The following is a 55,624-nucleotide window of genomic DNA, read 5'->3' on the forward strand; positions in this document are numbered from 1 at the left end:
GCGCCGGGAGACGTCCTGGCCGAGCGCGAGGTGCACCGATCCGATGACGGCCTCGGTGGTGTCCGCGAGGATCGAGGGCTTCGCACGGCCGCCGGTGAGGTCCTCACCACGGCCGAGCTTCACGTAGGCGCCCAGGTCGAGCTGTGAGGCGATCACGGCGAGCGCACGCGTGCTCACGGTCGCCGCCCGTCGACGTGCCAGGTCCCCCTCGGGAAGCGTGGGATGCGTGGTGTAGAGCTGCTCGGTCACGGCCAGCTGCAGCACCGCGTCGCCGAGGAACTCGAGCCGCTCGTTGTGCGGGATCTCGTCGTGCTCGTACGAGTAGGAGCGGTGGGTCAGGGCGAGATCGAGCAGGCCGGAACCGCGCAGGTCCGCCGCCTGGGCGCCGTCCAGCGGGAGGGCGTCGAGCAGAGCCTGGGGGTCCGCCGCCTCGACGGCGCGCCGCTTGCGAGCCATCAGCGGCCCTCCCCCTCGGCCTCCGTCGCGTCCTCGGAGCCCTCGGCGTCGGTCTCCGTGTCGGCAGAGTCCTCGAACAGGCCCTGCAGCGCGGCGAAGCGATCATCGATCACATCGTGGTGGTGGTCGGGGTCGTCCTCCATGCGGAAGCCGCACTGGCTGCACAGGCCCGGGCAGTCCTCGCGGCACAGCGGCCGGTCCTCGGCCTCCATCGCGAGGGAGTCGCGCACGAGCCCTCCGAGGTGCACGGAGTCGCCCTCGAGCATCGTGGTGTCCTCGCGCTCGTCGGCCTTGACCTTCTCGGGGTACATGAACAGCTCGTCGACGCGCGTGGCGACGTCCTGCTCCACGGGATCCAGGCAGCGCGAGCACTCGCCCTCGAGGTGGGCGCTGATGGTGCCGTGCACGTAGATGCCCTCGACGACGGACTCGAACTCGAGGTCCAGGGCGATGTCCTCGCCCTCGGGGGCCTGCATCGCCGCGCCGCCGACCTCACGGGCCGGAGCGGCGAAGGTGTGCTCGACGCGCCGGTGCGAGCCGGTGTGGCCGACGAGGTCGACGGCGTCGAAGATCAGGCCCTTGTCGAGGGGCGAGGCGGGAACGGTGTCGGAAGACATGGTGAAAGGGTCCTGTTCGGATCGAGGGGGCTGTTCAGGATACGTGCGAGGCGGCGCGCAGGGCATCCAGCGAGGCGTCCGGGAGCATGTCGGAGACGTCACCCCCGAGGGCGTGGACCTCCCGCACCAGGGAGGAGGAGATGTGGGCGAACGCGGTGTCGGTGAGCAGGAAGACGGTGTCTGTGCTCGCGAGATGGTGGTTCATGCGGGCCATCGGCTCCTCGTAGGCGAGGTCGAGCTGGGAGCGCAGTCCGCGGATGACGGCGCTCGCGCCGATCTCGCGGCAGAAGTCGACCAGCAGTCCCTTCGGGAGGGTGCGCACCTCGGTGTCGCCGCTCAGGCCCTCGGCCTCCAGGCTCGCGGTGATCGCGGCCTTGCGGGTCTCCAGATCCAGCAGACCCTGCTTGGACGGGTTGTGGGAGACGGCGATCACCACGTGATGCCCGAGGGCGACGGCCCGACGGGTGAGGTCGAGGTGCCCCAGGGTGAACGGGTCGAACGAGCCGGGCAGGACGACGGTGCTCATGGCGCCACTGTAGTGCCGATCAGGCCAGGTCGAGAGTCACGTGATGGGTGCCGTCGTCGTCGATCCCGGCGATGGTGAGCGTGCCGGTCACGCCTGCCAGCTCCTCGGTGCCCGAGCCCGGGGCGATCACGTACTCCAGGGTGGGGTCACCGCCGGCCATCGTGCCGAGCTGCTGCAGGGTGAGCGTGCCGCGTCGGCCGTCGAGCACACCGTGGAACTGCTCCATGGCGATGTAGCCGGCGTCCCCGCTCGCCGGGTCACCCGCGGTGAGCATGACGCCGGTGCTCGTGCCCTCGAGCTGCCCGGTCCAGGTCTTGGACAGGTCGAAGCGGCCGCCGGCGGCGGGCAGCTGCTGACCCGGCCGCAGGTCGACGGTGAACGTGGCCTCGAGAATCGTCATGGCCCGAGTATCCCAGCATCGAACGGGGGCTGGCCAGGCAGTGCCCGGATCGCTCGGCAGCCGGCGGCTCGGCGAGCCTCAGCTCCGTCGGGCGCGGCACGCGCGGTACTCAGCCCCGTCGGGCGCGGCACGCGCGGTACTCAGCCCCGTCGGGCGCGGTACTCGCGGGCGAGGAGCGCGAACGTCATCCCGTCCAGCCAGCGTCCGCTGCGGTGCAGGGACTCCTCGATGAAGACGCCCTCGCAGCGCATGCCGATCTTCTCCATCACGCGGCGTGAGGCGAGGTTCTCGGCGAAGCATTCGGCCTCGACCCGGCGCACCCCGAGACCCTCGATCGCGAGGCGCAGCAGAGCGGCGGCGAACTCGGTGCCCAGACCCTGGCCCTGGGCCTCCGGGTCGAGCACCCAGCCCAGCTCGGCCTGCTGTCCGCGGGCCTGCGCGGCCATGTCGGCCTGGGACCAGGCATCCTGCACCGTGACGGCCCCGGTCGCGACGATCCGTCCCTCGCGCAGGCCGACGACCGTGGTCGCCAGCCGAGAGCTCCACCAGGCCTGATGGGCCTCGAGGGTGGGACTGAGCGTGGTGGTCCACTCCTGCACCTCGGGCCTGCGGTACCAGGGCCAGATCGCCGCAGCGTCCTCGGGCCGTCCGAGGCGCAGCTCGAGACGGTCGGTGCGGACGGGCCAGTCGAGCTCGTGCAGGCCGGGGGTCATCAGCGCTCCTCCCCGGTGTCGTCGACGGCGTCTTCCGCAGCGTCGTCCGTGGCGTCGTCCGTGGCGGGCCCGCCGAACTGGAGCACCGTCTCGCCGTAGGTCTTGGTGCCGTCGTCGGCCCAGCCCTCGGGCCAATCGAGCGCGCGCGAGCGGCTCGAGCGCTCGATCACCACGAGGGCCTCGTCGTCCAGGGCCGGGCGCAGGGTGAGCAGGAGCGCCTCGAGGGCGTCGGTGGTGACGTCATAGGGCGGGTCGAGGAACACCAGGGTGAACGGCTCCCCGCTGAGCTGGCCGGCCACGGTCTCGGCTTTGCCGGCGCGGATCTCGCAGTGCTCGGCGAGGCCCAGCTCGCTCGCGGTGCGTCGCAGCTGCTTGGCGGTGGGGCCATGCAGCTCGACCAGCTGCGCGCTGCGCGCTCCGCGCGAGAGGGACTCGAAGGCGAGGCCGCCGGTGCCGGCGTAGAGGTCCAGCACCCGAGCTCCGGCGAGGGCGTCCCAGCCCTCGAGGCGGGAGAACAGCGCCTCCCGCACCCTGTCGGACGTGGGCCGGGTGCCCTTGCCGGGAGGGCCGGGGATGGTGCGGCCGCCGAGGGCGCCCGCGATGATCCGGGGCATGTCAGCTCCTCTCCACGTCGGGATCGGCGTCCCGCAGGCGGTTCGCGATAGCGCCGGCGAGATCGGGGTGGTCGGTGAGATCGGGGTCCGCGGCGAGGACCGCGAAGGCGTCCTGTCGGGCCTGGTCGATGATCGGGGCGTCACGGATCACGTCGAGGTGCTTCAGCGTGCGCTGGAGGCCGGACTGCTCCTCCCCCACGAGGTCGCCCGCACCGCGCACCTGCAGGTCCAGGTCCGCGAGCGCGAAGCCGTCGGCCGCACCGGCGATCCCCTCGAGCCGTGCGAAGGCCGGATGCTCCGGCGTGGTGCGGGTGTCGAGGAAGGCGATGCCGGGGTGCTCGCCACGCCCCACCCGGCCGCGCAGCTGGTGGAGCTGGGAGACGCCGAAGCGCTCCGCGTCCAGCACGATCATCACCGAGGCGTTGGGGACGTCGACTCCGACCTCGATCACCGTGGTGGCGACCAGCAGGTCGATCTCGCCGGCGACCACACGATCCATGGTCTGCTGCTTCTGCTCCGACGTCAGGCGGCCGTGGAGCACGCCGATCCGGGCCCCGGCCAGCTCGGGTCGGGTCGCGAGGCGCTCCGCCGTCGCGGTGACACCGCGCGCTTCCTCGAGCCGGGTCTCGGAGATCTCACCGTTCTCGTCGAGGATGGTGGCGGGCGGCGGGGAGTCGTCGGTCTCGTCGATGCGGGCGCAGACCACGAACACCTGACGCTGCGCGGCGATCTCCTCGGCCGCGCGGGCCCACATGCGGTTCTCCCACTTGGGCAGCTGTTCGGGGACCACGAAGCTCTCCACGCCCGCGCGCATGCCCGGGCTCTCGCGGAGCGTGAGCACATCGAGGTCGCCCACGGTCGCGAGCGCCGCCGTGCGCGGGATGGGGGTCGCCGTCATCACCACGACGTGCGGTGTCATGCCGCCGGGCCCCTTGCTGCGCAGGCGTCTTCGATGGTCGACACCGAAGCGGTGCTGCTCGTCGATCACGACGAGCCCGAGGGAGGCGAACTCGACGGACTCCGTCAGCAGGGCGTGGGTGCCCACGACGATGCCCGCCTGGCCGGAGGTGACGTCGAGCAGGGTCTCGCGGCGCGCGGAGGTCTTCTGCGATCCGGTGAGCAGCCGCACTCTGGTGGCGTCGAGATGGCCGTCGAGCTGCCCGGCCCGGGCCAGGTCCCCCAGCAGCCCGAGGATCGTGCGGTGATGCTGCTCGGCGAGCACTTCGGTCGGTGCGAGCAGCGCCGCCTGGTGGCCGGAGTCCACGGCGCGCAGCATCGCGCGCAGAGCGATCACCGTCTTGCCGGAGCCGACGTCGCCCTGCAGCAGCATGCTGGTGGGATGGTCGCGGCCGACGCGCTCGATGATCTCCTCGCCGATCTCCTTCTGCCCCGCGGTGAGCTCGAAGGGCAGGCGCTCGTCGAAGGCTGTCTGGAGCGGACCCTCCGCCCGCAGCGCGGGCGCGGGCGAACGTTCGTCCAGGGTGCGACGCTGGGCGAAGATCGCCTGCAGCACGAACGCCTCCTCGTAAACCAGGTGCGCCACGCCGGAGAGGGTGTCCTGCTCGGTGCGCGGAGTGTGCACGGCGGCCACCGCCTCGGGCAGTGGGAGCAGGCCGCGCGCCTCCACGATCCGCGCGGGCACCGGGCGGGCGAGGTACTCGGCGAACTCCAGGCCCTTCTCGGTGGCCGCTCGCATGGTGCGCTGGGCGATGTTCTTGCGCAGCGGGTACACGGGCCGCGGGCGCTGGGCATGGGCCAGCCCCTCCTCGGAGTCCTCGAACTCCTCGTAGTCGGGGTGGGTGATCTGCGGGTTCCCGGTCATCTTGTTGCGGCCCACAGTGCCCCGCACCAGCACGCGGCGGCCGACGGCCAGACGCTTGGTGTGCCAGTCCACGAGATGCTGCTTGGCCAGGAAGAAGGTCAGGGTGATGTTCTCGATCCCGTCAGTGACCACCACCTCGAGGATGGAGCCGTGCCTGCTGCGCATGCTCCGCGAGGACACCCGTTCCACGGTGACGATCGCGCTGACCTCCTCGCCCTCATGGGTGTCGTGGAGGGAGCGCAGCGGGGCGGGGACGGTGTAGCGGCGCGGGGCGAAGCGCATCATCGTGTCGAGATCGCGCACGCCGAACGACGCCATCGCGAGCTTCTCCTTGCGCTCGAGGAGCTCCGACAGCGGCATCGAGCCGCGTGCGGACTCCAGCCTCCTGGCCATGCGGTGCCTCCTCGTCGTGCTCGTCGTGCTCGTCGTCCCGGTCGTGCTCGTGGTCCTGATCCGTCCCGGCTCGTGCGGGCTGGATCGCCGTTCCTCGCGAGCCGCCCCTGAGGAGACGCCCGCGCCGATCACGGCGCCACGTGCGATGATGCACGGGCACGCCACGGAGACAATGGTGCCACTCGGGACCGACGCTGTGTCGGAGTCCACAGCCCCTCCACACCGGGCTCCCTTCATGCGGAGCGCCGCGTGGGATATGCTTCCGTGGTTGCCCTGACCTCCGGGGGCCGGCGCCCCCGCGCTCACCCATGGTCACCGACTCCGACTTGACGTCGTGGGACCGGGCGGGCACCCGAACAGAATTCGACTTTTCAGGAGACGACAGTGGCTTCTTCCACGTGTGACATCTGCGCCAAGCACCCGAGCTTCGGCAAGAGCGTTTCCCACTCGCACCGCCGTACCTCGCGTCGTTGGAACCCGAACATCCAGTCCGTGCGCACTGTGATCAACGGGACCAGCAAGCGCGTGAACGTGTGCACCTCCTGCCTCAAGGCGGGCAAGGTCAGCACGCTCGGCGCCTGAGCGGGAACGACCGACAGACCAGGACCGTCAGGTCCTTCCGTATGAGCCCTCACCCTTCGGGGTGGGGCTCATACGCTTCTCCGGATGCGCATCGCCGGACGACGATGATCGGGTGCGCATGACCGGATCCGCGTGATCGGTTGCGCATGACCGGGCCGGGATATCCTCGCTTCCACGCTGCCCCCGAGGAGATCCCATGCCTGCATCCGCCCCCACCATCCTCGCCACCAGCGCGGGGTACCTCCCCCACCCGCGTCTGCGGTTCCGCTTCGGGCCGATGATGGCCTTCGCCGGGCAGCTCAGCCGTGAAGCGCCCGAGAGCGACCGCGACGGTGCGATCAGGATCTGCCACCTCGGCACGGCCTCCGGGGACGATCGCAGCTTCCAGCGGGACATGGAGGAAGCGGCTCGGGAGGCCGGGTACGCGCTGCATCACCTCAGCCTGTTCTCGATGCCGAACGTGGAGGATGTCGAGGCCTATCTGCGCAGCTTCGACATCATCTGGGTCAACGGCGGCTCGGTGGTGAACCTGCTGGCCGTGTGGCGCGCCCACGGGCTCCCCGAGATCCTGCACCGGCTCTGGCAGGAGGGCGTGGTGCTCGCCGGCGTCTCCGCCGGCTCGATCTGCTGGTTCGAGGGCGGGGTCACCGATTCCTTCGGCCCGCAGCTGGCCCCGGTCACGAACGGCCTCGGCTTCCTGCCTGGCGCCAACGGGGTGCACATGGACTCCGAGGCACGCCGACGGCCGTTGATCCGGGAGCTGGTGGCGGACGGCACGCTCGGCGCGACCGTGTGCACGGACGACGGCGCCGGGCTGCTCTACCGCGGCACCGAGCTGATCGAGGCGGTCTCCGAGCGGGACGGCGCCGGAGCGTCATGGATCGAACCCGACGGATCCGGCGGCGTCCTCGAGCGCGACCTGACGGTGCGGCGTCTGGGATGACGATGCCCGCGACGCCTCGAAGGGCGACGCGGGCATCTCACGTCACGTCACGTCACGTCAGATCAGCGTGAGCACGAGGCTCAGGCGACCTCGGCGTCCTCGAACGTGGCGGTGTCGACGACGGCGCGGAAGAACACCTCGCCGGCGACCACCCGGTCGTAGGTGGCGTCGGCCTCGTCGATCCCGATCGTCTCGATCTGGGCGGCGATGCTGTGCTCGGCGCAGAAGTCGAGCATCTCCTGGGTCTCGGCGATGCCGCCGATGTTGGAACCGGCGAGCACCTTGCCGCCGCCGATCAGGGAGCCGAAGCCGAGGGACTGGGCCTCGGGCGGAAGGCCGACCACAGCCATCACGCCGCGCGGCTTCAGCAGGCCCAGGTACTTGTCGACCGGGATGTCGGCGCTGATCGTGTTGAGGATCAGGTCGAACTCCCCGCGGTGATCGGCGTAGAAGCCGTCCTCCGTGGTGGCGAGCATCTGCCTCGCCCCCAGATCGATGGCGAGCTGCTCCTTCTTGCGTGAACGCGAGAGCACGGTGACGTCGGCGCCCATGGCGGCGGCGATCTGCACACCCATGTGGCCGAGGCCGCCCAGGCCCAGCACGGCGACCTTCTTGGGGGCGCCGTCCTTGGTCTCCGCGGCGCCCCAACGGGCGAGCGGCGAGTAGGTGGTGATGCCCGCGCACAGCAGCGGTGCGGCGAGGTCGAAGTCGAGGCCGTCCGGGATGCGGCACACGAAGCGCTCGTTGACGACGACCTTCTCGGAATAGCCGCCCTGGGTGATCGAGCCGTCGACGTCCGTGGCGTTGTAGGTGCCCACGTTGCCCTCGAGGCAGTTCTGCTCGTCGCCCTGGCGGCACTGCTCGCAGCGGCCGCACGAGTCGACCATGCAACCCACGCCCACGCGGTCGCCGATCTTCCAATCCGTCACGCTGTCGCCGACGGCGGAGACCACGCCGGCGATCTCGTGGCCCACGGTGAGCGGGAAGTGCGCCTCGCCCCACTCGTTGCGGATGGTGTGGATGTCGCTGTGGCAGATGCCGGCGGCCTTGATGTCGATGACGACGTCATCGGCGCGCGGGTCCCGGCGCTCGATGGTGGCGACCTGGAAGGGCTGATCGGGGCCGGTCTTCTGCAGTGCCTTGACGGTGAACGGCATGGATTCTCCTTCGGTTCGGGGGCTGCCCGTGAGGGGCTGACCTCAGATTAGGCCTTGCCCTCGAAGTGGTCGAAGCCCGTCCCAGGGATCTGGGCACCATCGAGCAGGACGCCGTGATCGGTCTCTCCTGCGGCGTCCCGCACCTGTCCGATGGCACGGAAGCCCTCGGGCACCGCCTCGGGCGGGAAGGTCGCGAGCATCGCATGTTCCTCTCCCCCGTGCAGCACCCATTGCCAGGGGTCCTCGCCGAGCAGCTCGGCGAGGGGCATGAGGGAGGAGGCGTCGGAGGAGAGGACTGCGCGGTCCAGGTCCAGGACCACTCCCGAGGCGCGAGCGATCCGGGTGCCGTCCCGCACCAGCCCGTCGGAGAGATCCATCATCGACGTCGCCCCGCGGCCGGCGCCCCAGCCGAGCGCGAGGTCCGGTTCCGGGGCATCGTGCCAGGCGACGAGGTCCGCATGGTCGCCCGCACCCTCGATGCGTCCCTCGTGCACGTGGATGCGGCCGGACAGCACGAGCGCGAGCCCGGCGGCCGAGCGGCCCAGCTGCGGCGAGCCGATCGTGAGCACGTCCCCGGCCCGGGCGCCGGAGCGCAGCACGGGCTCCTGGTCCTCCGGCAGCGCTCCCAGAGCGGTGACCGTGAGCGTGAGCTGCTCGGCACTGCCCAGGTCTCCCCCGACCACCCGGGCCCCGTCGGCCTCGGCGCGACGGGCGATGCCGATCGTGATCTCCTCGAAGACGGAGGCCTCGGTGCGGTGGGGCGCGGACAGCGCGACCACCAGAGCGACCGGTCGGGCACCCATCGCCGCGACGTCGGCGAGGTTCTGCACGGCGGCCTTGTGACCGATCCAGCGCGGCATCGTGGTGCGGAACAGGAAGTCGTGGCCCTGGACGAGGGTGTCGGTGGTGACCACCATCCTCGGCGAGGGCAGGCGCACCACCGCGGCGTCGTCCCCGGGACCCACCTCCACGCGGGGATCGGTGGACAGGTGCGGGAGCATGCGGGCCAGGAGCCCGGCCTCCCCGAGATGCGTGTCGCCGGTCATGCTCCCAGTGTGCCCGACCGCTGGTCCCGGCCCGGACGCAGGCACGGCAGGTAGCCTTCCCCCGTGCTCCGCTCCCGCCTTCCCGCTCTCGCCGCCACCGGGCTGATGACCGTGACCCTCGCCTCGTGCGGCACCGTCGAGGTCCCCGCCGGCCCCTCCGCGACGGATCCCGTCTGCGCGGACATCCTGCTCGCCGCCCCGGAGCAGGTGCTGGGCATGGACCGGGTGGAGACGTCGAGCCAGGGCACCGCGGCCTGGGGCCACGGCGAGGACGCGGTCGTGATGCGCTGCGGGGTGACCCCTCCGGGTCCGACCACCGATCTGTGCACCACGCTCGAGGACGCCAACGGGGTGCAGGTGGACTGGGTGGTCCGCGAGCTCGAGGACGATGTCTTCCTGTACACGACCTTCGGACGCGACCCCGCGATCGACGTCTCGGTGCCGCGGTCCGCCGCACCGGATCAGCCCTCGGGCGCAGCGCTGGACCTCGCCCAGGTGGTCAGCCGGAACATCGAGGCGACCGACTACTGCGTGGGCCCCGGCGACGAGGAGGAGTAGCCCGCGAGGTCAGCGGGCGCCGAGACGCCTGCCACGGGCCTGCTCGATGAGCCCGGCGAGCAGGTCGGCGTAGGAGAGCCCCATGTTCTCCCAGAGCACCGGGAACATCGAGTAGGGCGTGAAGCCGGGCATCGTGTTGACCTCGTTGACGAGCACGCGCTGATCCTCGGTGACGAACACGTCCACCCGCGCCAGCCCCTCCAGGCCGAGCACCGTGAACGCGCGCGAGGCCACCTCGCGCACCTCCTCGAGGACGGCGTCCGGCAGGCCGGCGGGGACGTCGATGCACACGGTCCCCTTGCCGAAGTACTTCGCCTCGTAGTCGTAGAAGTCGAGATCCTCACCGATGCGCACCTCGCCGGGCACGGTGGTGCGCACCTCGTACGTGTCCACGCCCTGCAGCACGCCGCACTCGACCTCGCGGCCGGCGACCATCTCCTCGATGAGCACCTTGGGATCCTCGGCGAAGGCCCCCTTCATCGCGTGCTCGAGCTGGGCCGGATCGTCGACGCGGCTCACCCCGAGGCTCGAGCCGGCGCGGGCAGGCTTCACGAACCAGGGCAGCGGGTGGTGTCGCTCCAGGTGGGCCATGACCTCGTCGGCGCCCTCGGCCCACCGGTCCTCGTGGACCACGATCCCGGGGGCGGAGGCGATGTCGGCCGCGCCCAGGAGCTGCTTGGCGGCGGCCTTGTCCATGCAGCCCGCCGAGGCGAGCACGCCGGAGCCCACGTAGGGGATGTCGAGCATCTCGAGCATGCCCTGCACGGTGCCGTCCTCGCCGTAGGCGCCGTGCAGCAGCGGGAAGACCACGTCGATCTCGGCGAGCGGGGAGACGACCCCGTCGACCACCTGGCGCAGCATGCTGCGGGTCCCGGGCCGGTGCCTCGTGGCCGGCAGGAGCACCTCGGGCCCTTCCGGGGCGACCTCAGGGGCACGCCCGTCCACGAGGGTCCAGTCCGACGGATCGTCGGAGACATGCACCCAGCCGCCCTCGCGGGTGATGCCGATAGCGACCACGTCGAAACGGTCTCGGTCGATCGCGGACAGGATGCCGCCCGCGGTGACGCACGAGATGCCGTGCTCGCCGCTGCGGCCGCCGAACAGGAGGGCGACGGTGGTTCTCATACCTGCAGGATATTCATTCCGGGCGCACGCCGCGCGCCAGCAGGGCCGTGGTGACCTCGTCGATGCGGGCATCGTGATCGACGACATCGACGACGGCCGACGCGATGGGCATGTCCACACCGAGCCGTGCCGCGAGATCGGAGACGGCGCGGGCGGTCGCGACCCCCTCGGCGGTCTGCCCCACCTCGGCGGCGGCGGCCCGCACGTCCAGGCCGCGGCCGAGGGCCAGGCCCAGGCGGTGGTTCCGGCTGAGCGGCGAGGAGCAGGTCGCGACCAGGTCGCCCAGACCGGCCAGGCCCGCGAAGGTCTCGCGGCGCCCGCCGAGGGCGACGCCCAGACGAGTGATCTCCGCGAGGCCGCGGGTGATCAGGCTCGCCGTGGTGTTGTGCCCGTGGCCGAGCCCGGTCGCGGCGCCCACGGCGATCGCGATCACGTTCTTCACGGCGCCGGCGATCTCGACCCCGACCACGTCGGTCGAGGTGTAGGCGCGCAGGTACGGGGCCTCGCACCAGGTCGCGAGCACCGAGGCCAGCTCCTCGGAGTCCGCGGCGACCACGCTCGCGCAGGGGCGGCGCTGGGCGATCTCGCCGGAGAGGTTCGGGCCGGAGAGGACGCCGATCCGCTCGAGCTCCGCCTGCCCGGCGTCGGCGATGACCTCGGTGATGCGACGGTCGGTGCCGTGCTCGATCCCCTTCGTGAGCGAGAGGACGGGCACCGGCGGGAGCACCGGCCACCCGGCGAGGGTGGAGCGCATCGACTGGGCGGGGATCGCGAGCACGATCCCGTCGGCGCCCTCGAGTGCGTCCTTCACGGACGAGGTGGCGTCGATGCCGGCGGGCAGCTCGTGGTCGCCGAGATAGGCGCTGTTGCGGTGCTCCTCACGGACCTCCCGGGCGACCTCCTCACGGCGGGCCCACAGGGTCACGTCGGCGCCGCCGTCGGCGAGCACCTGGGCGAAGGTGGTCCCCCAGCTTCCGGCGCCGAGCACTGTCAGTCGTGTCATCTCTGCCTCACGGGTCGATAGCCGGGCTGCGGCCTGCCCACTTCGGGGCGATGGGTGTCGGTGCGGCCGTCGTGCGGGACGGCCGGGGGCTGCTCGTCGCGGATCTCGCCGAGCAGGGTGGTGATGCGTGCCATGAGCTCCTCGGTGCTGCGGATCGCGGCCTGCTGGGTGCTCTCGCCCTCGAGGTGGGAGACCGTGAACGGCTCCCCCACGCGCACCTGGAGGCGGCGGCCCGGGCGGGGACGCGGGAGCGGTGAGCCGACGGGCCACAGCGCCCGCCCGCCCCAGCTCGCGATGGGCAGCAGGGGTGCACCGGTCTCCAGCGCGAGGCGTGCCGCGCCGTAGCGGGCGCGCATCGGCCACAGGTCCGGATCCCGCGTGTAGGTGCCCTCGGGGAACACCATGAGCAGCTCGCCGCGGCCGAGGGCGGCCCGTGCGGCGTCCAGGGCACCGCCTCCCCGGGAGGTGCCGCGCAGAACGGGAATCTGGCGGGCGTGGCGCAGCAGCAGGCCGAGCCCCGGCACGCGGAACATCGCCTCCTTGGCCAGGAAGCGCGGAGCGATGCCCGAGGCCTGGAGCAGATGGCCGTACGAGAGGGCGTCGAGCGGGCCCAGATGGTTCCCGCACGCGATGATCCCGCCGTTCTCGGGAAGATTCTCCCGGCCCTCCCAGGAGGGCCGGGTCAGCAGGCGCAGGAGCGGGCGCAGCGGGATCTGGGCGAGACCGATGACGAGCCCGGCCCGGCGTGCGGGCGGACGAGCGGTGCCCACATCCCAGCTGCGCCGCAGGGAGATGCTCACCGTGGTGAGGAGGAGGAACGGCCCAGCGCCTTGCGAGTGGCCTGCCCCGTCACGGCCCGCATCGCGGATCCGCCCTCCATCGTGCGTCGCCGCAGAGTGGTGGGGGCCCGACGGGCGAGCGTGTTCACAGCGGCCGCATGCATCAGTCTGCGCGGGGCGAAGGCGAGCCGGCCCCGCACCGAGCGGAACTTCACCGCGGTGGTGATCTGGAGCAGCTCGCCGCCCGGCAGCAGCGCCACTCCGATGCGGACGCTCATCTTGTCGTCGTCATCCACGATCAGCGCCTCGGCGCCCACCACCTCGTCGGCCACGAACTCCTTCTGCGGCGGCGGCACCATGTCGAACAGGCGGATCGCCTCATCGCGCAGGGCGCGCGCCCCGCGCGTGGACAGCGGAGTGTTCTCGTGGGAGAAGATCGCGTCGGCCCAGGCCCGAGGATCGGGCTCGTCGACTCCGGCGGTGGGGACGATGACGACGTCGCAGTAGTCCGGGATCGGGATGTCGCGCAGCGCGAGCGACCTCCCGGCCGTGGCGGCCGAGCCCGTGTGCGGTGCGGATCCCGTCGGGCGATCGATCTCTGCGCTCATGATCTGCTCCCTCAGCTCGCGATGGATGGTCGGCCTGCCGGCACCGTCAGTTCTCCCAGAACTCGGCGCCGAGCGCCGTGAGCTTCTCCCGGAAGGATTCGTAGCCGCGGTCGATCAGATCGATCCCGCGGATGGTGGATTCTCCCTCGGCCCCCAGGGCGGCGACCAGGTAGGAGAAGCCGCCTCGCAGGTCCGGGACGGTGATGTCCGCGGCGTGGAGCGGCTTCGGGCCGGAGACCACGGCGGAGTGGTTGTAGTTGCTGCGGCCGAAACGGCAGCTCGAACCGCCCAGGCATTCGCGATAGACCTGGATGTGGGCACCCATCTCGTTCAGTGCCGAGGTGAAGCCGAGCCGGTTCTCGTAGACCGTCTCGTGGACGATCGAGATGCCGTCGGCCTGGGTCAGCGCGACTACGAGGGGCTGCTGCCAGTCGGTCATGAGGCCGGGATGCACGTCCGTCTCCACCGCGATCGCCCGCAGCGGGCTGCCGGGGTGGAAGAAGCGGATGCCCTCCTCGGTGATGTCCAGCCCGCCGCCCACCTTGCGGAAGATGTTCAAGAACGTGGCCATCGGCTTCTGCTCGGCGCCGCGCACGAACACGGAGCCCTTGGTGACCAGGGCGGCGCATGCCCAGGAGGCGGCCTCGATGCGGTCGGGCAGGGCCACGTGCTGGTAGCCGCCCAGGCTCTCCACGCCCTCGATCGTGATGGTGCGGTCGGTCTGCAGGGAGATCAGCGCGCCCATCTTCTGGAGCACGGCGATGAGATCCTCGATCTCGGGCTCCACCGCGGCGTTGGTCAGCTCGGTGATCCCCTGGGCGCGCACCGCCGTCAGCAGCACCTGCTCGGTGGCGCCGACGCTGGGGTACTCGAGGTGGATCTTGGTTCCGTGCAGGCCATGGGGCGCCGTGATGTAGATGCCCAGCTCGCGCTTGTCCACGACGGCGCCGAAGTTCCGCAGCACGTCGAGGTGGTAGTTGATCGGACGGTCGCCGATCCGGCAGCCGCCGAGGTCAGGGATGATCGCTTCGCCCAGACGATGCAGCAGCGGGCCGCAGAAGAGGATCGGGATCCGGGAGCTGCCGGCATGGGCGTCGATGTCGACCACATGGGCCCGCTCGACGTTCGAGGGATCCATATGGATCGTGCCGGCGGCGACGTCGCGCTCGACCTTCACCCCGTGGATCGAGAGCAGCTCGGAGACGATCTGCACGTCACGGATGTCCGGGACGGACTGCAGGACGCTCGGCCCCTCCCCCAGCAGCGCTGCCACCATGGCCTTCGAGACCAGGTTCTTCGCCCCGCGGACGGTGATCTCGCCGTCGAGGGGACGACCTCCGCGCACATGGAATGTCGAGCTCATAGTGTCCTAGCTTTGCTGAACAGGCGTCAGGGACGCCCGGTGTTCTGACCGGGTCACCATACCGGAGCGTGCTGAAGGGGCATCGCATCCCGGATCACAGGTCGCGATGCCCCTTCAGCGCGGGCGGATGCCGGAGGATCTCAGGCGGTTCCGGCGTGGGCTCAGGCGGTCTCGGCGTTGCGCGCCGGGAGGGTCTTGGGCATCCAGGCGGGACGCTTGGCCTCGAAGTCCGTGATGTCCTGCTCGTAGCGCAGGGTGAGGCCGATGTCGTCCAGCCCCTCCATGAGGCGCCAGCGGGTGTAGTCGTCGACCTCGAAGCGGAAGGTGGCCTCGCCGGCGTGGGCCTGACGGTTCTCGAGGTCGACGGTCACCTCGGTGCCCGGCTCCTGCTCGAGGATCTTCCACAGCTGCTCGAGATCGTCCTCGGACAGGATGCCGGCGACGAGGCCCTGCTTGCCGGCGTTGCCCCGGAAGATGTCTGCGAAGCGGCTGGAGAGCACGGCCTTGAAGCCGTAGTCGCGCAGCGCCCACACGGCGTGCTCACGGGAGGAGCCGGTGCCGAAGTCGGGACCGGCGACCAGCACGGAGCCGTTCTTGTAGGCGGGGCGGTTGAGCACGAAGTCCGGGTCGTTCGTGCGCCAGGCGTTGAACAGACCGTCGTCGAATCCGGTCTTCGTCACTCGCTTGAGGTAGACGGCCGGGATGATCTGGTCGGTGTCGACGTTGCTGCGGCGCAGCGGGACGCCGATGCCGGTATGGGTGGTGAAGGCTTCCATGACGGTGCTCCTGATCAGGCGACGGGCTGGAGGTCGGACGGCGCGGTCGGGACGCCCAGATCCGACGGGGAGGACAGCGTGCCGCGCACCGCGGTGGCGGCGGCGACGACCGGGGACACCAGGTGGGTGCGCCCGCCCTTGCCCTGGCGGCCCTCGAAGTTGCGGTTCGAGGTGGACGCCGCACGCTCCCCCGGCGCGAGCTGGTCGGGGTTCATGCCCAGGCACATCGAGCAGCCGGCCTGGCGCCACTCGGCACCGAAGTCGAGGAAGATCTGGTCCAGGCCCTCCTGCTCGGCCTGCACGCGCACGCGAGCGGAGCCGGGCACGACCAGCACCCGCACATCAGGATTCTTCTCGCGCCCCTCGAGCACGGAGGCGAAGGCGCGCAGGTCCTCGATGCGACCGTTCGTGCACGAGCCCATGAAGACGGTGTCGACCTTGATCTCCTTCAGCGGAGTGCCGGGCACGAGATCCATGTACTCCAGGGCGTTCTCGGCGGCGGTGCGCGCATTGTCGTCGGTGAAGTCCTCGGGCGCGGGGACGGAGGCCGACAGCGGCAGGCCCTGACCGGGATTGGTGCCCCAGGTGACGAAGGGCTCGAGGTCGTCGGCGTCGATGTGCACCTCGGCGTCGAAGGTCGCGTCATCCTCGGAGCGCAGGGTCCGCCAGTACTCCACGGCCTCGTCCCAGTCCGCGCCGCGGGGTGCGTGCGGGCGCCCCTGGACGTACTCGAAGGTGGTCTCGTCCGGCGCGATCATGCCGGCGCGGGCGCCCGCCTCGATCGACATGTTGCAGATCGTCATGCGGCCCTCCATGGAGAGCTTCCGGATCGCCTCGCCGCGATACTCGAGCACGTAGCCCGCGCCGCCACCGGTGCCGATCTTCGCGATCACCGCGAGGATGATGTCCTTCGCGGTGACTCCGGGCTTCAGCGTGCCGTCGACGGTGATGGCCATCGTCTTGAACGGGGTCAGCGGCAGCGTCTGGGTCGCGAGCACGTGCTCGACCTCGCTGGTGCCGATGCCGAAGGCGAGCGCTCCGAAAGCGCCGTGGGTCGAGGTGTGCGAGTCGCCGCACACGACGGTGATGCCCGGCATGGTCAGTCCCAGCTGCGGGCCCACGACGTGCACGATGCCCTGGTCGAGATCCCCGAGGCTGTGGATGCGGACGCCGAACTCCTCGGCGTTGCGACGCAGGGTGTCGATCTGGGTGCGCGAGGTGATGTCCGCGATCGGCTTGTCGATGTCGATCGTCGGGGTGTTGTGGTCCTCGGTCGCGAGCTGCTGATCGAGGCGGCGAGGCGCGCGCCCCTCCTGCCGGAGACCGTCGAAGGCCTGCGGGCTGGTCACCTCGTGCAGGAGCTGGAGGTCGATGTACAGCAGGTCAGGTTCGCCGTTCTCTCCGCGACGGACCACGTGATCCGCCCAGACCTTCTCCGCGAGGGTCCCCGCCATGTCGATCCTTCCCTGCGCCCACCATCGGGACGCGTACCGTCGGCGCCCCGGTTCGGGGCGACTGCAAGCTGTGAGGCGCTCGGGGTGCGAGCACAGCAGCCATCGTGCGCGGGTCCACGACCCGACGCACTTGCGTCTCACCAAATAAGACGGCAGTATCGGAGCATGGACAACACTTCGGAGGAGAACGGCAGCGGTGTCGGCGTGCTCGACAAGGCCGCGGTCGTCCTCGGCGCCCTGGAAGCAGGCCCTGCGACGCTCGCCCAGCTCGTGCAGTCGACCGGACTGGCCCGACCGACGGCCCATCGCCTCGCGGTGGCCCTCGAGTTCCATCATCTGGTCTCCCGCGACATGCAGGGACGGTTCATCCTGGGCCCGCGCCTGGGGGAGCTCGCGGCCGCGGCGGGCGAGGACCGCCTGCTCGCCGCCGCCGGCCCGGTGCTCGCCGCCCTCCGAGACCACACCAGCGAGTCCGCACAGCTCTACCGCCGCCAGGGCGATCACCGCATCTGCGTGGCCGCGGCCGAGCGCCCGATCGGCCTGCGGGACTCGGTGCCGCTGGGCTCCGCCCTGACCATGAAGGCCGGTTCCGCGGCGCAGATCCTCCTCGCCTGGGAGGAGCCGGACCGCCTGCATCGCGGACTGCTCGGCGCCCGCTTCACCGCCACCCAGCTCTCGGCCGTGCGTCGTCGCGGATGGGCGCAGTCCATCGGGGAGCGCGAACCCGGCGTGGGCTCGGTCTCGGCGCCCGTGCGCGGCCCGAACGGACGGGTCGTCGCGGCCCTCAGCATCTCCGGCCCCATCGAGCGCATCACGCGCCAGCCCGGGCGCCTGCATGCAGCGTCGGTGATGAGCTCCGCGAATCACCTCACCGAACTGCTGCGCCGCGCAGGATCCTGACGGACCTCCGCCCGTTCGGCCGCGCCCGCCCGGTCGCGGTCAGTCGCGTTCGATCCACACCGGTGTGTTCGCGAAGCGCAGCACCGTGACCAGCTGTCGCGGGGCAGAGACCGGCCTGTCCGGCCCGTGCATGCGCTCCCCTGCGACCACCATCATGCTCGCGCCCTCGCTGGCGCGCACGAGTTCTCTGGCGCTCGCCCCACCGGCCACCGTGACGTCCTGCACGTAGACGCCCGGATGGGACAACGAGATGCGTTCGCTCGTCGCCGCGAGGATCTCCTGCGCCTGTTCGGTCGCGGTCTCGGCCCGCACCACGAGGTGGATATCGCGCTCGTAGGCCTCGGCGAGGTCTGCGGCCCGGGCGAGGACGTCGTCATTGCTGCTGTGGTGCACGAGCCCGATCGGGCCGTCGCTGTCGATCTGCCCGCGCACGACCACGACGGGGCAGCGTGAGCGCGCGGCCAGCGCAAGGCTCTTGGAGCCGACGATCAGTGTCAGCAGCCGGCCCAGGCCGCGGCCCCCGACGACGATCACCTCGGACTCCTCGCTCGCCGCGACGAGCACGGGGACCGCGTTGCCGTCCACGATCTCCGAGGTGATCGGCAGGGAGGGCTGTTCCTTCCGGGCGATGGCCAGGGCATCGTCGATGAGCCCGTGGGCGGCGTTGCGGATCCCCGAGCCGGTCATCCCCGGGATCGGGTCGGTGTTCACGTCGAGCTCGGTCCACACGAACGCGTGGAGGAGATGGAGGACGCCACCGATGCGGGCTGCGTGCCGGGCCGCCCAGCGCACAGCGAGATCGGATTCATCGGCGTCGAAGACGCCCACGGTCACCCTCGGCGGAGAGTTCGACGGCGAACTCGACGAGGGTCCAATTGGCGTGACGTGCGTCATGCACCGACAGTACTCCGCAGTGCAGCAGGATTCCAGGGAACCGAGGAACCGGAGAGGCGGAGAACCGAGGAACCGGAAAGCCGGAGCACCTGAGCTCGACGATGGGACAGACGGAAACAGAAAAGGAGCCAATGTCCGAAGACATCGACTCCTGGTCCGTACCCCGTACCGGATTTGAACCGGTGTTACCGCCGTGAGAGGGCGGCGTCCTAGGCCGCTAGACGAACGGGGCCTGCGCATGATCCGTGGATCCTGCGTCGTACCCCGTACCGGATTTGAACCGGTGTTACCGCCGTGAGAGGGCGACGTCCTAGGCCGCTAGACGAACGGGGCGCGGACTGCACGACTCCGAAGAGCCGCGTAGCGCTGGGGTACCAGGACTCGAACCTAGAACGACGGTACCAGAAACCGCTGTGTTGCCAATTACACCATACCCCATGGTCAAAGCACGTTTTTGAAGTCTACCGGAGATTCTCCGCGGTGGTTTCCGCGGCCTTTCCGGGCTGTACTCGCTTGCCGTACCGAGGTAAGACTCTACCGGGTCTTCTGCGACAAGACAAAGCGAGAGGGCCCCTGGGCGCTGTGAGCCTGAGCACGCGGACTCACAGCGCCCAGAACCGCTCAGGCCGCGGCGGCGAGCCGGTCGCGCAGAGCGCGCAGGCGCGCCAGGGAGGACGCCTTGCCCAGCAGCTCCATCGACTCGAACAGGGGCGGCGAGATGCGCCGCCCGGAGATGGCGCTGCGCAGCGGGCCGAAGGCCAGGCGCGGCTTGATGCCCATCTCCTCCACGATGGCCTCACGCAGGGCCGGCTCGAGCGCTGCCGCGGTGAACGAGCCCTCGGGGACGGCGTCCGCCTCCTGGATCGCCCGGTCGAGCACGCCGACGGGATCATCGCCGAGCTTCTTCAGCGCGTCGTCCTGGACCACCAGGTCCTCGTCGGCGGTGAAGAGGAAGCCCAGCAGATCGGACGCCTCCCCCAGCAGGTTCATGCGGGTCTGGACGAGCGGGGTGGCCGCGGCGACCAGGGCGCGCTGTTCCTCGGTGACCGACTCGCCCAGCACGCCGCCGGACTGCAGGTACGGGATCAGACGCTCGGCGAGATCCTCCTCGGGCAGCAGCCGGATGTGATCGGCGTTGATGGCGGTGGCCTTCTTGATGTCCACGCGCGCCGGGTTCGGATTCACGTCGGAGGCGTCGAAGCGCTCCACCAGCTGCTCACGGCTGAAGATGTCCTCGTCCGCGCTGTAGCCCCAGCCCAGCAGGGCGAGGTAGTTGACCATGCCCTCGGGGGTGAAGCCCTGCTCGCGGTACAGGAACAGATTGGAAGCGGGGTCCCGCTTCGAGAGCTTCTTGTTGCCGTCGCCCATGACATAGGGAAGATGCCCGAACTCGGGCACGCGCTCGGCGACGCCGATCTCGATCAGCGCCCGGTACAGGGCGATCTGACGCGGGGTGGAGGACAGGATGTCCTCGCCGCGCAGCACGTGGGTGATCCGCATGAGCGCATCGTCGATGGGGTTCACCAGCGTGTACAGGGGCTGCCCGTTTGCGCGCACCACCACGAAGTCGGGCGTGGAGCCCGCACGGAAGGTGATCTCCCCGCGCACCATGTCCTGGAAGGTGAGGTCCGTATCGGGCATGCGCAGGCGCCAGGTGGGCTCGCGGCCCTCCGCACGGAAGGCCGCCTTCTGCTCGTCGGTGAGGTCGCGGTCGTAGCCGTCGTACCCGAGCTGCGGGTCGCGTCCCGCCGCGCGATGACGCTCCACGATCTCCTCAGCCGTGGAATAGGACTCGTAGATGTGCCCGGAGTCCTTCAGCTTCGCGATGACGTCCTGATAGATGTCCGCTCGCTCGGACTGACGATAGGGGCCGTGGGGCCCGCCGACCTCCACGCCCTCGTCCCAGTCGATGCCGAGCCAGCGCATGGCGTCGAGCAGCTGGTGGTAGGACTCCTCGCTGTCGCGCGCGGCGTCGGTGTCCTCGATGCGGAAGATCAGCTTGCCGCCGTGATGGCGGGCGTGCGCCCAGTTGAACAGGGCGGTGCGCACCATGCCCACGTGCGGGGTGCCGGTGGGGCTGGGGCAGAACCGCACCCGTACCTCGTCGGTGGTGGCGGTCGATGCAGAGGCCTGGGCCGGAGTGGTGGTCACGCGGAATGCTCCTGGGGGTGGGGAGGGCTGAGTGGTGCGGGTGGCCGGGTCAGCGGCGCACGACGGGATTGGTCAGGGTGCCGATCCCTTCGATGGTGATGTCGATGCTCGAGCCGGAGTCGACGGTGCGCACTCCCGCCGGGGTGCCGGTGAGGACGATGTCTCCGGGCAGCAGGGTCACCACGGTGGAGATCTCGGCGATGAGGTCCGCGACCGAACGGATCATGTCGGCGGTGGTCCCGTCCTGGGCGACCTCCCCGTCCACGCTCGAGGAGATCGCGAGGCTCGCGGGGTCGAGGTCGGTCTCGATCCAGGGTCCGATCGGGCAGGACGTGTCGAACGCCTTGGCGCGGAACCACTGGTCCTCGGCGCGCTGGGAGTCCCGAGCGGTGAGGTCGTTCGCGCAGGTGTAACCCAGGATCACGTCTGCGGCGTCGTCAGCGGCGACGTCCTTGGCCATGGTCTTGATGACCACGGCGAGCTCGGCCTCGAGGCTGAGCTCCTGGCTGTAGGACGGGATCGTCACGGGATCGCCGGGGCCGACGACCGTGGTGTTGGGCTTGAGGAAGAACAGGGCCTGGTCAGGCACTTCGTTGCCGAGCTCGGCGGCGTGGGCGGCGTAGTTGCGACCCACGCACACGACCTTCGAGCGGGGGATGACAGGGGCGAGCAGGCGCACGTCGTCGAGCGGGACGATCGTGCCGTTGGGGCGGATCTCGGTGTACAGGGGGTCCCCGGTGATCCCGTAGACCATGTCCTGGCCGTCCTTCTCCTGGACGATGCCGTACATGGGGTCGTCACCGGTGGTGAATCGTGCAATGCGCATGTCGTCAAGTCTAGGCGCAGTCGATCCTGACGCCTTCGGCCCGGTGACCTTCGGGCTGGAGACGCCTTCGGCGACGTGACCGTCGACGCCGAGGGCGCTCCCGTCCCGCTTCCGAGGGATCTCCCGCTCCCGCCACCCAGGTGTTCCGGAATGTGGTCGCCCAGGGAGAACTCGCCGATCAGGTGCTGGCCGCGGGCAGGAGCATCGAGCGGATCCGCAGCTCGGCCTCGGTGCGCGTGATCCCGTCGTAGAAGTCCCGCACCAGTGGATGACCGAAGGTCGAATCCGGGACCAGCAGCGGACGCATCTCACCGCGTGTGATCACCTGCACCGGCACGGACAGCGGGTTCGCGTAGCCGGGGAGGGCGGTGGCCAGCTGCCCCGCGTAGTCCTGGGCGTGATGCGGGTCGTCGTAGTGCTCGACGTAGTCCAAGTAGCTTCCCACTCCGATCTGCACCCACGGTCCGTACTCCAGAGAGATCGTCTCGCCGATGATCGGCAGGGGCAGGATGGCGCGTACGAAGCAGTCGGACCGGGTGCCGCGCTCGATCACGCACAGATCATCGGTGGCCTGAGCGCTCATGCGACGAGAGCGGGTGTCCAGGTCGAGGTAGGGGTCGGGCCGGCGGAACCCGAGCGCAGGCCAGGGATCCGCCTGGCTCCCGTCGGTGCCCTGATGGTGCTCCCCGCAGTACGCGCAGTCGTAGTCGATTCCGGTCATCTCTGGCTCCTCGCCGTGGTCCTGCTGGTCCGGTGCCCACCGTAGGAAGCGCTCGGCGGCGTATCCCGGCCCCGGAGCGCAGTGTGGATGACCACCCTCTGGGGAGGAGAGGCACGACCGTCCGCGTCGCCCGCTCGTACGACTCGTACGATGGGCTCATCCGCCGTCACCTCGGGAAGGAGCAGGCCATGAGCTCGTCCACGCAGGCCATGAGTTCGTCCACGCTCGAATCCCCCGCGCGCGTGCTCTCCGCCGAGGAGGCCTCCCGAGCCCGCCTCGAGCACGAGGAGCGCGCCGATGCCCTGACCGCCGCACATCGGGAGCGGCGTCTGCGCGGGCAGAAGCACCCGGTCGAGGACTTCCTGTTCACCTACTACCCCTTCTCCCCCGCGAAGCTGCGCCGATGGCATCCGGGGTGGGACGTCGCCTATCCCGTCACGGCGGACATCGACTCGCGCGGCGCAGCGCTTATCACGGATGTCGACGACGCCGCGCATCGCTCCTGGTACCTCGACTACCTCGATGCCCCGCCCGCGGACCGTCCCGGCGCCGGCAGCAGGGACACCGCCGAGGGCACTGGCAGCACCGCCGGCCATGACGGCCGCCTGCCGCGCCAGGACGCCGATGTGCTGCCGCGTCAGAAGGCCGATGTGCTGCTGCGCCGGGCCGACGTCGAGAGATATCGCCGTGACCGCGCCTCGGCGCTGAGCTTCATGAGGCGCCTGCTCTCCGCGTCTTCGCTGAGCAGCCGTCGGCCGCAGTTCGGCTGTTTCGGGCTGCACGAGTGGGCGATGGTGCACCGCGTGCAGGAGGGCGAGCAGCGCCACGAAGATCTGCCTCTGCGGCTGAGCCAGGCCGAGACAGACCAGGTCGTCGAACGGGAGAATCTGGTGTGCTCCCATATCGACGCCTTCCGCTTCTTCACCCCGTCGGCCGCTCCGCGCAACGCGATGCAGCCCACGCGTGAGACCCAGGTGGAGCTCGACAACCCCGCCTGCCTGCATGTGGGGATGGACCTCTACAAGTGGGCCATGAAGCTGACGCCGCTGATCCCCTCGGGCCTGGTGCTGGACTGCTTCGAGCACGCCCGGGAGACCCGCGTGCTGGACATGGAGGCGAGTCCTTACGACGTGCGGCCGCTCGGCTACGGGGTGGTGCCGATCGAGACCGCCTCCGGAAAGGCCGAGTACGTGCGCCGCCAGCGCGGGCTCGCGGAACGGGCCGATGCGCTGCGCAGCAGGATCCTGGACCATCTGCCTCCGGCCATCGACTGACCCCTCGACCCCACCGGCGGCCATGCCAGCGACCGTGCCCTCGACCCCGCCCTCCACCGGACCAGCGACCGTTCCGTGACCCTGTCGTCCACCGAGCCATCTGCCGAGCGAGCGGCGATGCGGCCGATCGGCGGGAGCGCGCCGTCGGAGGACCCTGGCAGACTGGACCCATGCCTCTCCTGACGCCGTTCCTGCCCGAGCACACCTCACACACCGCTCAGGACACGATCGTCGACGGATTCATCGAGTCCCAGGAGGCCGTGGGGCGCGAGCTGTATCCGCACCAGGAGGAAGCGCTGCTGGCGATCGCGGCGGGCGACCATGTGATCGCCGCGACGCCCACCGGATCGGGCAAGACCACGATCGCGTTCTCCGCGATCTTCGCCGCGATGGCCCGCGGGGAGCGCTCCTACTACACCGCCCCCATCAAGGCGCTGGTCAGTGAGAAGTTCTTCGATCTGGTGAGCCAGTTCGGCGCGGAGAACGTGGGCATGATGACGGGCGATTCGTCGGTGAACCACGACGCCCCGATCATCGTGTGCACGGCGGAGATCTTCGCGAACCATGCCCTGCGCGAAGGCGCCGGGAGCGACGTGCGCCTCGCGGTGATGGACGAGTTCCACTACTACGGGGACTCCCAGCGCGGCTGGGCCTGGCAGGTGCCGCTGGTGGAGCTTCCGGACTGCCAGTTCGTGCTCATGAGTGCGACGCTCGGCGATGTCACCACCTTCGCTGACGATCTCGAGGAGCGCACCGATCGTGACGTGACGGTCATCGACGACGCCCCCCGGCCGGTGCCCCTGGACTTCCGCTGGTCGCTCGAACCGCTGCCGGACACCATCTCGACGATCCTGCAGGACCGCGACGCCCCGGTCTACATCGTCCACTTCACCCAGAAGGATGCGCTGGAGCAGGCACAGGCCCTACTCGGCCAGAAGATCCTCTCGGGCGAGGAGAAGGAGCGGATCCGCGAGATCATCGGCGACTTCCGCTTCTCCAAGGGCTTCGGGCAGATCCTCTCCAAGCTCGTGCGCGAGGGCATCGGCGTGCACCACGCCGGCATGCTGCCGAAGTACCGCCGACTGGTCGAGAAACTCGCGCAGTCCGGCCTGCTGAAGATCATCTGCGGCACCGACACGCTCGGCGTGGGCATCAACGTGCCGATCCGCACCGTGCTGCTGACGGGGCTGGCGAAGTTCGACGGGAAGCGCACACGCCTGCTCAACGCCCGGGAGTTCCACCAGATCGCCGGCCGGGCGGGCCGTGCGGGGTACGACACCGTGGGCCACGTGGTCGTCCAGGCGCCGTCGTGGACCATCGACTTCGAGCGGGAGCTGGCCAAGCAGCGCGCCCGGGAGGAGTCCGGGAAGACCTCCAACAATGCGAAGAAGCGCAAGAAGGAGCCCAAGCCGCGCATCCCCGATGGCGCAGTGTCGTGGTCCGAGGCGAACATGACCAAGCTGGTCGAGAACGCCCCGGAGCCGCTGCGTCCGCATCTGAAGATCACGGCAGGCATGGTCCTCGCGCTGATCTCGCGTCCCGGCGACGCCATCGCCTCAGGACGGCACCTGATCATGACCAGCCACCAGACCCGCACCCAGAAGCTCAAGCTGGTCAAGGACGCGGTGGAGATCTTCCGCGGCCTGCAGGACGCCGAGATCATCGAGGTGCTCGAACAGCCGGATCATCTGGGCCGACGGATCGCGCTGGTCGAGGACCTGCAGCTGGACTTCACGATGAACCAGCCGCTGGCCCCCTTCGCCATCGCGATGATCGACACCCTCGACGAGGAGTCCGAGAGCCTCACGATGGACACCGTCTCGATCATCGAGGCGATCCTCGAGGACCCCCGGCAGATCCTGCTGGCCCAGCAGAACGCCGCCAAGGGCGAGCTGCTCGCCGAGCTCAAGGCCGACGGCGTCGAGTACACCGAGCGCATGGCGCAGTTGGACGAGGTCACGTGGCCCAAGCCCCTCGAGGAGGATCTCGAGGCGGCGCTGGAGATCTATGCGAAGAACCGTCCGTGGGTGCGCGTCGAGGACCTCTCCCCCAAGTCCGTGGTGCGCGAGATCCACCAGACCGGCCAGACGTTCAGCGAGTTCGTGCAGCGCTACGGGCTGCAGCGCTCCGAGGGCATCGTGCTGCGCTACCTCTCCGACGCGTACCAGGCGATGCGTCGCACCATCCCGCAGGAGCTGCGCACCGAGGACCTCGACGACCTCATCGAATGGCTCGGTGTGCTGGTGCGCGGCATCGACTCCTCGCTGCTGGACGAATGGGAGGCGCTCTCGCACCCGGAGGAGGCCGAGGGTGATGCCGCCAGCGACCTGCGGCCCACCTCTCCGCGCGGGCTCTCCGCCCAGACCAAGGTGCTGCGCACGATGATCCGGGCCGCCATGTGGCAGCGCGTCGAGCATTTCGCCTTCGAGCGTGAGGCACGGCTGGCCGAGCTCGACGGCGCCTCCGGCTGGGATCGTGCCCGGTGGGCCGAGGCGATGGACGAGTACTACGACACCTATGACGACGTCGGCATCGACGGCCCGGCGCGCTCGCCGCAGCTGCTGCAGATCACCGAGGAATCCAAGCTCTGGCGCATCCGCCAGGTGCTCTCGGATCCTGACGGCAACCACGACTGGGCGATCGAGGCCGAGCTGGATCTCGAGGCCACCGATGAGGCCGGCGAGCCCGTCCTGGCGATCACCCACGTGGGGGACATCGCGGACCGGTGAGCGGTGACCGGTGAGCGGTGAGCGGTGAGCCTGAGCGGTAGGAAGTGCCCTAGGAAGTGCGCAGCGAGCAGTACGGGGTTCGTTGACCACGACGCGGGTCGTTGGACAGCACGCGGGGCGTTGGACAGCACGCGGGGCGTTGGACAGCACGAGGCCGGCGCCCCCGAGAGGGGACGCCGGCCTCGGTCATCGTGGGGAAGCGGTCAGTGCCCGATCACCAGGGATTGACCTCGATGCTCTTCCAGGGGTTCACCTCGATGTGCTTCCAAGGATTCACCTCGACCTGCGGGTTGACCTCCACGGCAGAGGCGAGACCGGCGCCGCCCATCGTCAGCGCAGCGGCGAGCGCCGCACCGCCGGCCAGACGGGCTCCTAGGCGCAGCCTGGCCCTGCGGGGAGTACGGGGGAACTGCGCTTCTCTCGTCAGACTCATGATCCGCACCTTTCGCGTACCGGGACCGGATCCCAGCACTATGTGCTCCGAAGAGTACTGACAGTTGTCCACATCACACAAGGGCGATCCGCGGATGCGCTCATCAGCGCGGCGTGCTGCGGACGCCTGCGGTGAGCGGCAGCGGCAGCGGACGAGCGGACGGCCGGCGCCTTCACAGACACCGGCCGCCCGACGAAGAGGTCCGCGCGGATCAGGCCGCAGCGGCCTCGTCGTAGACCTGCTGGGCGACGTCACCGAGGTACGGGCCGTACATGACGTTCGGCTGCGAGTTGTAGCCGAAGCTGTTCACGGAGATCTGGTAGCCGGAGGGGCCGTCGCCCACGAACCAGGGGCCACCGGAGGAGCCACCGGTCATGTCGCAGTCGATGCCCTGGTCATCGGATCCGCCGAGGGTGTCATCGGAGCCGGTGTCCTGGCACTGCTCGAGGCTCTCGCCGTCGAACGGGCTGGCGGCCGGGTAGCCGAAGGACGTGTAGAGCGCACCGCGCTCGGTGTTGAACTCGATCCCGGAGGCGCCGACGGTGTCCGCGAGCGAGGCGCTGCCGCTCTCGGGCTCGACGACCGCGAAGGCGACGTCGTAGTCGAGATCCTCGGAGCTGATCCACTGCTCGGTCGAGAACAGGTCCGAGGCGCTCCACAGGCCGTACGGGGTCTCGCCCTGGTCGTAGCCGGGAGCGAACACCCAGTTGCTGGCCCAGGCGCCTGCCTCGTTCGTGCAGTGCCCCGCGGTCGAGACGGTCGAGCCGTTGTCGGAGGCGACGGAGTTGCCCGAGCACACGTAGTCGGTGCCGTTCACGGTGAAGAAGACCTTGCCGATGTGGTCGGTGTCTGCCGCGGCGGCGGGCTGGGCCTCGGCGCTGCGGGCGGTCTCGGCCTGCGGGGAGGCCTCGGCGGCCGGGATCCGTGCGGTCTCGGAGCTCTCGACCTGACCGTCCGGGGCATCGGCCTCGTCGACGAGGTCGTCGGCAGGGGTGGCGGCCTGCATGCGCTCCTCGGTCCAGTACCCCACGGCCGCATCCTGCTCAGCAGTCGAGAGGGTCGTGGTCTCCAGAGCGCTGTCGCCGGTCGGATCGGCGGTGGCGAGCCCGGCCCCTCCCAGGCTCAGGGCGGCGGCGAAGGCGAGTCCCCCTGCCGTCCTGATGCCACGGCGAAAGCGTGCCGGGCGGTGTCTGCTGTCGTCCTGATCATCCGGGGAGAAACTCATCGCGGGGTCCTTTCGGAGGGGAACGGGAACGGTCTGAGGAGGACCGCGCGACCACGCTAGACGGTGTGATCCCCTTCACGCCACTGCTGTGAGAGCGCTTAGTGACCGTCCGGTCACTCCTGCTGCGGCGAGTCCTCACCAGTCGCTGCATATCCGTTCTCGCAGGTGGGCTCGGGCTTCTCCGAATCGAGCGCCCGCTCCTCGCTCGCGGCGACACGTCTCTCAGGATCTTCCTGACCGCTCGGTAGGGTTGTGGGGTGCGGGGCCTTGCGAAGGGCGGGAATCGCGTTCCGACGGCGCTGCGGGGTCCAGTGCTCGGCGGCCGAGGAGATGCCCTCGTCGTGCTCGCGCGCGGTCGGATCCTGGGATCGTCGGGCGGTCATACGGCTGCTCCGGAGGCCTCGTTCGAGAGGCTCACAGAGGTGCGCGGGCCTGGGCAGAGCTGGAGTGTGTGTTCCATGCCCGTGAACCTACCAATCGCCCGTGTGGTCACCCTCACGGCCGCTCCCGATCACTCGAGGGAGTCGAGCTCCAGGTCGACCATGAGCTCCGCGGCGATCTGCTCGAGGGCATCGCGGATGCCGTCCTCGTCGGCGCCCCCGGCGAGGCGCACCTCGGCCTCCGCCTCGAAGAGCATGCCGCCGCCCTCGGGCGCTTCGCGGGTCCAGCTGCGCAGCCCGTCGATGGTCGCGCCCTGGGAGGTGAGCGCGGTGGTCACCTCGCGCACCATCCCGGTGCGGTCCTGGCCCAGCAGGTGCAGCTGCAGCGAGCGGCCCGTGGCCTCGTCGTCACCGCCGGCCCCGGCGCTGGCCACGACGTCGAGGCCGACCTGCTCGGAGAGGGTGGGGAGGGCGTCGAGGAAGGAGGGGGCGTGCTCGTCCGGCAGCTCCACCTGGACGATGCCGGCGAACTTCCCGGCGAGCAGGGCGAGCTGGCTGTCGACCCAGCTGCCTCCGTGCTCGTCCACGGCGGCGGCGAGGGCTGCGACGAGGCCGGGGCGGTCGTCTCCGATGGCGGTCAGCACGTAGGTCGTCATGGGCTCAGGCTAGCCCCTCCCCTGCGCGCCGGCAGGGCCTCTGCGGGATCATTGCGGGATCAGATACCGGACTTGTAGAGCCCGTAGGTGTACGCGTCGAAGACGGCCTCCCACGAGGCTTCGATGACGTTGGGGCCGACGCCGACTGTCTGGAACTCGAGCCCGCGCCCGGAGGTGCGCACGAGCACCCGGGTGGTGGCGTCGGTGCCGTGCTGCGCATCGAGGATGCGCACCTTGAAGTCCTGCAGCTCGAACTCGTCGATCATCGGGAAGCGGTCGCGCAGAGCGGCCCGCAGGGCCAGGTCCAGGGCGTTGACCGGGCCGTTGCCCTCGGCGATCGCGACCTTGCGCTCCGGCTCCCCTGCGCCCGTGGCCACGAGCTTCACGGTGGCCTCGCTCTCGAGGGTGCCGTCGCGGCCCAGCTGGGACGTGGCCCGCCAGGACTCGACGTCGACGTACTGCGGCACCTCGCCGAGCTGATCCAGCAGGAGCAGCTCGAAGGAGGCGTCGGCCGCCTCGTAGGAGTAGCCGGCCGCCTCGCGCTGCTTGATCGTGGCCGCCAGGCGCGAGAGCAGGTCCTGGTTGCCGGCGAGGTCGAAGCCCAGCTCGCGGCCCTTGAGCTCGATCGAGGCCCGGCCGGCCATGTCGGAGATGATCATGCGCATGTCGTTGCCGACGTCACGGGGATCGATGTGCTGGTAGAGATCCGGGTCCACGCGGATCGCACTGGCATGCAGACCGGCCTTGTGGGCGAAGGCGCTCGCCCCGACGTACGGGGCGCGGTGGCCGACGGGCATGTTCACGATCTCGCCGATGGCCTGCGCGATGCGGGTCATCTCGGAGAGCACGTCGGGGTCGACGAGCTCCATCCCCATCTTCAGCTGGAGGTCCGCGACCAGGGTGAGCAGGTCGGCGTTGCCGGTGCGCTCCCCGTAGCCGTTCACGCACCCCTGGACGTGGGTGATGCCCGCGCGGACCGCCGTCAGTGCGTTGGCGACGGCGCAACCGGAGTCGTTGTGGGTGTGCACGCCCAGCCGCGCGTTGCCGTGGCCCACGGCCGCGAGGCGACCGCGCAGGTCCTCGATGATCTCGGTGACCCGGTGCGGGAGCATCCCGCCGTTGGTGTCGCACAGCACGACCACCTCAGCGCCGGCGTCGAAGGCGGCGGCCACGACGGAGGTCGTGTAGTCGCCGTCGTGCTCGAACCCGTCGAAGAAGTGCTCGGCGTCGACGAAGACCTCGCGTCCCAGGCCCGTGAGGTGCTCGGCGGTGTCGCGCACCATCGCGAGGTTCTCCTCACCGGTGGTGCGCAGTGCCCCGCGCACGTGACGGATATCGGACTTCGCGACCAGGGTGATGGTCGGCGCCTGGGAGTCGACGAGCGCCGCCACCTGCGTGTCCTCCGCGACCGCGACACCGGCCTTGCGCGTTGCTCCGAAGGCGGCCAGACGTGCGGTGCGCAGCTCGAGCTCGGTCGCCGCCCGGGCGAAGAACTCGGTGTCGCGCGGCACCGCCCCGGGCCATCCGCCCTCGAGGTAGGTCACCCCGAGTTCGTCGAGGAGCCGAGCGACGGCGAGCTTGTCCGCCACCGAGAGGGTCAGGCCCTCCTGCTGGGAGCCGTCCCGCAGGGTGGTGTCGTAGATGTGGAAGGCGGCCAGCGGAGCAGTGCGCGGTGCGTTCATCGTCGCCTCAGACCAATCGGGTGAGCCAGCCATGACGGTCGGGGATCCGGCCGTACTGGATATCGGTGAGCTCCTGGCGCAGCGAGAGGGTGATCTCCCCGGAGCCGCCGTCGCCGACGCTCCAGGTGCCGCCGTGGGCGCGGAACTCGCCGATCGGATTGATCACGGCGGCGGTGCCGCACGCGAACATCTCGGTGATCTCCCCGGAGCCGAGCTGCTCGAGCAGCTCGCTCATGACCAGCTTCTGCTCGACGACCTCGAGCCCGCGGTCCTCGGCCAGGCGCAGGATCGACTCGCGGGTCACGCCCTCCAGGATCGATCCGGTCAGGGACGGGGTGAGGAGACGGCCGTCGCGGGTGATCGCGAAGACGTTCATCCCGGAGAGCTCGTCGATGCTGGTGTGCGTCTCGGAGTCCAGGAAGAGGACCTCGTCGGCCCCGTGCTCGGCGGCCTCGTCCTTGCCCAGCAGCGAGGAGGCGTAGTTGCCGCCGCACTTGGCGGCGCCGGTGCCCCCGGCGCCGGCACGCGCGTACTCATCGGTGATCCACACGACGAGCGGCTGCACCCCGCGGGGGAAGTACGGGCCCGCCGGGGAAGCGATCACGTAATAGTCCACTGCGTGGGAGGTCCGCACCCCGAGGAACTCCTCGGAGGCGAACATGAACGGGCGCAGGTACAGCGACTCCTCGCTGGTGGCCTCGGGCACCCAGGGCTCGTCGGCCGCGACGACGGCCTTCAACGACTCCAGGAAGTCCTCGACGGACAGCTCGGGCAGGGCGAGACGACGGGCGGAGCGCTGCAGACGCTCGGCGTTGCGCTCCGGCCGGAAGGTCCACACGGAGCCGTCGGCGTGCCGGAACGCCTTGAGCCCCTCGAAGATCTCCTGCCCGTAGTGCAGCACCGCGGTCGCGGGCGAGAGCGAGAGCGGCCCGAAGGGGATGACCTCGGATCCTCCCCAGCCGTTCTCCCGGGTCCACGAGGCGTGGGCCATGAAGTCGGTGTAGTACCTGCCGAAACCGGGGTCGGCGAGGATCTGGGCGCGCTCGACATCGCCGATGCGGCGGGTCCGGTCGGTCTGGGTGAACTGCAGCGCGCTCATGGGGGCTCTCCTCGAAGTCGAGTCGGTCAGGTGGATGGTGTCAGCGGCCGGAGATCGCGGCGACCAGGGCGTCGCCGATCTGCGTGGTGCCGCGGCGGGCGAGCTCCTCGGAGTCCGTCCGGGCGGCGAGGTCCGACTCGACGGCGGCGCGCACGGCGGCGGCCGGCTCGACGTGACCGAGGTGGTCCAGCAGCAGGGCGACCGACAGCACCGTCGCGGTGGGGTCGGCCAGGTTCTGCCCGGCGATGTCCGGGGCGGAGCCGTGGACCGGTTCGAACATCGAGGGGTAGGCGCCGGAGGGGTTGAGGTTGCCGCTCGCGGCCAGCCCGATTCCGCCGCCGACGGCTGCGGCCAGATCGGTGACGATGTCGCCGAAGAGGTTGTCGGTGACGATCACGTCGAAGCGTCCCGGGTCGGTCGCGAGGTAGATCATGGCGGCGTCGACGTGGGCGTAGTCCACGGCGACGTCCGGGTGCTCGGCGCCGACCTCCTCGACGATGCGGCGCCACAGGTGGCCGGCGTGGACCAGCACGTTGTGCTTGTGCACCAGGGTGAGCTTCTTGCGGCGCGCCTCGGCCTGCTCGAAGGCGTAGCGCACCACGCGCTCGACGCCCACGGCGGTGTTCAGCGAGACCTCGGTGGCGACCTCGAGATCGGTGCCGGTGCGCATGGACCCGCCGTTGCCGACGTAGGGGCCCTCGGTGCCCTCGCGCACCACCAGGAAGTCCATGTCGCCCGGATCCTTCAGCGGGGAGGCCACGCCCGGCATCAGCTTGGTGGGGCGCAGGTTCACGTAGTGATCGAAGCCGAAGCGGAGCTTGAGCAGCAGGCCGCGCTCGAGGACGCCCGAGGGCACCTCGGGGTCGCCGACCGCGCCGAGCAGGATCGCGTCGTGCTCGGCCAGGCGCTCCATGTCCTCATCGGTGAGCGTCTCACCGGTGCGGTGCCAGCGGCCCGCCCCGAGGTCGAAGTCCGTGGTCTCGACGGTGACGCCGATCGGCTCGAGGGCGGCGCGCAGGGCGCGCAGTCCCTGGGGCACGACCTCCTTGCCGATGCCGTCACCTTCGATGACGGCGAGCTTGAGGACGGGCGACGAGGCGGGGGCGCTGGTGGTGCTCATGGCGTGGGCTCCGATTCTGCGGGGGATGTCAGTACACGAGGTCGACGGCGTGGATCGAGTGCGCGCCGATGCTCGCACCCAGCTCCTCGGCGAACTCCCGGTCGATGGACTCGTCCAGATCCAGGACCACGAGGGCCTCGGAGCCCTGGACGTCGCCCGCCCGGGAGACCTGCATGCCGGCGATGTTCACGCCGGCCTCGCCGAGGCGGAGGCCGTACTGGCCGATCAGGCCGGGGCCGTCCTCGTAGCGGATGATCAGCAGGTGGTCGCTGAGGGGGACGTCGAGGGCATGGCCGACGACCTCGGTGAGCTTGTGCTCCTGGTCCACGCCGCTCAGCGTGCCGGATACCGAGACGACCTCGCCGCTGCGCAGCGTGCCGCGCACGGTGACCACGTTGCGGAAGCGCTCGGTGTGCTCATCGGTGACGAGCTGCACGGTGATGCCGCGCTCCTCGGCCAGCACGGGAGCGTTGACATAGCTGACCTGCTCGGTGACGACGTTGCGGAAGAGGCCGCGCAGCGCGGAGAGCTTCAGGGCCGTCACATCGCGGGTGGCGAGCTCGCCGTGCACCTCGATGTCGAGCAGCTCGGGGGCCTCCCCCGCCAGCACGGTGAACAGCTGGCCGAGTCGGTCGGCGAGGGCCACGCCCGGGCGCACCAGGTCGTCGATCGCGCCACCGGCGACGTTCACGGCGTCCGGCACGAGCTCGCCGGCCAGGGCGAGCCGCACGGACTTGGCGACGGCCACGCCGGCCTTCTCCTGCGCCTCGGCGGTGGAGGCACCGAGGTGCGGGGTCAGGGTGATGTTGTCGAGCTCGAGCAGGCGCTTGGCGCTCTCGGAGCTGGCGGGCGGCTCCGAGGAGTAGACGTCCAGGCCCGCGCCGGCGATACGGCCGCTGCTGAGCGCCTCGTAGAGCGCCTCCTCGTCGATCAGGCCGCCGCGAGCAGCGTTGACGATGTGCAGGTTCGGCTTCGCGAGCGCGAACTGCTCGGCGCCGATGAGCCCGGTGGTCTCGGGCGTCTTGGGCATGTGCACGGTGACGATGTCCGCCTCGCGCATCAGCTCGTCGAGCTCGACCACCCGGGCGCCGAGCTCGGCGGCGCGTGCGTGGTTCACGTAGGGGTCATAGGCCAGGAGGGTCACGCCGAAGGGACGCAGGCGCTCGGCGACCAGCTGGCCGATGCGGCCGAAGCCCACCACGCCGACGGTCTTCTCCAGCAGCTCGACACCGGTCAGCTGCTTCCGCTCCCAGCGGCCTGCCTTCACGGAGGAGTCCGCGCGGCCGAGGTTGCGCAGCGAGGAGAGGATCAGCGTGATCGCGAGCTCGGCGGCGGAGACGATGTTGGAGGTCGGCGCGTTGATGACCATGACGCCGGCGTTGGTCGCACCGGGCACGTCCACGTTGTCCAGGCCCACGCCCGCACGGGCGACGACCTTCAGGTGGTCGGCTGCGGCATAGACCTCGGCATCGACCTGGGTGGCAGAGCGCACCAGGAGTGCGTCCGCATCCTTGACAGCGGCCAGCAGCGCGGCACGGTCGGTGCCGTCCACGTTCTTGACCTCGACCTCTGACCCCAGGACCTCGACGGTCGCGGGCGACAGCTCTTCTGCAATGAGCACGACGGGACGCGTCACGGAAACTCCTCCAGTACGGATGGTTGTCGTCGCACGCATCCTCGAGGGCGACGGGTACCGGGACAGCTTAGACCGCTGTCCGCCATACGGTCACGGAGGTCACGGGATGAGACGGGATCCTGGACCAGTGGACCGGTGAACCGTCGAGGCTGGGGCGTGCTCCTCGGTGCGCCTCCATCCGTCACTTGGCCGGAGGCCCGTGGCAGGAATCCTTCTCCCCCCTGGTAACATCGCCGGGCCTTGAGCCGCGAGCGGTCGTTCGCCCTCGAGGATCTCCCGCCCTTCGGATGCGAGGTTGAGCGGAGCCCACGGAGAAGTACACCTCAGGAGGAACCGCATGGCGCGGATGGTCCGACGGATCGGACATGCCCGAAAGATCGTGGAGAGAACTGTGCGGCGCGATCTCCGCCGACGGAAAGTCCGCCAGTCCGACGCTTCGCTCCGCCTTTTCTCCGCACGGACTCGGCACGCGTTCGACGCACTCGCGCCGCACTTCGAGCGCGAGCTGCCCGCAGTCGATGTGCCCATGAAGTCGCCCGAAGCTTTCCGTAGTGATCTGCGCGCAGAGGTGGCGAAGCTGTTCGAGCTGCGAAATATCCCCTTCCTGCCCCATCGGTCACTGTCCGTCTCCGACATCGTCTTCGGCGTGCGCGAGGACGACTGGGAAACGATGTTGACTGCCCTGCGGCACAGCGGACTCGAGATGCTCTACGGCGGCAGTTCACGACGCTCACACCCTTCTCGTCCCCTGTATGTGGACTCGATGGACATCGAGGCCTTCCGGACCTCACGAGTCTTGTACCTGCTGCGTCCTGCCGTCGCGCGCCACGACGGCATCGCGGTGAAGCGGTTCGGTTTCGACTGCGCAGTGCGGATCGAGCGATGGAGCACTGGGAAGCCAGGAACTCCGAACGAGGACGCCGTCGTGCCGCGCCTGGGATCCCCGCGTACGGGATACATCGCCACGTCAGCCTTCAGCCCGCTGATCGATCCGCCCCAGCACGTGCTCGATGCCCGCGAGCCGCTGCTCGCAGATAACCTCATGGAGATCACCTTCCCGATCGATGTGGTCTACACCTGGGTAGACGGCACCGATCCGGCCTGGATCGCCCGTAAGCGCTCGGTCCTCGATGCGCTCCACGGTGAGGAGATGTCCGACGACGCCGCATCGGATCTGCGCTTCATCGCCCATGACGAGCTGCGGTATTCGCTGCGAGCTCTCGAGATGTACGCCCCCTGGGTGCGACACGTCTATCTCGTCACCGATCAGCAGCGCCCGCCGTGGTTGCGGGAGGATGATCCCTGGATCACCGTCGTCGACCACACGGAGATCGCTCCCGAGGGCACCGCGCTGCCGACTTTCAACTCTCAGGCGATCGAGGCGAACCTCCACCGCATCGACGGTCTCAGCGAGCACTTCCTGTACTTCAACGACGACGTATTCCTCTCCTCGCCCGTCGTCCCCGAGCTGTTCTTCGGGCCTAACGGAATCGCCTCGATGTATCTCTCGAAGGCCCAGGTGGCTGGCGGCGCGCCGGTGCTCGGCGAACCCGCGTCGGACTCCGCAGGGAAGAACGCTCGCACTCTAGTGCAGGAGGTCTCGGGACGCCGGGTGAGCCGCAAGCTCTTCCACACCCCGTTCCCCCTGCGTCGTTCGATCTCCAACGAGATCGAGAAACGCTGGCCCGAGGTGGTCCGGCAGACCCGCCTGTCGCAATTCCGTCGGCTCGAGGACGTCACCCTCTCCGGCGCTCTGCATATGAACTACGCCTATGCCACATCCCGAGCGGTCACTCGGAGCATTCGCTACCGGTACGTGAACATCGGAGCCGCGAACGCTCCGCAGAAGCTCGAGTCCCTGATGACGGACCGGCATGAGCTCCAGACGTTCTGCCTCAACGAGTCCTCGCAGGACCTCTCCCCCGCACGCGTCGATGCGCTGGTCCGAAGCTTCCTGCGGCGACGGTTCCCCGACATGGGCTCGTTCGAGATCCCGGGACGCTGAAGAGCGGCCCGACAACGTAACAGCATCAGGTCACCCCGACCGGCGACCGGGAAGCACGATGCACGGACAACAACGGCGGGTGCACCTCGAAGGTGCACCCGCCGTCGCGGTCAGGGGGGTCGATCAGCGCGCTGCGCTGCCCTCGGTGTAGTCCTCGTCAACGGCCTGAGCGCTCCAGGAGAACATCTTGCGCAGGTCGCGGCCGACGGTCTCGATCTGGTGCTTGGCCTCCTCCTCGCGCAGCTCCGTGAACTCGGGCGCGCCGGCGTCCTGGTCCTCGATAAAGCGCTTGGCGAAGGCACCGCTCTGGATGTCGCCGAGGATGTCCTTCATGGCCTTCTTGGTCTCGTCGGTCACGACGCGCGGGCCGGAGACGTAGTCGCCGTACTCCGCGGTGTCCGAGATCGACCAGCGCTGCTTGGCGATGCCGCCCTCGTGCATGAGGTCGACGATCAGCTTGAGCTCGTGGAGCACCTCGAAGTAGGCGATCTCGGGCTGGTAGCCCGCCTCGGCGAGGGTCTCGAAGCCGGCCTGGACGAGGTGGCTCATGCCGCCGCACAGCACGGCCTGCTCGCCGAAGAGATCGGTCTCGGTCTCCTCGGTGAAGGTGGTCTTGATGACGCCGGCGCGGGTGCCGCCGATGCCCTTGGCGTAGGAGAACGCGAGGTCCCAGGCGGAGCCGGTGGCGTCCTGCTCGACGGCGACGATGTCCGGGATGCCGCGGCCGGCGACGAACTCGCGGCGCACGGTGTGGCCGGGGGCCTTGGGGGCGATCAGCAGCACGTCGACGCCCGCGGGGACCTCGATGTAGCCGAAGCGGATGTTGAAGCCGTGCGCGAAGGCGAGCGCCTTGCCCTCGGAGAGGTGCGGCTGGATGGACTCGGCGTAGACCTTCCGCTGGTCCTGATCCGGGGTGAGGATCATGATCAGGTCGGCCCACTCGGAGACCTCGGCGACGGAGCCGGTGCCCAGGCCCTGCTCCTCGGCCTTGGCGCGGGACTTCGAGCCCTCGCGCAGGCCGACGCGGACCTCGACGCCGCTGTCGCGCAGGTTCAGCGCGTGGGCGTGGCCCTGGGAGCCGAAGCCGACGATGGCGACCTTCTTGCCCTGGATGATGGACAGATCGGCGTTGTCGTCGTAGTAGATCTCAGCCACGATGTGCTCCTTCGTGTTGGTGTGTGCGGGCGCCGCGCTCAGGGCGGCGCGCCGGGCGACGGGACGATCCTATCGCCGGTTGTCTTGAAGAGTGAGAGGTCGTCTCTGGATTCGGGACGATCCGCTCGTGCTGGTCAGCCCAGCAGGCTGCGATCGGTGATCGCCCGCCCGCCGCGGCCGATGGCGACCTCGCCGGACTTCACGATCTCGCGGACGCCGAAGGACTCGAGCATCCCCAGCAGCGCGGAGAGTTTGTCCTGCGTGCCGGTCGCCTCGATGGTCACGGAATCGGCGGCCGCGTCGACCACCTTCGCCCGGAACATCTGGACGATCTCCAGCACCGAGGTGCGGCTGGAGTTGTCCGCCGTCACCTTGATGAGGATCAGCTCGCGCTGGACGGTCTGCCGTGCGTCGAGCTGGACGATCTTGAGGACGTTCACCAGCTTGTTGAGCTGCTTCGTGATCTGCTCGAGCCGACGCTGATCCACGTCGACGACCACGGTGATCCGGGAGATCTCCGGGTGCTCCGTCGGGCCGACGGCGAGCGAGGAGATGTTGTAGGCCCGCCTCGAGAACAGGGCGGTGACGCGGGTGAGCACACCGGGCTTGTTCTCGACGAGCACCGAGAGGGTCTGGCTCTGCGGCGTCATCACGTAGTCCGTGGTGCTCGCCGGGGTGTTCTGGGTGGACTGGTTGGCGCTCATGTTCAGATGTCCCTCTCCCACTCGGGGCTCATGCCCTGGGCGATCTGGATCTCGTCGTTGGAGACCCCGGCCGGCACCATGGGCCACACCATCGCGTCGGCGCTCACGGTGAAGTCGACGATCACCGGGCGATCGTTGATCTCCATCGCCTGGGCGATGGTGGCGTCGATGTCCTCGTCGCGCTCGCAGCGCAGCCCGACCGCGCCATAGGCGTCGGCGAGCTTGACGAAGTCGGGGATGCGGCGGGTGCCGTGCCCGGTGTTCAGGTCGGTATTGGAGTAGCGCTGGTCGTAGAACAGGTTCTGCCACTGGCGCACCATGCCGAGGCTGGAGTTGTTGATGATCGCGACCTTGATCGGGATGTCGTTGATGACGCAGGTGGCGAGCTCCTGGTTGGTCATCTGGAAGCATCCGTCGCCGTCGATGGACCACACGACCTTGTCGGGCTGGCCCACCTTCGCACCCATCGCCGCGGGCACCGAGTAGCCCATGGTCCCGAGGCCACCGGAGTTGATCCAGGTGCAGGGGTGCTCGTACTTGATGAACTGGCTGGACCACATCTGGTGCTGGCCCACGCCCGCCACGAAGATCGAGTCCGGGCCGGAGATCGCGCCGATGCGGGAGATGACCTTCTGCGGGGCGGTGAAGCCGTCCTCGGTCTCGGTCCAGCCCAGCGGGTAGTTGTCCCGCAGCATCGACATGGTGTTCCACCATGCCTCGTAGTCCCGCGGGTCGTCCTCGGCGAGGCGCTCGCGCAGCTCGGCGGTCATCGCACGGGCCACCTCCGCTGCCTGGCCGACGATCGGCACCTGAGCCTCGCGGTTCTTGGAGATCTCCGCAGGGTCGATGTCCGCATGGACCACCTTCGCCCCCGGGGCGAACGACTCCAGGACACCGGTCACGCGGTCATCGAAGCGCGCTCCGATGTTCACGATCAGATCCGAACGCTGCAGCGCGGAGACCGCGGAGACGGCGCCGTGCATCCCGGGCATGCCGAGGTGGTTGGGATGGGAGTCGGGCAGCGCGCCGCGCGCCATCAGCGTGGTCACGAACGGCGCACCGGAGACGTCGATCAGCTCGCCGACCTCTTCGCTGGCCCGACCGCGCAGCACGCCGCCGCCGAGCAGGAACACGGGGCGCTTGGCCTCGAGCAGGAGCGAGACGGCCTCGCGGATCTGCTTGCTGTGCGGACGCGGGTCCGGGCGGTAGCCGGGCAGGTCCAGCCCCTCGGGCCAGACAAACTGCGTCATCCCCTGCTGGGCGTCCTTCGTGACGTCCACGAGGACGGCGCCCGGGCGGCCGGTCGAGGCGATGTGGAAGGCCTGCTTGATGACCTTGGGGATCTCGTCGGCGTCCGAGACCAGGAAGTTGTGCTTGGTCACCGGCATCGTCATGCCGACGATGTCCGCCTCCTGGAAGGCGTCGGTGCCGATGAACTGGGAGCCGACCTGACCGGTGATCGCGACCAACGGGATGGAGTCCATCTGGGCGTCGGCGATCGCGGTGATGAGGTTGGTGGCACCGGGGCCGGAGGTGGCGAGGCACACGCCGACCTTGCCGGTGGCGTGGGCGTAGCCGCTCGCGGCGTGTCCCGCGCCCTGCTCATGGCGCACCAGGATGTGCCGAATGTCCTCGGCATCCATCAGGGGGTCGTAGGTGGGCAGGATGCAACCGCCGGGAAGGCCGAAGACGACCTCGGCCCCGGCGTGCTTGAGGGACTCGACCAGCGCCTGAGCGCCGGTCATCTGCTGTCCGTTCATCGGAACTCCTTCGTCGTCTCGGACGGTGGGCAAGGCGGTGAACTGCTCATGCGGACTGCGGTCCCTCCCGGATCGCTCCGCGCCCAGGAACGAGGACACGAAAAAGCCCCTCCGCCTGGGGCTAGGGAGGGGCGCGGTTGACGTCTCGATGAAACGAACGGGGTCAGCCGCGCTCGGTAACTACGAGAATGATCGTCTGCATGCCACACACAGTAGAGCCTTCCCAGTGGCACAGGCCATCCGTCCGGATCGCGAGACGATTCGTCCACCGCTGACTGTGGGCCCGCCCGTCGGCCCGTTCATTGACCCGTTCGTCAACCCGCTCGTCGACCCGCTCATCGGCTCCTCGCCAACCCGCTCGGGCGGCGCCGTGCCGCCTCGCCGCCGTCGGGCCGCGCCGGCAGTGCTTTCCATGACACGGCGTCACATTGGGCCAAAGTAGTTGTAATGACCCACATAAGCCGTCATGATCGCCGTATGCCCCGAGTCGATAACGCCGAGACCACTGTGACCGCTGAGCCGACCGCGGCCGCCACGACCACTGCGACCACTGCGACCACTGCGACCACTGCGACCACTGCGACCACTGCGAGCGAACCTGCCGGCTCCTCAGTGCAGACCGCCCCTGCTCGGGCGCGCCCGTCCCGCTCGGGCAAGCCGCAGGGGCAGTGGAAGGTCGACGGCACCGCACCGCTGAACGCCAACGAGGAGATCAAGGCCGCTGACAACGGGCTCAACGTGCGCGAGCGCATCGAGCGGATCTACGCTCCCGGCGGTTTCGACTCGATCCCCGATGACGACCTCCACGGTCGCTTCCGCTGGTGGGGCCTGTACACCCAGCGCAAGCCGGGCATCGATGGAGGGCGCACCGCACAGCTGGAGCCCCATGAGCTCGAGGACCGCTACTTCATGATGAGGGTGCGCACCGATGGCGCCGCGCTCAGCCCGCAGGCGCTGCGAGTGCTGGGCACCATCTCCACCGAGTTCGCCCGCGGCTCGGCGGACATCTCGGACCGGCAGAACATCCAGTACCACTGGGTCGGGATCGAGGACGTCCCCGAGATCTGGCGACGTCTGGCCACGGTGGACCTCGAATCGACGACCGCCTGCGGCGACACCCCGAGGGGCTTCCTCGGTAGCCCGGTGGCCGGGATCGCGGCCGACGAGATCATCGATCCCACCCCGGTGATCACGGAGATCAAGCGGCGGTACCTCGGCGACCCCGACCTGGCGAACCTGCCCCGCAAGTTCAAGACCGCGGTCACCGGCCACCCCAGCCAGGACGTGGTCCACGAGATCAACGACATCTCCCTGGTCGGCGTGGTCCACCCCGAGCTGGGCCCGGGGTACGACCTGTGGGTGGGCGGCGCGCTGTCCACCACTCCCCGACTGGCCGAACGGCTCGGCGCCTTCGTGCGCGAGGACCAGGCGGCCGACGTCTGGCACGGCGTGGTGAGGATCTTCCGCGACTACGGCTACCGCCGGCTGCGGAACAAGGCCCGGCTGAAGTTCCTCCTGGCCGCCTGGGGCCCCGAGAAGTTCCGCGAGGTGCTGGAGAGCGAGTACCTCGGATACTCGCTGGCCGACGGGCCCGCCGCCGGTGCGCCCGTCGGCCCTGCCGACCACGTCGGCGTCCACCCCCAGAAGGACGGCCGCGTGTATGTCGGCGCGACCACCACGGTGGGCCGCGTCGGAGGCGGGCTGCTGAGCGCCCTGGCGGACCTGGTCGAGACGGTGGGTGCGGAGGCGGTCCGGCTGACACCGTTCCAGAGCGTCGTGGTGCTCGGTGTCCCCACCGACGGGGTCGATGAGCTGCTGACAGGGCTCGATCAGCTCGGACTCAGCACCCGTCCCAGCCCGTTCCGGCGCTCCACCATGGCGTGCACCGGGCTCGAGTTCTGCAAGCTCGCGATCGTCGACACCAAGGACACCGCCGCACACACCATCTCGGTGCTGGAGGACCGGCTCCGCGACATCACGCCGCAGCTCGAGGACTCCATCAGCCTGCACGTGAACGGCTGCCCGAACTCCTGCGCCCGGATCCAGACGGCGGACATCGGGCTGAAGGGCCAGATCGTCACCACCGAGGAGGGGGAGCAGCTGCCCGGGTTCCAGGTGCACCTGGGCGGCTCTCTGGCCGCCCCCGGGCTCGAGCAGCCCCAGCTCGGCCGCACCCTGCGCCAGCACAAGGTCGCCGCCCGCGATCTCCCCGACTACGTCGAACGCGTCGTGCGGCGCTTCGTCGGATCCCGAGCCCCCGGCGAGTCCTTCGCCGTCTGGGCCCACCGCGCCGAGGACGAGGAGCTGCGATGACCCGCCGGAGCACCACCCATGTCCAGACCACCAGCGCCGACGAGCCCGCCCGGCCCGCCGCCGCCCGGACCTGCGATGCGACCACCGCCGCCGCTGATGCCCGGGCAGACCCCGCCGCGCGCACGGCTGCTCTGCGGGCGCTCGCCGAGGAGGCCTCGGCGCGCTTCGCCGCTCTCGAGGAGACCCTGGCTCCCGATGAGCTCGCCGCCGCCGTCAGCGCCTGGGCAGCACACACCTTCGGCGCCGACCTCGCCGTCGCCTGCAGCATGGCCGATGCCGTGCTCCCCCACGTCGTCTCCCAGCACCTCCCCGGCGTGGACGTGCTCTTCCTCGAGACCGGATACCACTTCCCCGAGACCCTCCGGACTCGCGACCGCGTGGCGCGTGAGCTCGACGTGACGGTGGTCGACGTGCTCCCCGAGCGCACGGTGCCCCAGCAGGATGCCGACCTCGGCGCCCAGCTCCACGACCGCGATCCTGCCGCCTGCTGCGCACTGCGCAAGGTGGACCCGCTGCGCCGGGCACTGTCCGGCTACGACGCCTGGGTCACCGGGGTGCGCCGGGAGGAGGGCCCCACCCGTGCCGACACTCCCCTGGTCACCTATGACGAGGCCTTCGACCTGGTGAAGATCAACCCCCTGGTCACCTGGTCGTTCGGACAGCTCATGGGGTACTCCCATGACCACGGCCTGCCGGAGAACCCACTGCTGGAGCAGGGCTACCCGAGCATCGGCTGCGCGCCGTGCACTCGCGCCGTCGCCCCGGGCGAGGACCCCCGCGCCGGCCGCTGGGCCGACTCCGACAAGACCGAGTGCGGCCTCCACCCGGCCGGTGACTCCCCCTCCACCATCGCCCCTCTGTCCCTGCTCACCGTCGACACCACCCAGGAGCCCACATGACGACTCCGGTCCAGGACCCACACGCCGTGGACACCGCCCGCCGGCACCCCGACCTGCTCGATGCGCTCGAGAGCGAGGCCCTCCACATCATCCGCGAGGTGGTCGGCGAGCTCGAACGCCCCGTGATGCTGTTCTCCGGAGGCAAGGACTCCGTGGTGATGCTGCACCTCGCCGCGAAGGCGCTCTGGCCGGCGCCGGTCCCCTTCCCGGTGCTCCACGTGGACACCGGGCACAACTTCCCCGAGGTGCTGCAGTTCCGCGACGCTGCCGTGGAGCACTACGGCGTCCAGCTCTACGTCGCCTCCGTCCAGGACTACCTCGACGACGGCCGGCTGCAGGAGCGCAGCGACGGCACCCGAAACCCCCTGCAGACCCTGCCGCTGCTCGACGCGATCGAGGAGCATCGTTTCGACGCCGTCTTCGGCGGCGGCCGGCGGGACGAGGACAAGGCCCGTGCCAAGGAGCGCATCGTGAGCCTGCGCAACTCCTTCGGGCACTGGGATCCCAAGAACCAGCGTCCGGAGCTCTGGGACCTGTACAACACCCGGCGTCGGCCCGGCGAGCACGTGCGCGTCTTCCCGCTGTCGAACTGGACCGAGCTGGACGTGTGGCGCTACATCGCCCGCGAGGGCATCGCCCTGCCGACGCTGTACTACGCCCATGAGCGGGAGGTCGTCGAACGCGACGGGATGCTCCTGTCCCCCGGAGACTGGGTGCACCTCGGCGAGGGCGAGGAGTCCAGTGTGCGCACCGTGCGCTACCGGACCGTGGGCGACATGTCCTGCACCGGGGCCGTGGCCTCCACCGCCTGCGACGTCGAGGCGGTGATCGCCGAGGTCGCGGCGACCACGGTCACCGAACGCGGCGCCACCCGCGCCGACGACCGCCTCTCCGAGGCCGCCATGGAGGATCGCAAGAAGGAGGGCTACTTCTGATGAGCACGACGACGATGAGCACCGAGCAGACCGGCGCCGGCACGGCCAGCACCACCGGGCCCGCGAGGACCGGGCCGACGACAGGGACGGCGACGGACGGCACGGCAGCGGGCCCGGTGACGCCGACCCTGCTGCGCCTGGCGACCGCCGGCAGCGTGGATGACGGCAAGTCGACCCTGATCGGTCGGCTGCTGCACGACACGAAGTCCGTGCTGGCCGACCAGCTGGCGGCTGTCGAGGACGCGAGCCGACGCCGCGGCTGGACCGGCGAACTGGCGGACCTCGCGCTGTTGACCGATGGTCTGCGGGCGGAGCGGGAGCAGGGCATCACGATCGATGTCGCCTACCGCTACTTCGCGACCGCCGAGAGGTCCTACGTGCTGGCGGACACCCCGGGCCACGTCCAGTACACGCGCAACACCGTCACCGGCGCCTCCACGGCCGACGTGGTCGTGGTGCTGGTCGATGCCCGCAACGGGGTGGTCGAGCAGACCCGCCGCCATCTCGCGGTGGCGGCGCTGCTGCGGGTCCCCCACGTGGTCGTGGCCCTGAACAAGATCGACCTGGTCGAGGATCCTCAGCGGGTCCACGAGCAGGTCGCCGCCGATCTGGCCGACGTGGCCCGGGCGCTCTCCGGCGCCGTGCCCCCGGTGGTCCCCCTCTCGGCGCTGCGCGGCGACAACGTCGTCCATGCCTCGGAGGAGACCCCCTGGTACGCGGGGCCGACGCTGCTGGCGCTGCTGGAGTCCCTGCCGCCGGCCCGCGACCTCCAGCACGACGGGTTCCGGATGCCGGTCCAGCTGGTGATCCGTCCCCAGCACGGTGCCCGGGACGCCACGCACGTCGACTACCGCGGCTACGCGGGGCTCATCACCTCCGGGACGGTCGAGGTCGGTGACCGGGTGACCATTGCCGGATCCGGCCGCGCCACCACGGTGGCCGGGATCGATCTGGACCGCTCCGGCGTGCAGCGCGCCGAAGCAGGCCTGTCCGTCACCCTGCGGCTGAGCGAGGACGTCGACGTCTCCCGCGGGGATCTGCTCGCCGCCGGGGACGTGCCCTCCCCCAGCGACAGCTTCTCCGCCGTGCTGTGCTGGTTGTCCGAGCGTCCGCTGCGGGCGGGCTCCCGCGTGCTGATCAAGCACGGGACCCGCACGGTGCAGGCCCGTGTGACCGCGGTCCGGGATCGCCTGGACATCTCCACCCTCGAGCACGAACCGGCCGACCAGGCCGAGCTCAACGACCTCGTCCGCGTGGATCTGGACCTCGCCCAGGCCCTCCCCGTGGAGGCGTACTTGACCTCCCGGACGGGCGGCGCCTTCATCGTGATCGACCCTCAGGACGCCACCACTCTCGCCGCCGGGATGGTCGATGATCCCGAGCGGCCCTGAGGCGGCCGTCGTGCTCCTGGAGCTGCTGCCCGCCGGGATTGCCGGCTTCCTCGCGCAGATGATCGACGGCGCCCTCGGGATGGGCTACGGGGTCACGTCGGCCTCGCTGCTGCTCGCGACGGGAATGGCTCCTGCCGTGGTCGCCGCGACCGTGAAGTTCGCCCAGCTGGGCACGACGCTCGCCTCCGGCGCCAGCCATTGGCAGGCCCGGAACGTCGACGGACGGATCGTGGCGAGGCTCGCGCTCCCCGGCGGGCTCGGCGCCCTGGCCGGTGCGACCGTGCTGTCCTCCCTGTCCCTCCAGGCCGCGGCGCCGGTGATGTCCGCTCTGCTGCTGATCCTCGGGATCCTGGTGATGGTCCGCTTCGTCACCCGGCGCAGCCGGCCGGTCACGACGGACGGTGCGAGCCCGCGGCGAGGGCTGCTGGTCCCGCTCGGCCTGGTCGGCGGTCTCGTCGACTCGACCGGGGGCGGAGGCTGGGGGCCGGTGGTGACCTCGACCCTGCTGACCTCCTCCCGCACGGCGCCGCGGACCGTGATCGGCTCCGTGGCCACTGCGGAGTTCGTGGTCACCGTCTGCGCGAGCATCGGGTTTCTGCTAGGGCTCGGTCTCGACCGGGTCTCGCTCGGGCTGACCCTCGCGCTGATGATCGGCGGCGTGCTCGCCGCGCCCCTCGCGGCACGGCTCGCCGGGCGACTGCCCGCCGGCATCCTCGGAGTGCTCGTGGGGAGCCTGATCATCACCCTGAACCTCGGGCCGACGCTCAGCGGTCTCGCCGTGCCGGCGCCGGCGCGGCTCGCGGTGCAGAGCGGAGCGGCGCTGGCGTGTCTCCTGCTCCTCGCCGCGGCGCTGCGCCGCCACCGGGCCTCACGCGCCCTGCCCGCAGGGGCTGACGAGGCTGTCCCCTCCTTGCCGGTTCCTTCCTGATCGAGCTTCCCGTCCCGTCCTGATCGAGAGACCTCCATGCCCTCCATGCCCTCCACCGACCTCGCCCACGGCGACGCCCTGCCCACCGCCATGCTCGACCGAGGAGCCGTGGCCCTGATCGGGGGCGGACCGGGCGCGCTGGACCTCATCACCGTCCGCGGACTGTCGCTGCTGCGCCAGGCCGACGTGGTGATCGTGGACCGGCTGGGCCCCGTCGGCCTCACCGCGCTGCTCGGCCCCGAGGTCGAGGTGATCGACGTGGGCAAACGGCCGGGCGCCCACACGGTGCGTCAGGACGGGATCGAGGAGCTGCTGGTGCGCAAGGCCCACGCCGGTCACCGGGTCGCCCGACTCAAGGGCGGCGACCCCTTCGTGCTCGGCCGCGGCGGCGAGGAGGTGCTCGCCTGCCGCGCCGCCGGTGTGCCGGTCCAGGTGGTGCCCGGGGTGACCTCGGCGATCGCCGGTCCCACCGTCGGGGACGTCCCGGTGACCCATCGCGGCGCTGCGGTGGCGCTCCACATCGTCAACGCCCATGGAGATCTGGGGCCGGCGGATCTCGCGGCACTGCGGGACCCGGGCACCACGACCGTGCTCATGATGGGCGTGGAATGGCTGCCCCGACTGGTCGAGCAATCCCTGCTGAACGGCGTCGACCCCTCCACCCCCGTGGCGATCGTGCAGAGCGCGACGCTCACGGACCAGCGGGTCGTGCACGGCACCCTGGCCACCATCGAACGGGTGGCCGCAGACGCCGAGATCTCCCATCCCGCGGTGATCACCGTCGGCCGGACCGCTGCCGCAGGCTTCCTGGACCCGTCCGCCTCCGGCACCGCGCTCCGTGGGCCCAGCCGAGAAGCCCCCGCCCCCGCCGTCGAGAGCGCGCGCCCGGCAGCGATCGCGGCGTCGGCCCCGGTCCTGATCGGCTGCGCGCACGGCACCCGGTCCCGGGAGGGACGCGACGTGGTGCGGGCGATCCTGCGACGCATCGGCGAACTCGTCCCCGGGATCCCCGTGCGCGAGGCTTATGTCGATGTGCAGTCGCCCGACGTGGCCGACGCGGTCGCCGACCTCTCCGTGCCCGCGCCCGACGTGCGCACCCGCGAGGACGACGCCGCGCCGGCGGCCGTCGTCGTCCCGCTGCTGCTGTCCACCGGATTCCATGTCAACCAGGACATCGCCGCCGCGGTCACGGGCCGGGAAGCGGCCGCCGGGGCGCCGCTGGGCCCCGATCCGCGCCTGGCCGAGGTCATGGCGCAGCGGCTCGCGGAGGCCGGAACCCACAGCGAGAACGCAGTGGTCATGGGCGTGGTCGGCACCCGGGATCCTGCCGGGCAGGCCATGGCCCACGAGATGGGCCGGGTGCTCGCCCGGCGTCTGGGCCGCGAGGTGAGCGTCGGCTTCCTCGCCGCGGCATCGCCCACCGTGGCCGAGGCCGTCGCGAGTCGGCGCGCCGCCGGCGCCCGCCGAGTCGTGGTCGCGAACTACCTGCTCGCACCAGGGCAGTTCACCAGCCAGCTCGAGGACGCCGGCGCTGATCTGGTCGCCGCTGCGCTCGGTGACCATCCGCTCGTCGCGGAGATCGCCGTGGACAGGTACGAGGCGACGCTCGGGGCCTGAGACCGAGGGGTCCCGGGCCCCGAGCGTCGGGGGTGTCCAGAGCGTCCGGAGTGTCCGGAGCGTCCCGATGGTGCGGGTCGGACCAGCGGGCGACGGGTCGGACCAGCGGCGGTCAGTCCAGCGGGCGGCGGGTCGCCCCGTAGGTCGCCGAGCGCACCAGATGCGCGTACACCTTCAGCGCCTGGGAGACGACGCGATCACGGTTCACCGGCCGCCACGGCAGCGTTCCCTTCGCCTCACGGCGCCGGGCGAGCTCTTCCTCGGGGACATCGAGCTCCAGCAGGCGCTTGTCGACGTCCATGATGATCGTGTCGCCGTCCTCGATGAGGCCGATCAGGCCACCCTCGGCCGCCTCCGGGGAGATGTGGCCGATCGAGACGCCGCTGGTGCCGCCGGAGAAGCGGCCGTCGGTGATCAGTGCGCAGGTCTTGCCCAGACCGCGTCCCTTGAGGAACGAGGTCGGGTAGAGCATCTCCTGCATGCCGGGCCCGCCCTGCGGGCCCTCGTAACGGATCACCACGACGTCGCCGGCCTTGACCGTCTTGTCGAGGATCTTCTGGACCGCCTCCTCCTGGGAGTCGCAGACCACTGCGCTGCCCTCGAAGTGGAAGAGGTCCTCGGTGACGCCGGCGGTCTTGAACACGGCGCCGTCGCGGGCCAGGTTGCCCTTGAGCACGGCGAGGCCGCCGTCCTTGGTGTAGGCATGCGGGACCGCGCGGACCACGCCCTCCTCACCGTCGGTGTCCAGTTCGTCCCAGGTGTTCGTGGTGGAGAAGGCCTGCGTGGTGCGCACGCCGCCCGGGGCCGCGTGGAAGAGGGCCTCGGCCTTCTTCGAGGCGGAGCCGCCGCGGATGTCCCACTCCGCCAGCCAGCTGGCGAGGTCCGGGGAGTGCACCGTGTGGATCGTGTGGTCCAGCAGCCCGGCGCGGTCGAGCTCCCCGAGGATGGCGGGGATGCCGCCGGCACGGTGGACGTCCTCGACGTGCGCGGTGCCGTTGGGGGCCACCTTGGACAGCGTGGGCACCAGGCGGGAGATGCGGTCGATGTCATCGAGACCGAAGTCGACCCCGGCCTCGATCGCGACCGCGAGGATGTGCAGGATCGTGTTCGTGGAACCGCCCATGGCGACATCCATCGCCATCGCGTTGGAGAAAGCGGCCTTGGTGGCGATCGCCCGCGGCAGCACCGACTCGTCGCCGTCCTCGTAGTAGCGCGTGGCCAGCTCGACGATCTTCCGACCGGCCTCGAGGAACAGCTCCTTGCGGAACGCGTGGGTGGCGAGCGTGGTGCCGTTGCCGGGCAGCGAGAGGCCGAGCACCTCGGTGAGGCAGTTCATCGAGTTGGCGGTGAACATGCCCGAGCAGGAGCCACAGGTGGGGCAGGCATTCTCCTCCACCTCGGCGAGCTGCGCATCGGTGATGGAGTCGTCGGCGCTGAGCGCCATCGCATCGACCAGGTCGATCCGGTTCTCGGTGACACCCTCGACGGGCTTGCCGGATTCGGAGGGCCCGCCGGAGACGAAGATGACCGGGATGTTCAGGCGCATCGCGGCCATCATGTGGCCGGGGGTGATCTTGTCGCAGTTGGAGATGCACACCAGGGCATCCGCCGTATGCGCGTTGACCATGTACTCGATGGAGTCGGCGATGATGTCACGGCTGGGCAGCGAGTAGAGCATGCCGCCGTGGCCCATCGCGATGCCGTCGTCCACCGCGATGGTGTTGAACTCCTTGGAGATGCCGCCGGCCTCGGCGATGGAGCTCGCCACGAGATCGCCCATGTTCTTGAGGTGCACGTGACCGGGGACGAACTGGGTGTACGAGTTCGCGATCGCGATGATCGGCTTGCCGAAATCACCGCTCTTCATGCCGGTCGCGCGCCAGAGGGCGCGAGCACCGGCCATGTTGCGGCCGTGGGTCGAGGTGCGGGAACGAAGCTGAGGCATAGGGACATCTGACCACCCCGGACGCCCCGGCACCAAGACGCCGCCACTACTAGTGGTGGAACTGATAGTTTTCACGCCAGGGACGACCTGCCGACCAGGAGGCTGCATGACCGATGGACCGCGCGCCGAGCTCGGCACTTTTCTGCGACGACGCCGCAACGAGGTCGTGCGGGCCGACTACGACCTGCCGCCCGTGGGCCGCGGGCGCACCACGGGCCTGCGTCGGGAGGAGATCGCGTTCCTCTCCGGGGTGAGCGTCACCTGGTACACGTGGCTCGAGCAGGGCCGGGACATCAACCCCTCGCGCCAGGTGGTCGACGCGGTCGCCGTGAACCTGCGCCTGACCGAGGCGGAGCACGACTACGTGCTCGGTCTGGCCGGCTTCGCTCCTCCCCCGCGCCCCGTGCTCGCCGAACCCGCACCGGTTCCCTCGCACGTGCAGCATCTGCTGGACGCCCTCGACCCTGCCCCGGCCTTCGCGCTCACGCCGCACTGGGACATCGCCGCCTGGAACCGGGCGTACGAAGGACTGTTCCCTGCGGTCCGGGACGCCGAGGCGACCCAGCGGAACCTGCTGCAGTTCATCTTCACCGACCCGTGGGTGCGTTCGATGCTCCCGGACTGGGAGCGCACCAGCCGGCAGTTCCTCGCCGAGTACCGTGCCGAGGCCGGTGGCCGGGCCGGCGGTCCGCAGCATGTGCGTCTGGTGGGGCACCTGCGGGCCGAGAGCGAGGAGTTCTCCCGCGCCTGGGACGCCCACGAGGTGGAGCGCTTCGCCTCACGGCGCCGGGAGTTCCTCCATCCGGTCGTGGGACGTCTCGTGTTCGAGCAGGTCAACGTCGTGCCGCAGGACGCACCGGATCTCCACGTCGTCTCCTACCTCCCGCTGCCCGAGGAGGGCACTCCTGCGGCGGCGGCGCGGCTGCTGGAGGGCTGAGCGCCTCCTCGTGCGCGGGCAGCGAGCCCGCGGGCTGCCGCGGGCTGCCGCAGGCTGCCGGGAGTCCTGGCAGGTCCGAGAGCACAGGAGCGCCCGGGGCCGCATGGTGACGGCTCCCGGGCGCTCCTGTGCTCCGGTAGCGCTGTGCTCCGGCGCGGATCCGCTCAGCTGACGCCGAGCTTCTCCATGATGATCTCGCGCACGCGGCCGGCGTCCGCCTGACCGCGGGTGGCCTTCATGATCGGGCCGATGAGAGCGCCGATGGCCTGGATCTTGCCGCCCTGGATCTTCGCGACCACGTCGGGGTTGTCGGCGATCGCCTGATCGACGGCGCCCGTGAGCACCGAGTCGTCCGAGACGACGGCGAGGCCGTCCTTCTCGACGATCGCGGCCGGATCTCCCTGGCCACTCAGGACCTTGGTGAGCACCTGCTTGGCGATCTTGTCGTTGATCTTCTTCCCGTCGACCAGGCCCTGCAGCTCGGCGATCTGAGCCGGGGTGACGGCCAGCTCCTCCAGCTCGGAATCCTGCTCGCGGGCGACCCGCGCCAGCTCGCCCATCCACCACTTGCGGGCGCTCTGCGCGCTCGTTCCGGCGGCGACGGTCGACTCGATGAGGTCGAGGGCACCCGCGTTGATCGCATCGCGCATCTCGAGGTCGGTGAAGCCCCACTCGCCCAGCAGGCGGCGACGGCGCGCCGCCGGGAGCTCGGGCAGGCTGCCGCGGATCTCCTCGACCCATTCGCGGCTCGGAGCGACGGGCACCAGATCCGGCTCGGGGAAGTAGCGGTAGTCCTCCGCGTCGGACTTCGGGCGGCCCGAGGACGTGCCCCCGGTGTCCTCGTGGAAGTGGCGGGTCTCCTGGATGATCTTCTCGCCGGCGTCGAGCACGCCCGCCTGACGGGAGATCTCGTAGCGCACGGTGCGCTCGATCGACCGGAACGAGTTCACGTTCTTCGTCTCGGTGCGGGTGCCGAGCTCGGCCTCGGGGTTCTCCCGCAGCGAGACGTTGATGTCGGCGCGCACGTTGCCGCGCTCCATCTTCGCCTCGGAGACGTCCAGCGCCCGGAAGATGTCGCGCAGGGTGCGCACATAGGCGGCGGCGACCTCGGGGGCGCGGCCCTTCGTGTTCGGGATCGGCTTGGTGACGATCTCGACCAGCGGCACGCCGGCGCGGTTGTAGTCGACCTGCGAGTGGGTCGCACCGTGGATGCGCCCGGTGGAGCCGCCGACGTGGGTGTTCTTCCCGGCGTCCTCCTCCATGTGGGCGCGCTCGATCTCCACGCGGATGATCTCGCCGTCCTCCAGCTCGACGTCGACCCAGCCCTCGTAGCAGATGGGCTCGTCGTACTGCGAGGTCTGGAAGTTCTTCGTGAGGTCCGGGTAGAAGTACTGCTTGCGCGAGAACCGGCAGTTCTCGGCGATCGAGCAGTTCAGCGCCAGGCCGATCCTGATCGCGTATTCGACGGCCTTGTGGTTCACGACCGGCAGCGCGCCGGGCAGGCCCAGCGAGGTCGGGGTGATCGCCGTGTTGGGCTCGGCGGCGAAGATGTTGGGCGCGCCGTCGAACATCTTGGTGGCGGTGCCCAGCTCGACGTGGACCTCGATGCCGAGCACCGGGTCGAAGCGCGAGATGGCCTCGTCGTAGTCGACGAGTTCGATGTCGGTTGCTGCACTCATCACTTCGCTCCTGACGTGAGCTCGGGGGCCTTGGCCAGCAGGGGGCCTCCCCAGGAGTCCTCCAGCAGTGCCTCCAGGGCGCCGCCCACCCGGTAGAGGCGCTCGTCGGCGCGGGCCGGGGCGAGGAACTGGATGCCGGCGGGCAGGCCGTCCTCGGCGAGACCGCTGGGGATCGAGATGCCCGGCGTGCCGGCGAGGTTCGCGGGAATGGTGGCGATGTCGTTCATGTACATCGCCATCGGGTCGTCGACCTTCTCGCCGAGGCGGAAGGCGACGGTGGGCGAGGTCGGCGAGGCGAGCACGTCGACCTGCTCGAAGGCGGCGGCGAAGTCGCGCTGGACGAGCGTGCGCACCTTCTGGGCGCTGCCGTAGTAGGCGTCGAAGTAGCCGGCGGACAGCGCGTAGGTGCCCAGCAGGATGCGTCGCTTGACCTCGTCGCCGAAGCCGGCGCCGCGGGTGGCCTTCATGACGTTCTCGGCGGTGGGGTGGTCCTCGGGGATCACGCGCAGGCCGAAGCGCATGCCGTCGAACTTCGCGAGGTTCGAGGACGCCTCCGAGGGCATGATCAGGTAGTACGCGCCCAGCGCGTAGCGGAAGTTCGGGCAGGAGACCCGCACGATCTCCGCGCCGGCGCGCTCCAGCTGCTCGAGGGACTCGGTGAAGCGGGCGCTGACCTCAGGGGCGAAGCCCTCGCCCTCGAGCTCCTCGATGACGCCCACGCGCAGCCCCTTGACGTCCTTGCTGCGGGCGGCCGCGGCGAAGGAGCCGACGGGATCGGTCAGCGAGGTCGAGTCGTGGGGGTCGTGGCCCGCGATCAGCTCGTGCAGGAGCGCCGAGTCCTCGACGGTGCGGGTCACGGGGCCGGCCTGGTCCAGCGAGCTGGCCATGGCGATCAGGCCGTAGCGGGAGACGGAGCCGTAGGTGGGCTTCACGCCCACGGTGCCGGTGACGGCGCCGGGCTGACGGATCGAGCCGCCGGTATCGGTGCCGATCGCGAGCGGGGCCTCGTAGGAGCCCACGGCCGCGGCGCTGCCGCCGCCGGAGCCGCCGGGGATGCGGTCGCGGTCCCACGGGTTGCGGGTGGGGCCGTAGGCGCTGGTCTCGGTGGACGAGCCCATCGCGAACTCATCCATGTTGGTCTTGCCGAGGATCGGCAGGCCGGCCTCGCGCAGGGCCGTGACCAGGGTCGCGTCGTAGGGCGGGATCCAGCCCTCGAGGATCTTGGAGCCGGCGGTGGTGGGCTGGCCCTCGGTGACCACGACGTCCTTGACGGCGATCGGCACACCGGCGAGCGCGTGCAGCTCCTCGCCGTCGGCGCGGCGGGAGTCGATGTCCCGAGCGGTGGCGAGGGCGGCGTCCTGGTCGACGTGGAGGAAGGCGTTCAGGTCGCCGTCGACGGCGCTGATGCGATCCAGGTGGGCGCGGGTGAGCTCCTCGGAGGAGACCTCGCCTGCGTTCAGCGCGGCCGCCTGGGCGGCGGCGCTGCGACGGATGATGTCGTTCATCGGTGGGGTCACTCTCCTCTCACTCCTCGCCCAGGATCTGCGGGACGGCGAAACGGCCGTCCTGCGCGTCAGGAGCGCCGGCGAGCGCCTGCTCCTGGGTCAGCGTGTTCTCGACGACGTCCTCACGGAAGACGTTGGTCATGGCAATGGGGTGGGACGTCGCGGGAACATCCTCGGTGGCGACCTCGGACACGGAGGCGACAGCATCCATGATGGAGTCGAACTCGCCGGCGAAGCGGTCGATCTCCTCATCGGTGAGCTGGATCCGTGCGAGGTCGGCGAGGCGTGCGACGTCATCTCGTCCGATCGAAGGCATGAGGCACATTCTAGGCGCTCGCCGACAGGGCGGGGACGACCGGCGCAGGCGGCTCAGGAATCAGGGGTCGGCGGCGCGTCTGCCTGCTTCCGGTAGTGATAGCTCCCGCGGGGACGGAAGCCGAGTCCCTGGTAGAGCGCGGCGGCGGGGGCGTTGTCCTGCTCGACCTCGAGCAGGGCGAGATCCGCCCCCTGGACTGCGGCGATCGCCAGCAGGGTCTGCGAGACGGCGCGGCCGAGTCCTTCACGACGGCGCTGCGGATCCACCGCGATCATGTTCAGGATCGCTGCGGTCCCCCGGCCCGCCTCGACCAGGGCGGCGCGGCCGACGGCGACGGGTGCGCCGCCGCCGTCGACGTCATCGCCGTTGCCGTTGCCGTTGCCGTTGCCGTTGCCGTTGGAGCGGAGCAGCACCTGCACCGAGGGCGTGCCGGCGAGGATGTCGTGCATCGTGGCGCGGGCGTCGTCCCCGTCGCGGGGCGCCAGCGACCAGGCGGCCTCGAACCAATCCTCGTCCAGCGCTCCGGTGCGGATCTCGGCCGACGGATGCGGGGCCGCGGTGCGGGCGCGGTCCAGCGGGAGCTCGAGCAGGGTGCTGTGACCGGTGGCGTCGTACCCGCGCGCGGCGAGGAGGCCGTCGAGCGTTTCGGGGCCGTGCGCGTCCAGGACCCGGAAGCAGGCCTGCTCCCCGGTCATCGCGAGCAGTCCCTCGATCCGTTCGACCGCGGCGAGGAGCGAGGCCTCGTCCGAGGGGGCGTCCACGGCGACGGCGCTGTTGGCGCGGCGGGTGATCCCCCGCGAGCGCAGCAGCGCGAAGCCGTCCACGTCCAGGCGCTGCAGCGGCCGCCACCCGGCGATGAGCGCCTCGACGAGGT

The 55,624-nt window shown here is 70.2% G+C and carries 50 protein-coding genes and 3 tRNA genes (2 of these 53 running past the window's edge); 14 read left to right on the plus strand and 39 right to left on the minus strand.

Going from position 1 to position 55,624, the window contains the following annotated elements; genetic code table 11:
- From rnc to CIK71_RS10460, 7 genes are all read right to left on the minus strand, one after another.
- Positions 1–456, minus strand: partial view of a ribonuclease III gene (rnc, locus tag CIK71_RS10430; protein ID WP_096165565.1) — the 5' portion only. 297 nt of this gene lie to the left of the window's left edge; only the first 456 of its 753 coding nucleotides appear in the window; the start codon lies at positions 454–456; the stop codon falls past the left edge of the window.
- Positions 456–1,073: a YceD family protein gene (locus CIK71_RS10435; protein WP_096165568.1), complete on the minus strand. Its 618-nt coding sequence runs from the start codon at positions 1,071–1,073 to the stop codon at positions 456–458. The genes rnc and CIK71_RS10435 overlap by 1 nt, the downstream gene beginning before the upstream one ends.
- A 34-nt stretch (positions 1,074–1,107) precedes the next feature.
- Positions 1,108–1,599, minus strand: coding sequence for a pantetheine-phosphate adenylyltransferase (gene coaD, locus CIK71_RS10440; protein ID WP_096165570.1), 492 nt, complete (start codon positions 1,597–1,599; stop codon positions 1,108–1,110).
- Positions 1,600–1,618: 19 nt separating this feature from the next.
- A complete protein-coding gene (locus tag CIK71_RS10445) occupies positions 1,619–1,999 on the minus strand; it encodes a DUF3224 domain-containing protein (protein ID WP_096165572.1) in 381 nt (126 codons plus the stop codon).
- 140 nt (positions 2,000–2,139) lie between these two features.
- Positions 2,140–2,712 carry a GNAT family N-acetyltransferase gene (locus tag CIK71_RS10450; RefSeq protein WP_096165574.1) on the minus strand — a complete coding sequence of 191 codons (573 nt, stop codon included), beginning with the start codon at positions 2,710–2,712 and terminating at the stop codon, positions 2,140–2,142.
- Complete coding sequence (gene rsmD, locus CIK71_RS10455) at positions 2,712–3,326, minus strand: 16S rRNA (guanine(966)-N(2))-methyltransferase RsmD (protein WP_096165576.1); 615 nt, start codon at positions 3,324–3,326, stop codon at positions 2,712–2,714. Before rsmD ends, CIK71_RS10450 begins: the two co-directional genes overlap by 1 nt.
- A gap of 1 nt (position 3,327) precedes the next feature.
- Entirely contained in the window at positions 3,328–5,541 is a 2,214-nt protein-coding gene (locus CIK71_RS10460; RefSeq protein WP_096165578.1) for an ATP-dependent DNA helicase RecG, read from the minus strand.
- 384 nt (positions 5,542–5,925) lie between these two features.
- Here CIK71_RS10460 and rpmB point away from each other — a divergent pair, with 384 nt between their 5' ends.
- Both rpmB and CIK71_RS10475 read left to right on the plus strand, forming a co-directional pair.
- Positions 5,926–6,123, plus strand: a complete 198-nt coding sequence (rpmB, locus tag CIK71_RS10470; RefSeq protein WP_096165582.1) for a 50S ribosomal protein L28 — start codon at positions 5,926–5,928, stop codon at positions 6,121–6,123.
- A 196-nt stretch (positions 6,124–6,319) separates the two neighbouring features.
- Positions 6,320–7,066 carry a Type 1 glutamine amidotransferase-like domain-containing protein gene (locus tag CIK71_RS10475; RefSeq protein WP_096165584.1) on the plus strand — a complete coding sequence of 249 codons (747 nt, stop codon included), beginning with the start codon at positions 6,320–6,322 and terminating at the stop codon, positions 7,064–7,066.
- A gap of 80 nt (positions 7,067–7,146) precedes the next feature.
- Here CIK71_RS10475 and CIK71_RS10480 read toward each other — a convergent pair whose 3' ends face one another.
- A complete protein-coding gene (locus CIK71_RS10480) occupies positions 7,147–8,223 on the minus strand; it encodes an NAD(P)-dependent alcohol dehydrogenase (protein WP_096165587.1) in 1,077 nt (358 codons plus the stop codon).
- 47 nt (positions 8,224–8,270) lie between these two features.
- Positions 8,271–9,269 carry a thiamine-phosphate kinase gene (thiL, locus tag CIK71_RS10485; protein WP_096165589.1) on the minus strand — a complete coding sequence of 333 codons (999 nt, stop codon included), beginning with the start codon at positions 9,267–9,269 and terminating at the stop codon, positions 8,271–8,273.
- A gap of 63 nt (positions 9,270–9,332) precedes the next feature.
- Here thiL and CIK71_RS10490 point away from each other — a divergent pair, with 63 nt between their 5' ends.
- Positions 9,333–9,827, plus strand: a complete 495-nt coding sequence (locus CIK71_RS10490; RefSeq protein ID WP_096165591.1) for a DUF3515 domain-containing protein — start codon at positions 9,333–9,335, stop codon at positions 9,825–9,827.
- Between the two features lie 9 nt (positions 9,828–9,836).
- Here the strand turns inward: CIK71_RS10490 and CIK71_RS10495 are convergent, their stop codons facing one another.
- From CIK71_RS10495 to leuC, 7 genes are all read right to left on the minus strand, one after another.
- Positions 9,837–10,952 carry a D-alanine--D-alanine ligase family protein gene (locus CIK71_RS10495; protein ID WP_096165593.1) on the minus strand — a complete coding sequence of 372 codons (1,116 nt, stop codon included), beginning with the start codon at positions 10,950–10,952 and terminating at the stop codon, positions 9,837–9,839.
- A gap of 13 nt (positions 10,953–10,965) precedes the next feature.
- Positions 10,966–11,955 carry an NAD(P)H-dependent glycerol-3-phosphate dehydrogenase gene (locus tag CIK71_RS10500; RefSeq protein WP_096165595.1) on the minus strand — a complete coding sequence of 330 codons (990 nt, stop codon included), beginning with the start codon at positions 11,953–11,955 and terminating at the stop codon, positions 10,966–10,968.
- The gene (locus tag CIK71_RS10505) at positions 11,952–12,755 is read right to left on the minus strand and encodes a lysophospholipid acyltransferase family protein (RefSeq protein WP_241964115.1); all 804 of its coding nucleotides are present in this window, start codon (positions 12,753–12,755) and stop codon (positions 11,952–11,954) included. Before CIK71_RS10505 ends, CIK71_RS10500 begins: the two co-directional genes overlap by 4 nt.
- On the minus strand, positions 12,752–13,342 hold the full coding sequence (locus CIK71_RS10510) for a hypothetical protein (RefSeq protein WP_241964114.1): 591 nt from the start codon (positions 13,340–13,342) through the stop codon (positions 12,752–12,754). The genes CIK71_RS10505 and CIK71_RS10510 overlap by 4 nt, the downstream gene beginning before the upstream one ends.
- A 46-nt stretch (positions 13,343–13,388) precedes the next feature.
- Positions 13,389–14,705, minus strand: a complete 1,317-nt coding sequence (murA, locus tag CIK71_RS10515) for a UDP-N-acetylglucosamine 1-carboxyvinyltransferase (protein ID WP_096165597.1) — start codon at positions 14,703–14,705, stop codon at positions 13,389–13,391.
- A gap of 161 nt (positions 14,706–14,866) precedes the next feature.
- Positions 14,867–15,481 carry a 3-isopropylmalate dehydratase small subunit gene (gene leuD / locus CIK71_RS10520; protein WP_096165599.1) on the minus strand — a complete coding sequence of 205 codons (615 nt, stop codon included), beginning with the start codon at positions 15,479–15,481 and terminating at the stop codon, positions 14,867–14,869.
- 14 nt (positions 15,482–15,495) lie between these two features.
- A complete protein-coding gene (gene leuC / locus CIK71_RS10525) occupies positions 15,496–16,935 on the minus strand; it encodes a 3-isopropylmalate dehydratase large subunit (RefSeq protein ID WP_096165601.1) in 1,440 nt (479 codons plus the stop codon).
- Between the two features lie 165 nt (positions 16,936–17,100).
- Between leuC and CIK71_RS10530 the strand changes: the two genes are divergently transcribed.
- Complete coding sequence (locus CIK71_RS10530) at positions 17,101–17,835, plus strand: IclR family transcriptional regulator (protein ID WP_096165603.1); 735 nt, start codon at positions 17,101–17,103, stop codon at positions 17,833–17,835.
- 39 nt (positions 17,836–17,874) lie between these two features.
- Here the strand turns inward: CIK71_RS10530 and CIK71_RS10535 are convergent, their stop codons facing one another.
- From CIK71_RS10535 to CIK71_RS10565, 7 genes are all read right to left on the minus strand, one after another.
- A complete protein-coding gene (locus CIK71_RS10535; RefSeq protein ID WP_096165605.1) occupies positions 17,875–18,729 on the minus strand; it encodes a universal stress protein in 855 nt (284 codons plus the stop codon).
- A 159-nt stretch (positions 18,730–18,888) separates the two neighbouring features.
- Positions 18,889–18,961, minus strand: a tRNA-Glu gene (locus tag CIK71_RS10540).
- Between the two features lie 28 nt (positions 18,962–18,989).
- Positions 18,990–19,062, minus strand: a tRNA-Glu gene (locus CIK71_RS10545).
- A 33-nt stretch (positions 19,063–19,095) separates the two neighbouring features.
- Positions 19,096–19,167, minus strand: a tRNA-Gln gene (locus CIK71_RS10550).
- A 183-nt stretch (positions 19,168–19,350) separates the two neighbouring features.
- Positions 19,351–20,880 (minus strand): glutamate--tRNA ligase, encoded by a 1,530-nt coding sequence (gene gltX / locus CIK71_RS10555; protein ID WP_096165607.1) that lies wholly within the window; start codon positions 20,878–20,880, stop codon positions 19,351–19,353.
- A gap of 49 nt (positions 20,881–20,929) precedes the next feature.
- Positions 20,930–21,706: a fumarylacetoacetate hydrolase family protein gene (locus tag CIK71_RS10560; protein ID WP_096165610.1), complete on the minus strand. Its 777-nt coding sequence runs from the start codon at positions 21,704–21,706 to the stop codon at positions 20,930–20,932.
- Between the two features lie 178 nt (positions 21,707–21,884).
- Positions 21,885–22,427, minus strand: a complete 543-nt coding sequence (locus CIK71_RS10565; protein WP_096165612.1) for a DUF2199 domain-containing protein — start codon at positions 22,425–22,427, stop codon at positions 21,885–21,887.
- A 188-nt stretch (positions 22,428–22,615) separates the two neighbouring features.
- Here CIK71_RS10565 and CIK71_RS10570 point away from each other — a divergent pair, with 188 nt between their 5' ends.
- Positions 22,616–23,701 (plus strand): 3-methyladenine DNA glycosylase, encoded by a 1,086-nt coding sequence (locus CIK71_RS10570; RefSeq protein ID WP_241964113.1) that lies wholly within the window; start codon positions 22,616–22,618, stop codon positions 23,699–23,701.
- 170 nt (positions 23,702–23,871) lie between these two features.
- Positions 23,872–26,430, plus strand: coding sequence for a DEAD/DEAH box helicase (locus CIK71_RS10575; protein ID WP_096165614.1), 2,559 nt, complete (start codon positions 23,872–23,874; stop codon positions 26,428–26,430).
- 214 nt (positions 26,431–26,644) lie between these two features.
- Here the strand turns inward: CIK71_RS10575 and CIK71_RS10580 are convergent, their stop codons facing one another.
- From CIK71_RS10580 to serA, 8 genes are all read right to left on the minus strand, one after another.
- Positions 26,645–26,863, minus strand: a complete 219-nt coding sequence (locus CIK71_RS10580; protein ID WP_096165616.1) for a hypothetical protein — start codon at positions 26,861–26,863, stop codon at positions 26,645–26,647.
- A gap of 211 nt (positions 26,864–27,074) precedes the next feature.
- Entirely contained in the window at positions 27,075–28,088 is a 1,014-nt protein-coding gene (locus CIK71_RS10585; protein WP_241964112.1) for a trypsin-like serine peptidase, read from the minus strand.
- Positions 28,089–28,201: 113 nt separating this feature from the next.
- Positions 28,202–28,471: a hypothetical protein gene (locus CIK71_RS10590; RefSeq protein ID WP_096165617.1), complete on the minus strand. Its 270-nt coding sequence runs from the start codon at positions 28,469–28,471 to the stop codon at positions 28,202–28,204.
- Between the two features lie 128 nt (positions 28,472–28,599).
- Positions 28,600–29,124, minus strand: a complete 525-nt coding sequence (locus CIK71_RS10595) for a glycine cleavage system transcriptional repressor (protein ID WP_096165619.1) — start codon at positions 29,122–29,124, stop codon at positions 28,600–28,602.
- A gap of 59 nt (positions 29,125–29,183) precedes the next feature.
- Positions 29,184–30,806, minus strand: coding sequence for a citramalate synthase (gene cimA, locus CIK71_RS10600; protein ID WP_096165621.1), 1,623 nt, complete (start codon positions 30,804–30,806; stop codon positions 29,184–29,186).
- Positions 30,807–30,813: 7 nt separating this feature from the next.
- On the minus strand, positions 30,814–31,905 hold the full coding sequence (locus tag CIK71_RS10605) for a branched-chain amino acid aminotransferase (RefSeq protein ID WP_096165622.1): 1,092 nt from the start codon (positions 31,903–31,905) through the stop codon (positions 30,814–30,816).
- Between the two features lie 40 nt (positions 31,906–31,945).
- Positions 31,946–33,025, minus strand: coding sequence for a 3-isopropylmalate dehydrogenase (locus CIK71_RS10610; protein WP_096165624.1), 1,080 nt, complete (start codon positions 33,023–33,025; stop codon positions 31,946–31,948).
- 28 nt (positions 33,026–33,053) lie between these two features.
- Positions 33,054–34,661, minus strand: coding sequence for a phosphoglycerate dehydrogenase (gene serA, locus CIK71_RS10615; protein ID WP_096165626.1), 1,608 nt, complete (start codon positions 34,659–34,661; stop codon positions 33,054–33,056).
- 526 nt (positions 34,662–35,187) lie between these two features.
- Between serA and CIK71_RS10620 the strand changes: the two genes are divergently transcribed.
- A complete protein-coding gene (locus CIK71_RS10620) occupies positions 35,188–36,666 on the plus strand; it encodes a stealth family protein (RefSeq protein ID WP_176485613.1) in 1,479 nt (492 codons plus the stop codon).
- 123 nt (positions 36,667–36,789) lie between these two features.
- On the opposite strand, the gene ilvC is transcribed toward CIK71_RS10620, so the two are convergent.
- The 3 genes from ilvC to CIK71_RS10635 form a co-directional block, all read right to left on the minus strand.
- Entirely contained in the window at positions 36,790–37,821 is a 1,032-nt protein-coding gene (gene ilvC / locus CIK71_RS10625; RefSeq protein ID WP_096165634.1) for a ketol-acid reductoisomerase, read from the minus strand.
- A gap of 134 nt (positions 37,822–37,955) precedes the next feature.
- A complete protein-coding gene (gene ilvN, locus CIK71_RS10630; protein WP_096165727.1) occupies positions 37,956–38,471 on the minus strand; it encodes an acetolactate synthase small subunit in 516 nt (171 codons plus the stop codon).
- Between the two features lie 56 nt (positions 38,472–38,527).
- Complete coding sequence (locus CIK71_RS10635) at positions 38,528–40,285, minus strand: acetolactate synthase large subunit (protein ID WP_096165636.1); 1,758 nt, start codon at positions 40,283–40,285, stop codon at positions 38,528–38,530.
- A 477-nt stretch (positions 40,286–40,762) separates the two neighbouring features.
- Here CIK71_RS10635 and CIK71_RS10640 point away from each other — a divergent pair, with 477 nt between their 5' ends.
- The 6 genes from CIK71_RS10640 to cobA are packed head-to-tail and all read left to right on the plus strand — an operon-like array spanning position 40,763 to position 48,368.
- On the plus strand, positions 40,763–42,598 hold the full coding sequence (locus CIK71_RS10640) for a nitrite/sulfite reductase (protein WP_096165638.1): 1,836 nt from the start codon (positions 40,763–40,765) through the stop codon (positions 42,596–42,598).
- Positions 42,595–43,497 carry a phosphoadenylyl-sulfate reductase gene (locus CIK71_RS10645; RefSeq protein ID WP_245857475.1) on the plus strand — a complete coding sequence of 301 codons (903 nt, stop codon included), beginning with the start codon at positions 42,595–42,597 and terminating at the stop codon, positions 43,495–43,497. Before CIK71_RS10640 ends, CIK71_RS10645 begins: the two co-directional genes overlap by 4 nt.
- A complete protein-coding gene (cysD, locus tag CIK71_RS10650; RefSeq protein WP_096165642.1) occupies positions 43,494–44,432 on the plus strand; it encodes a sulfate adenylyltransferase subunit CysD in 939 nt (312 codons plus the stop codon). The genes CIK71_RS10645 and cysD overlap by 4 nt, the downstream gene beginning before the upstream one ends.
- Positions 44,432–45,823, plus strand: coding sequence for a sulfate adenylyltransferase subunit 1 (locus CIK71_RS10655; RefSeq protein WP_096165645.1), 1,392 nt, complete (start codon positions 44,432–44,434; stop codon positions 45,821–45,823). The genes cysD and CIK71_RS10655 overlap by 1 nt, the downstream gene beginning before the upstream one ends.
- Positions 45,804–46,751, plus strand: coding sequence for a sulfite exporter TauE/SafE family protein (locus tag CIK71_RS10660; RefSeq protein ID WP_245857478.1), 948 nt, complete (start codon positions 45,804–45,806; stop codon positions 46,749–46,751). The genes CIK71_RS10655 and CIK71_RS10660 overlap by 20 nt, the downstream gene beginning before the upstream one ends.
- Positions 46,752–46,796: 45 nt before the next feature.
- On the plus strand, positions 46,797–48,368 hold the full coding sequence (gene cobA, locus CIK71_RS10665; RefSeq protein WP_245857481.1) for a uroporphyrinogen-III C-methyltransferase: 1,572 nt from the start codon (positions 46,797–46,799) through the stop codon (positions 48,366–48,368).
- A gap of 112 nt (positions 48,369–48,480) precedes the next feature.
- On the opposite strand, the gene ilvD is transcribed toward cobA, so the two are convergent.
- Entirely contained in the window at positions 48,481–50,313 is a 1,833-nt protein-coding gene (ilvD, locus tag CIK71_RS10670; protein WP_096165649.1) for a dihydroxy-acid dehydratase, read from the minus strand.
- A 106-nt stretch (positions 50,314–50,419) separates the two neighbouring features.
- Between ilvD and CIK71_RS10675 the strand changes: the two genes are divergently transcribed.
- Positions 50,420–51,250 carry a helix-turn-helix transcriptional regulator gene (locus CIK71_RS10675; protein WP_096165650.1) on the plus strand — a complete coding sequence of 277 codons (831 nt, stop codon included), beginning with the start codon at positions 50,420–50,422 and terminating at the stop codon, positions 51,248–51,250.
- Positions 51,251–51,414: 164 nt separating this feature from the next.
- Here the strand turns inward: CIK71_RS10675 and gatB are convergent, their stop codons facing one another.
- The 4 genes in view from gatB to CIK71_RS10695 are tightly spaced (at most 53 nt apart) and all read right to left on the minus strand, a layout consistent with a single transcriptional unit that may run on beyond the window.
- Positions 51,415–52,929, minus strand: a complete 1,515-nt coding sequence (gene gatB, locus CIK71_RS10680) for an Asp-tRNA(Asn)/Glu-tRNA(Gln) amidotransferase subunit GatB (RefSeq protein WP_096165652.1) — start codon at positions 52,927–52,929, stop codon at positions 51,415–51,417.
- The gene (gene gatA / locus CIK71_RS10685) at positions 52,929–54,434 is read right to left on the minus strand and encodes an Asp-tRNA(Asn)/Glu-tRNA(Gln) amidotransferase subunit GatA (RefSeq protein WP_096165654.1); all 1,506 of its coding nucleotides are present in this window, start codon (positions 54,432–54,434) and stop codon (positions 52,929–52,931) included. Before gatA ends, gatB begins: the two co-directional genes overlap by 1 nt.
- 19 nt (positions 54,435–54,453) lie before the next feature.
- Positions 54,454–54,750, minus strand: a complete 297-nt coding sequence (gene gatC / locus CIK71_RS10690) for an Asp-tRNA(Asn)/Glu-tRNA(Gln) amidotransferase subunit GatC (protein ID WP_096165655.1) — start codon at positions 54,748–54,750, stop codon at positions 54,454–54,456.
- A 53-nt stretch (positions 54,751–54,803) separates the two neighbouring features.
- On the minus strand, positions 54,804–55,624 hold the 3' portion of the coding sequence (locus CIK71_RS10695; RefSeq protein WP_096165657.1) for a GNAT family N-acetyltransferase. The gene runs 97 nt beyond the window's last position; the window shows 821 of its 918 coding nt (coding positions 98–918); the start codon falls outside the window, past its right edge — the gene reads right to left on this strand; it ends in the stop codon at positions 54,804–54,806.

Origin of the sequence: Brachybacterium alimentarium (assembly GCF_002332425.1) — a bacterium.
In the GTDB taxonomy this organism is placed as follows: domain Bacteria; phylum Actinomycetota; class Actinomycetes; order Actinomycetales; family Dermabacteraceae; genus Brachybacterium; species Brachybacterium alimentarium.

What these genes read in the sequence shown, in the direction of transcription:
- CIK71_RS10435 (WP_096165568.1), bottom strand. Translation starts at nt 1,073, where the DNA reads ATGTCTTCCGACACCGTTCCCGCCTCGCCCCTCGACAAGGGCCTGATC.
- coaD (WP_096165570.1), bottom strand. Translation starts at nt 1,599, where the DNA reads ATGAGCACCGTCGTCCTGCCCGGCTCGTTCGACCCGTTCACCCTGGGG.
- CIK71_RS10445 (WP_096165572.1), bottom strand. Translation starts at nt 1,999, where the DNA reads ATGACGATTCTCGAGGCCACGTTCACCGTCGACCTGCGGCCGGGTCAG.
- CIK71_RS10450 (WP_096165574.1), bottom strand. Translation starts at nt 2,712, where the DNA reads ATGACCCCCGGCCTGCACGAGCTCGACTGGCCCGTCCGCACCGACCGT.
- rsmD (WP_096165576.1), bottom strand. Translation starts at nt 3,326, where the DNA reads ATGCCCCGGATCATCGCGGGCGCCCTCGGCGGCCGCACCATCCCCGGC.
- CIK71_RS10460 (WP_096165578.1), bottom strand. Translation starts at nt 5,541, where the DNA reads ATGGCCAGGAGGCTGGAGTCCGCACGCGGCTCGATGCCGCTGTCGGAG.
- CIK71_RS10475 (WP_096165584.1), top strand. Translation starts at nt 6,320, where the DNA reads ATGCCTGCATCCGCCCCCACCATCCTCGCCACCAGCGCGGGGTACCTC.
- CIK71_RS10480 (WP_096165587.1), bottom strand. Translation starts at nt 8,223, where the DNA reads ATGCCGTTCACCGTCAAGGCACTGCAGAAGACCGGCCCCGATCAGCCC.
- thiL (WP_096165589.1), bottom strand. Translation starts at nt 9,269, where the DNA reads ATGACCGGCGACACGCATCTCGGGGAGGCCGGGCTCCTGGCCCGCATG.
- CIK71_RS10495 (WP_096165593.1), bottom strand. Translation starts at nt 10,952, where the DNA reads ATGAGAACCACCGTCGCCCTCCTGTTCGGCGGCCGCAGCGGCGAGCAC.
- CIK71_RS10500 (WP_096165595.1), bottom strand. Translation starts at nt 11,955, where the DNA reads ATGACACGACTGACAGTGCTCGGCGCCGGAAGCTGGGGGACCACCTTC.
- CIK71_RS10510 (WP_241964114.1), bottom strand. Translation starts at nt 13,342, where the DNA reads ATGAGCGCAGAGATCGATCGCCCGACGGGATCCGCACCGCACACGGGC.
- murA (WP_096165597.1), bottom strand. Translation starts at nt 14,705, where the DNA reads ATGAGCTCGACATTCCATGTGCGCGGAGGTCGTCCCCTCGACGGCGAG.
- leuD (WP_096165599.1), bottom strand. Translation starts at nt 15,481, where the DNA reads ATGGAAGCCTTCACCACCCATACCGGCATCGGCGTCCCGCTGCGCCGC.
- leuC (WP_096165601.1), bottom strand. Translation starts at nt 16,935, where the DNA reads ATGGCGGGGACCCTCGCGGAGAAGGTCTGGGCGGATCACGTGGTCCGT.
- CIK71_RS10530 (WP_096165603.1), top strand. Translation starts at nt 17,101, where the DNA reads ATGGACAACACTTCGGAGGAGAACGGCAGCGGTGTCGGCGTGCTCGAC.
- CIK71_RS10535 (WP_096165605.1), bottom strand. Translation starts at nt 18,729, where the DNA reads ATGACGCACGTCACGCCAATTGGACCCTCGTCGAGTTCGCCGTCGAAC.
- CIK71_RS10560 (WP_096165610.1), bottom strand. Translation starts at nt 21,706, where the DNA reads ATGCGCATTGCACGATTCACCACCGGTGACGACCCCATGTACGGCATC.
- CIK71_RS10565 (WP_096165612.1), bottom strand. Translation starts at nt 22,427, where the DNA reads ATGACCGGAATCGACTACGACTGCGCGTACTGCGGGGAGCACCATCAG.
- CIK71_RS10570 (WP_241964113.1), top strand. Translation starts at nt 22,616, where the DNA reads ATGAGCTCGTCCACGCAGGCCATGAGTTCGTCCACGCTCGAATCCCCC.
- CIK71_RS10575 (WP_096165614.1), top strand. Translation starts at nt 23,872, where the DNA reads ATGCCTCTCCTGACGCCGTTCCTGCCCGAGCACACCTCACACACCGCT.
- CIK71_RS10580 (WP_096165616.1), bottom strand. Translation starts at nt 26,863, where the DNA reads ATGAGTCTGACGAGAGAAGCGCAGTTCCCCCGTACTCCCCGCAGGGCC.
- CIK71_RS10585 (WP_241964112.1), bottom strand. Translation starts at nt 28,088, where the DNA reads ATGAGTTTCTCCCCGGATGATCAGGACGACAGCAGACACCGCCCGGCA.
- CIK71_RS10590 (WP_096165617.1), bottom strand. Translation starts at nt 28,471, where the DNA reads ATGACCGCCCGACGATCCCAGGATCCGACCGCGCGCGAGCACGACGAG.
- CIK71_RS10595 (WP_096165619.1), bottom strand. Translation starts at nt 29,124, where the DNA reads ATGACGACCTACGTGCTGACCGCCATCGGAGACGACCGCCCCGGCCTC.
- cimA (WP_096165621.1), bottom strand. Translation starts at nt 30,806, where the DNA reads ATGAACGCACCGCGCACTGCTCCGCTGGCCGCCTTCCACATCTACGAC.
- CIK71_RS10605 (WP_096165622.1), bottom strand. Translation starts at nt 31,905, where the DNA reads ATGAGCGCGCTGCAGTTCACCCAGACCGACCGGACCCGCCGCATCGGC.
- CIK71_RS10610 (WP_096165624.1), bottom strand. Translation starts at nt 33,025, where the DNA reads ATGAGCACCACCAGCGCCCCCGCCTCGTCGCCCGTCCTCAAGCTCGCC.
- CIK71_RS10620 (WP_176485613.1), top strand. Translation starts at nt 35,188, where the DNA reads ATGAAGTCGCCCGAAGCTTTCCGTAGTGATCTGCGCGCAGAGGTGGCG.
- ilvN (WP_096165727.1), bottom strand. Translation starts at nt 38,471, where the DNA reads ATGACGCCGCAGAGCCAGACCCTCTCGGTGCTCGTCGAGAACAAGCCC.
- CIK71_RS10635 (WP_096165636.1), bottom strand. Translation starts at nt 40,285, where the DNA reads ATGAACGGACAGCAGATGACCGGCGCTCAGGCGCTGGTCGAGTCCCTC.
- CIK71_RS10640 (WP_096165638.1), top strand. Translation starts at nt 40,763, where the DNA reads ATGCCCCGAGTCGATAACGCCGAGACCACTGTGACCGCTGAGCCGACC.
- CIK71_RS10645 (WP_245857475.1), top strand. Translation starts at nt 42,595, where the DNA reads ATGACCCGCCGGAGCACCACCCATGTCCAGACCACCAGCGCCGACGAG.
- cysD (WP_096165642.1), top strand. Translation starts at nt 43,494, where the DNA reads ATGACGACTCCGGTCCAGGACCCACACGCCGTGGACACCGCCCGCCGG.
- CIK71_RS10655 (WP_096165645.1), top strand. Translation starts at nt 44,432, where the DNA reads ATGAGCACGACGACGATGAGCACCGAGCAGACCGGCGCCGGCACGGCC.
- CIK71_RS10660 (WP_245857478.1), top strand. Translation starts at nt 45,804, where the DNA reads ATGATCCCGAGCGGCCCTGAGGCGGCCGTCGTGCTCCTGGAGCTGCTG.
- cobA (WP_245857481.1), top strand. Translation starts at nt 46,797, where the DNA reads ATGCCCTCCACCGACCTCGCCCACGGCGACGCCCTGCCCACCGCCATG.
- ilvD (WP_096165649.1), bottom strand. Translation starts at nt 50,313, where the DNA reads ATGCCTCAGCTTCGTTCCCGCACCTCGACCCACGGCCGCAACATGGCC.
- CIK71_RS10675 (WP_096165650.1), top strand. Translation starts at nt 50,420, where the DNA reads ATGACCGATGGACCGCGCGCCGAGCTCGGCACTTTTCTGCGACGACGC.
- gatB (WP_096165652.1), bottom strand. Translation starts at nt 52,929, where the DNA reads ATGAGTGCAGCAACCGACATCGAACTCGTCGACTACGACGAGGCCATC.
- gatA (WP_096165654.1), bottom strand. Translation starts at nt 54,434, where the DNA reads ATGAACGACATCATCCGTCGCAGCGCCGCCGCCCAGGCGGCCGCGCTG.
- gatC (WP_096165655.1), bottom strand. Translation starts at nt 54,750, where the DNA reads ATGCCTTCGATCGGACGAGATGACGTCGCACGCCTCGCCGACCTCGCA.